Here is a 53,739-nt window from a genome sequence, read left to right on the forward strand (position 1 = left end):
GCCTCGTCATCGAGATCGACCTGAGTCACGGACATATCAGCCACCCCTCAACAGGAGTCCATGATGTACATAGCCACGATACATCACCAATATTCGCGGGCTGCAGATCATCGAACATGACACAGAGGGAGCCCGCCCGGCCGCGCACCGGCGACCACCAGCTCGGATGGGGATTGGTTAGGTGTTCGCCACACCACTTCGCCCCCACCCATTCGCCCCCACCCATTCGCCCCCACCCAACGGACTCTCTGAACCCGCCGGAGAGGCTGAGTGAACCGCCCCGGGTTCGGCGCTGTGCTCCCAGCCACGGATGTCCAACCCGTACCGGAGCCGGCTGGGGCCGTCGCTCTCTCGTACCCGGGTGTCCGAGGACGGCACCCACGCGGACGCGGAGCTGTGAATCCCGGTGGAGCGGGTCAGCGGCTGAGTGCCGGTAGCACGTCGGGGGTCGTTCTGCGGATCGGCACCGGGCTGGCGCGGTTACCGGGGGACGCGCGCTGAAGGCACCACACGGTACGTGATGCCTTCAGCGCGCCTACGACAGGCGCAAGGTGTGCCCGGCGTGGTCAGGCGTTGACGAGAAGCCTGCCGCCGAGGCCGCTGCACTGGTTCATGTTGCCCGTGGTGGCGCGGAACCCGGGCGGGATGGGCGAGGTGGGGCACACGTACAGGCCGGCGCGGGCGACCTTGTGGTACCAGGAGCCGATGCCGCCGCAGCCATACTTGTCCCAGGCGGTCACCACGTACCCGGGCACGATCGGCGAACCCGCGCAGGTCCACATGCCGTCCTCGGCGAGCTTGTGGCGCCAGGAGCCGATGCCACTGCAACCGTACTTGTCGTGGGCGCTGATGACGTACCCGGGCACGATCGGTGAGCCCGAGCAGGTCCAGATCCCGTCTTCGGCGAGCTTGTGGCGCCAGGAGCCGATGCCACTGCAACCGTACTTGTTGTGGGCGCTGATGACGTACCCGGGCACGATCGGTGAGCCCGAGCAGGTCCAGATCCCGTCGCGGGCGGGTTCCTGGTACCAGGAACCCCTGCCGTTGCAGCCGGTTTTGTTGAGCTGGGAGATGACGTACCCGGGGGGAACCGGGTCCCCGCCGCAGGACCACCCGCCTGCCGCGGCCTGCGGGGCAGCGGCTTCGGCGGCGCTTGCCGTGGTGACGGTCGTGCCGGTGAGTACGGCCGCGAGCATCGCGACCGTTCCGACCACCGCGGCGAATCTGGTCCGGAGGACCGCGGTCGCCGTACGCGTGCGCAGGCGTAACTGACTGTTCACTTCACACCCATTCTGGACAGGCTCGCGTGCCCGGCCGCGACGGCCGAGAGCACCTGGCGGTGGAACAGGTGGGACGTTACTGAACTCCGGTGACAAGCAGTGCTGTTGTGGGGAAATCTGCGACCACGGTTGTCTGAAACAGGTGCCAGTTCCGGCACCTACGGGGCCGGGCGGGCGGTCAGGTGCGGGAGACGTTGCGCTCTTGAAGTGCTCTCCCGGCTGAAGCCGGGAGATTCCTGCTTACCTTGCGGTAGCGGGCTTGACGCGCTTCGCGCGCCTGACGACTGCCCTCCCGGCAGCCGGGACGAGCGCGAGGCCCGTCCGGTACAGGTGCAAGACGTTCCGGGCTGCGTTGTGGTCGGCGTTGCCCGACCAGCCACAGTCCGGGTTCCTGCACACGAACACGGCCTGGGACTCCCTGCTGCCGGGCGTGGTGATGCCGCACGCCGAGCAGCGTCGGGAGGTGCCGGGGGCGGGGACCTTGTGCAGGGTGCCGCCGAGCCGGGCGGTCTTATACGTCAGCAGGGTGACCGTGCGGCCCCATGCCTCACCGCTGATGGAGCGGTTCAGCCCAGCCTTCTGGGCGACGTTCTTCCCCGGCTCCTCGATGGTTGACCTGGCGGACTTGACCATGTTCGTGATGGTGAGCGCTTCGACCACGATCGTGCCGTAGGTGCGGGCGATGGCGGTGGTCGTCTGGTGCTGCCAGTCCAGGGCCCGGCGCTTGGCTTTCGCGCGGAGCTCTGCGATCCGGTCGTAGGTGTGGTGCAGCCGGCGGCTGGTGCGTTCGCCGGGTTCACGGTGCCGCTTACGCTGCGCGGCGCGCTGCTCCAGGTGCAGGAGCCTGGCCTGCTCCTTCGCCGTGAGCCACTCGCCGTGCTCGAAGGTCTCGCCGTCGCGGAGGGCGATCGGGACGGTGACGCCCACGTCGATGCCGACGTCCGGCCCCGGGTGGGGTGCGGGCTGCGCCTCCAAGGTCTGGACGCGGAAGGCGATGTGCCGGCCGAGCGCGTCCCTGACCAGCCGCGCCCCGGTGATCCGGTTCTCCGCACCGGCACGTACTCCTGCTCCCTTACTCGCGCACTGAAGCGATCGTGTACCCATCGCGGCTCAACGCACCGGCGCGGCACGGCGTCTTGACGGCACCTGGCTTGCAGCGGTCGCTTCCGGTTGCTCCAACCGGAGGCCTCCACTCGCCGCAACCGGCGGCCTGGGCTGAGATGAAAGACGACACCGGCCTGGACGGTGAGCTGGTGGTGTGGGAGTCCGGCCGTCTCGCGTTCGAGCGGCTGCGGCAGCGCCTGGCCCGCCGCCGCGGCGGCGGCGCTCTGGCGGCCGCGGGTACCTGGCCCGCCCACCTGATCTTCCCTGTCAGGTGCAGCGTGTTGAACCCTGTGGGAATGACTGCCTGGCTCTGTTCAGGACCCTCGACAGCTGCTGGCGTGGTGCGGGGCAGCGCAGGGTTTTGACCCATTCGGTGATACCTGTCAGGTATGTCGGGCTGTCGCCGTGGGGCGCTGCGCTGGGGCGTCCCGCTAGAAGACCGGACCGGCGCAGAGCACGGTCGAAGCACCGAGTAGCGCCCACCCTGCATATCCCCGGAACACCACAGCACGCGCCGACACACGAGGGCACGGCGGCGTGCAAACCTACGGGCCGTGCGTCCGCAGCGTTGAAGCGGGCCAACTGCATCAGATGGCCTGCGCAACGGGGCCGGTCGTGCCCTTCTCAGCGGTGACGCGGGCGAGGCAACAACGCGAACGCGCTCTCCGCAATTGAGGTCAGGCGGGCGGGGCTGTGGCCGGACGCGCCTACGACATCGATCCCGCGGACGATGGTCAGCAGAAGGTACGCAAGGTCGTCGGGATCCGCGTCGGGGTCGAGGTCGCCGTTGCGCTGAGCCGCTCGCACACACTCGGCCACCGCCGTCGCGACCACGGAGAAGCAGTCGTTGGCCAGGCGTTCCACCTCGGAGTCGGAGGCGCCGATCTCCAGGGCCATCTTGGCGGCGAAGCAGGCCGCCGCCGCCCGGTCAGGGGCGGGGGGCATATCGGCGGCCAGTGGCACCCCCTCGACGGCGCGGAGCAAGAACCCGCGCAGTCGCTCCAGGGCACCCTCGTCCGGTCCGGCGAGCGCCTCCGGCACAAACTGCCCCAGCCGGACGGAGTACCCGGCCATCGCCTGCAGCAGCACGCCGTGCTTGCCGTCGAACGCGGCATACAGGCTGCCTCGACCCAGGCCGGTGGCGGCGCTTATGTCGTCGACGCTCGTGCCGCTGTAGCCCGTGGTGCGGAACTGCCGCTCGGCGGCATGGAGGACGTGGTCGCGGTCGAAGCTTCGTGGTCTCGCCATACCCAAAAGGTACGGCCGACCCGCCGTTCTTGACAACCCAGTACAGAACCGCCTAGGTTTCTGACTGTTCAGTACATAATCGTCCTGAGCTCACCGGACAGGCTTGGTCCGGGCTTGCAGGACCGGTGCGGACCGCGTCGGCCCCAGTGCGGGCGACGCCGCACAGTGCACGACAAAGTCATGCCCACAACCGAAGGAACCACCATGCAAACAGCTCACCCAGTGGCCCTCGTGACGGGCGCCTCCTCCGGGATCGGGCGGGCAGCGGCACTCGCCCTCGTGGGCGCCGGCTTCGCGGTGGTCGGCACGAGCCGCAACGCGGCGAACGCCGAGCCGCTTGCCGGGGTGACGTTCCTCGATCTCGACGTGGCCAGCGACGAGTCGGTCCACTCCCTGGTCGAGGAGGTGATCGAGCGGTTCGGCCGGATCGACATCCTGGTCAACAACGCAGGCGTGGGCGCGGTCGGCGCCGGTGAGGAGAGCTCGATCAACCAGACCAGGGAGGTCTTCGATGTCAACGTCTTCGGTCTGATCCGGATGGCAAACGCAGTGCTGCCCCACATGCGCGCCCAGGGCGGTGGCCGCGTGGTCAACGTCTCCTCGGTACTGGGCCTGATCCCAGCCCCCTTCATGGCCGTCTATGCCGCCACCAAGCATGCGGTCGAGGGCTACTCCGAGTCCGTCGATCACGAGCTTCGCGAGCACGGCGTCCGGATGCTGCTGGTCGAGCCGGCCTACACGAGCACGGGTTTCGAGGCGAGCAGCATGGCGCCCGACTCGCCCGTGCCGGGCTATGCCACGCAGCGGGAGGTCTCCCGGGACGTGCTGGCCACGGCCTGGCGCAATGCCGACTCCCCGGACGTTGTCGCGAAGGTGATCGTCGCGGCCGCCACCGATTCCAAGCCCAAGCTCCGGTACGCCGCCGGCTCGATGGCCGCACGTGTCAGCGTCCTGCGTCGGATCGTGCCCTCGCGCGCCTTCGACAGGCAAATCCGCAAGCTCAACCGACTGGCCGGCTGACCCTGCAGTACACCCGGCGCCTGCATCAAACCGGCCCCTACCTGGTCCACGCCGAGTCTCGATCGGGGCGTGGCGCTGCGGTCTTCTGCTGCTCGCCTCGGCGGGGACTTCGCCGACATCTGCGGGCCTGAAACCATCGAGCGGTTCGGGCTGCTTGCTGCCCGGCGGCATGCTCACCGAATAGGCGTCGTGGCGGTGAGTGATGTACGTGAACGCCGCCTTCGCCGCCCCTGCCCTGATCGGCGCATTGCTGCTGGCCGAGCCCGTGATCACCAGCAAGCCTAAACTCGACATTCCGGGCATCGCCGTGGTGGGCGAGGGCCGACCTGCCAATACTTGACAACTCAGTACAGAACCGCCTAGGTCTCTGACGATTCAGTACACAACCGTCCTGGGCTCATCGGACAGGCTGCGTGCACACCTGGCGCGATGGAGAGCGCCCCAAGTCTTTGAACTCCTCCGCGCCGCCCGGCGTTGCGACGCCTTCCAGGCCGGCCAGGCCCGGTCCGAATGCCGGTGCAGGGCACTTCCTGCATCTCGAACAGCCCAAGACGGTCGCCGACCACATCCTCGGCTTCCTGAACGGCTGCCCCTCCATCCACCCAGAACTCGAAGGGTTGACCGAACCATGACTGACAAGGGAAGGCAGGAGGCCATGGCTGTGGCGACTCCTGCGTACGCGAGCGACGCACTGGACGAGGGGACCGTCGACGTGGTGGTGATCGGCGGGGGTGCCGCGGGGCTGAACGGTGCGCTGATGCTCGCCCGCTCCCGCCGCTCGGTCGTCGTGATCGACAGCGGCTCCCCGCGCAACGCGCCCGCGGAGGCCATGCACGGCTTCATCGTCCTGGACGGCACCCCGCCGTTCGAGATCCTTCGACGGGGCCGGGAGCAGGTGCGCCAGTACGGCGGACGCGTCGTGTCCGGCGAGGTGGTCTCGGCCGAGTCCGCCGCCCCGTCGGCGGACGGGGACCTGCGGTTCACCGTCACCCTGGCCGACGGCCGCGGCATCACCGCTCGCCGCATCCTGGTGGCCACCGGACTCACGGATGTGCTGCCGGAGGTGCCCGGACTCGCCGAGCACTGGGGGCACAGTGTGGTGCACTGCCCGTACTGCCACGGCTGGGAGGTGCGTGATGAGCCCATCGGCATCCTCGCCACCGGACCGGTCTCCATCGGCCACGCGCTCTTGTTCCGTCAGCTGACCGAGGACCTGACCTACTTCACCCACGGCAACCTGGACGAGGACAGCCGAGCCCGCTTCGCCGCTCGCGGCATCCGCGTCATCGACACCCCGGTCGCCGAGGTCGTCAACGACGAGGACGGTGCCCTCGCCGGGGTGCGCCTGGCTGACGGCCAGGTCGTGGCCCGCCGCGTCCTCGCGGTCACCCCGCAGATGCAGACCCGCACCCAGGGCCTGGAAGGTCTGGGCCTGCCGGTGCAGGACCTGCCGACGGGCCGCGGTTTCGCCTCCGGCATGGCCGGTGCCACCGAGGTGCCGGGTGTGTGGGTGGCCGGCAACGCCACCGATCCGGTCGCCCAGGTCGGGGCCTCCGCGGCGGCCGGCGCACTGGCCGGTGACTACATCAACAGGATGCTGGCCACCGCGGACACCGACGCGGCCCTCCAGAGGATCACCGGGGGAAGCCCTAACGGGGCCACAGGGTGATCTCGAAGCCCCGAGATCTCAGCCCGCTCCCCTCACGAGCAAGCAAGTGATTCCGCTCGTCCGCCCCGCCCCTCTCAGGAGCTACTGATGCCCTTCCTTGCAAACACCCCCGTGGAGAAAATAGCCGGGCCGTACGCGCGGCGCTGGTTGGCGCTCCTCGTGCTGTGCCTGAGCCTGCTGATCACGGTGATGGCGAACACGTCGCTGATCGTCGCCGCCCCCGACATGACCACCGACCTGGGCCTGAGCAGCAGTGATCTGCAGTGGGTCGTCGACAGCTACACCGTTCCGTACGCGGCGCTGATGCTGGTGCTGGGCGCGATCGGCGACAAGTACAGCCGGCGCGGCGCGCTGGTCCTTGGTCTGCTGATCTTCGCCGGCGGTTCGGTGATGGGGAGCATGGTCGACGAGACCTCGCTGGTCATCGTGGCCCGCGCGATCATGGGTGTGGGTGCCGCGGTCGTGATGCCGGCCACGCTGTCCCTGGTGGTCGCGACCTTCCCCCGGAGCGAGCGGGCCAAGGCCATCACCGCCTGGGCCGCGACCTCCGGGGTGGCGGTAGCCGTCGGCCCGCTGGTCTCCGGCTGGCTGCTCGAGGACCACGCCTGGGGCTCGACCTTCCTGATCAACGTGCCGATCGCCGTCCTCGCCGTGTTCGGCGCGCTCGCCCTGGTACCGCCGTCCAAGGCGGAGGGCATGGGCCGGATCGACTACGTCGGTGGTCTGCTGTCGATCGTCACCGTCGGCTCCCTGATCTACGCCGCCATCGAAGGCCCGCACGCCGGCTGGGGCATCGGCCCCGTCACCGCCGCCGTGGTCGCCGGTGCCGGTCTGGTCGCCTTCGTCACCTGGGAGCTGCGGCACCCGCACCCGATGCTGGACGTCCGGAAGTTCGCGCTGCGGCCCTTCAGCGGCTCGATGCTCGCGGTGATGTTCTTCTTCTTCGGCATGTTCGCCGTGATCTACTACGCGACGCAGTTCCTGCAGTTCGTCCTCGGCTACGGCGCACTGGACACGGGTGTACGGCTGCTGCCGCTGGGCGGTGCGGTGTTCCTCGGGTCCGCGGTGACCGGGATGCTCGCCCCGAAGCTCGGGGTGAGGGTGATGGCCGTGACCGGCCTGGCCATCGGCACAGCGGGCATGCTCCTGCTCACCCAGATCGACAAGGGGTCGACGTACGGGGACTTCCTGGCGCCGCTGATGATGCTGGGCCTCGCGCTCGGACTGGCCATCTCCCCGGCGACCGACACGATCATGGGCTCCTTCCCCGAGTCCGAGCTGGGCGTCGGCGGCGGTGTCAACGACACCGCGCTCGAGCTGGGCGGAGCGCTGGGCATCGCGGTGCTGGGCTCGCTGCTGGGCACGGCCTACCGGGACGAGCTGACCGACCTAGTGGGCAACCGGCTCCCGACGGAGGCGATGGAGGTCGCCAAGGACTCGGTCGGTGGCGGCCTGGCCGTCGCGGAGCGAGTCGCACAGGACCCCTCCGCCGGGCCCCAGCAGGCCCAGGCCGCCTTGGACGCCGTCCACCAGGCCTTCGCCCACGGCGTCGCCCAGACCAGCCTCATAGGCGGGATCATCATGGCCGCCGGAACGCTGATCGTCCTTGCGGTCCTGCCGGGCCGGCGCGGGTTCGCGAGGAAGAGCGCCGAACCGGGGGCCGGGACGGCGGCGAGCGAGGCGGCGACTGTGCGGGAGCACACCGGGTCCACCCGCTAGAGCGTCGGCGGGGCGTCCACTGGATTGCCGGGCACCGCCTCCGCCTGATCGCCCGCCAGGCACGTCGGGCAGGGCCCGGCGGCGCGGGACGCGCAGGGCGCGGGCGTGGTCCAGCAGTCCACGGCCACGCGGATCCTCTGCCGGAACACCTCACCGCCCTTGGCCCCCGGGGCAGCCCCAGGGCTCTCCTCCGGAGCGGCCCGGAGGCCAAGGGCCGTGAGGTGACAGCGGCGGTCGCTGCAAACGCCGCCACAGCGCGGGACTGGCTCACCTGGACATCCGCCGGCCTGGAAGGCCTGTGCTTCAAGAGGCTGTCGGAGCCTTACCGCGCCGGGACCAGGGCGTGGAGCAAGTACGAAAACGCGATGAATTGCAGTTGATGCAACATCCTGCGGCTCGCCAGAACCGCCGTTTCCGCTGATCACTCCCCAACTCCCTTGCCATGTCGGCGTCGCAGTGGAGCCGCGACCAGGACGGTGGCGACAGACGCAACATTGATGCGTTTGACACAACAGCCGCCATGGTCGCTGAGGCACCCGGTTCGGCGCGTCTCCTCCTCGCTCCGAACGTCGTACACCTGGCCCCGGAGTCAACGGTGTTCACGGCGATGAAGGAGGGCTGGGGGCCGGCAACAACACGCCCGGTTCCTGAAGGCTTCGACGATCGAACCGCGGCTGCGTCTGATCAACCGGTTCGAGGTGTTCACGGGGTTGTACCCGTGGCAATGGAATCCAGCGGTTGGCGAAGCGTCCATCGCGCACCTGCGCAGCGGCGCCGAGGTCGACCGCAAGGTCCATCGCGACGGGATCGTCTGTCTGGCCGGCGGCCGCTACCAGGTCGGATTCGGCCTCGCTGGCCGCACGATCACCCTCCGTCTCGACGGACATCTCATGCACGCCATCGCCGACGACGCCCTGATGGGAACGTGGCCCTGCCCGGTCCCGGCCGACCGTTTGGGGCAGATTCACGGGGCGCGGACGGCGACGTCCCCACTGCCACCTCCACCACTGCCGGCCGGTGCCATCCGAGCCCAGCGCAAGGTGCATGCGAGCGGCCGCTTCATGATCAACGGCCAGTTCATCAAGCTCGGCCCGCGGCATGCCGGAAAGATCGTCACCGTCGTCATCGAGGACACCCACTACCGGATCCTGCACGGAGAGGACGAACTCGCTGTCAGGCCCCGCAAGAGCCGCGGGCCGATCACCAGGCTCTACGTCAAAGGCATGGGCACCCAGAAGGACCGTCAAGGATCTCCTGACGACAAACCGTCAAGGAAGTCCTGAGACCTCACACCGTCCCCCCTCGCCCACAGGGCTTCGGACCGCAGAACGTGCCGGGCAAGGACCCCACGCGGTGGGGCGGGTGGGACCATTCCACGACGCTCCCACGAAGGCTTCGCCAAAAACCCCAGGTCAAAGCCGTTCAGAGCTCATCTTCGACACGCGAGGACCCGCGTTCGCCACACCCCCGTGAGGCAAACACCACACGCAAAACACCTCCGAAACCACGTTTCCGCAGGTCAGAACGTTTCCGCAGGGTGGAACTGGTGGGGCGGGTGGGACTCAAACCCAAAAGGGAGACGCGTCTCACCTGCGACGATGCCAAAACAACGGACATAGCCTCCCGTTTCCATCCGGCTCCATCCTCCTCGATCCGGCTGGAACGGGGACCGTGCAGCGTTCACTGCACCAGTAAGTCCCTCTTCCCCTTCACTTCAAGCGACCACAGTCACCGAGGCGTAGGGCGGCGCCATATTCGAGAGGCAACGCGTCATCCCAGGCTGCGGCAATCTTCGTGAGCCCCCTCACACCCTTACCAACCCAAGGTGCGGCTACGTTCCGTAGCGGAATTGAAGGGGAACCTCGACAGCTGCATCGGTCGGCGGAACTACCCGAGCATGACCGTCGATCGTGCTGTGACACCGGAAAACTGCAAGATCCCTGACAGAGTCAAGCTGGAGGCGATGAGATGAGGCAGTGGTGGGGCCGGGCGGTCGAGACCGATCTACCAGGCGCTGGCGGTCGCACGGTACGAGACGAACGGCGGCTCCCCGGCGACGCTTCCGCGCTGAGGGGTGTGCTGCCGATCGGCGGCCCCGGTCAGCGCTTGCCGCCCCGGCCGGAACGGAAGGCTGAGGGATCGGTCGAGACGAGACGCTTGAGCAGGGCGGGAGTCCGCCCGCCCCGGTCCTCATGGTTCTCTACGGCGCGGAGCGCGGGCAGCAGGACGCCCGCTCCGGCGGACCGCAGCGGGTCCGGCGGTATCCAGCCGCCCGGGGTGCGGGCCAAGGCCGAGCGGCTCCAGTCGTCGGTAACGCCGAGGGCGAACGAGGCGAGGATTCGGGCCATCAGCCGCGAGGGCCCCACCCCGTCGCCGGAGTAGCCGGTCGCGTAGCAGGCGTTCGGGACGGAGCGAAGCCAGCCCGCGAAGGGCAGTGAGGTGACGGAGTACTCGACGGGGGCGGTCCACGACGAGGCCACGGGCGCGTCGGCGAGGGAGGGGAAGAGCCGAACGAGGTGGCGGCGCATCTCGGCCATCCGCAGGGGGCGGCCCCCACTGGGTACTCGGCGCGGAGCCACCGTAGGCCATCCCGGCACCGCCCTTGCCGAACAGCAGTCGGCCGTCCGGTGTCCTGCGGTAATAGTTCAGCCGCCGCCGGGCGTCGCAGACCGAGGTGCCGTCGTCCCATCCCAGGGCGTCCAGCTCGTCGGCGATCGGCGCGGTCAGCAGGGTGTCGCTGGCTAAGGTCACCATGGTGCGGCCCAGGTCTTCCAGGGAGGACGCCCAAGCGTTGATGGCCAGCACCACCTTGTCGGCGAGGACGCTCCCGTACGGGGTGACCGCCCGGGTCCGCGGGCCCGGGCGCAGGGCGAGCAAGGGGGTGCGCTCGTGGATGCGCACCCCGGCGTCCAGGGCGACCCGGCGCAGCCCGCGGGCGAGCTCGGCGGGCTGCAGTGTGGCGCAGCCCGGGTCGATCAATCCGCCGTAGTGGCTCTCGACGCCGACAGCTTCGCGTGCCTCGGTCACGGAGACCTGGTGCAGTGGCTCGACGCCGGCGCGGTGCAGGTCCTCCAGGGTCTGCCGCCAGGAGCCGCGCTGCGCCGGGGACGACGCCGCGAGCAGCCACGGTCCGCGCCGGTGCCCGATGTCGATGGCGTACTCGTCGGCGAAGTCGATGATCTCGTCGACCGCCCGGGCCGAGGCCTCCCCTATCCAGCGGGCCTCCTCCGGGCCGCTGAGGGCGACGAGGCTGCTGAACCGTGCCCACATCGGCATCAGGAAGCCGGCGTTGGCGCCGCTCGCGCCGCTGCCGCAAAGGTCCGCATCGATCAGCACCACGTCGGTACCGGGAGCCCTGCGAGCGATCTCCAGAGCCGTCCAGAGGCCGGTGAAACCGCCGCCCACGATGCAGACGTCGCAGCGCAGTTCATCCTCCAGCATCGGTGAACGGCCGTCATCCGGCTCGTGCGCCAGGGCGTCGTGCAACCATCCGGAGCGGTGGTGGGGAGCGGGGGCGTCGTGGTGCGGCCAGGTACGGGGCAGAACCAGATCGGTCACAGCGTCTCTCCGTCGGGCAGGGATACGGGTTACGGAATCGGGCGGGTGCGGTGCGATCAGCGCGGCTCCGGGTCCCACAGGTCCGGAGCGACGGGGACGCCTGCCCGCACGGCGGCGTTGAGCAGGTCGATCCTGGAGCCCACGCCGAACGTCCGGAACAGTTTGCGGAGGTGGTAGTTGACCGTGTGGGGGGACAGCTGGAGGCGTCCGGCCATCTCCTGGTTGGTCAGCCCCTCGGCCACCAGCCGCAGCAGCAGGCGCTGCCGCTCATCGAGCTCGGGGCCCGCCCATTCGTCGAGGGGCGGCGGGGGCGCCGTCGGCCCGCCCAGGGCGGCCCGCTCGCGGCGCAACGCGGTCCGCAGCACCTGGGGGACCGTTTCCGCAACCAGGCAGCGCACGAGCAGGCTGACGAAGGCGGGGGCACCGCCCTGGTCATGGAGCAGGCCGGTCGCGTACGCCTCCTCCAGTACCGGGATGAGGGCGGCGGTGGAGGTGCCCAGGAGTCGGGCCAGCGTCTTGGGGCCGCACCCGTCGTCCAGCACGGCCATCAGGCACAGCAACTGACGGCAGAGGCCGGAGGAAACGGCGAGGGTGTCCCGGACGTAGAAGCCGGCCTGTTCCGAAACGCGGGAGGTGACCAGTTCGGCCACCCCGGACACGGTCCGCACGCTGCCCTCCTCCTGCAGCCCGCGCACAAATTCGATCAGCAGTCCGGGGTGCCCGCCGACCTGTTCCAGCAGCCGCAGCAGCGGTCCGTCGAGCCGCGCGTCGAGGAGGTCGGACGCCAGCTCACGGGCGGCTCCCCGGGACAACGGGCCCAGCACCAGGCGCGTCGTGCAGAGGAAGGGCGACGCGTCGATGCCGTCGGCCCGGCGCGGAGGCGTGCCCGCCGGGGAGGCCGTCATCCACACCGTGTGGCTGGACGGGCGGGGGCCAGGGCCTTCTCGGCCCAGCCCGCTGCCGGGGCGGAAGGGTTCGTCGACAACGACGAGAGTGGGCACGGAGTCACCGGGCGTGGCTGCCGGAACCTCCCCGCGCAGCAGGCGGAATCCCCGCCTGCGCGCGGTCTCCGCCGCCTCCTGGAGCATCCTGGTCTTACCCATTCCCCGGGGGCCGACCACGTACATCAGGGCGTTGCCGCCTGTGCAGGCGCAGTCGAGCGCTTCGTACACACGACGGGTCTCGGATTCCCTTCCGCGCTGGGGCAGAGCGGGCAGAGTGCTGGACAGGGGGCTCTCTCCTCGTCGGGGCCGGGTGGTGCCGGCGCGGTCCGTGCGGTCGGGGTCGAAACCCCTCCGGGGCGGCGGTCAGCGGGCGTCGCCGTAGCGGCGCACTCCTACGGTGCGGAAGCGTTCGGCCACGTAGGCGCCGTCGCAGTAGACGGAGTTGCCGGAGGGGTTGAGGCCGGTGCCGTGCAGGTCGGAGTAGACGGCGGACTGAGTGAGGAACCAGTCGCCCATCAGATTCACCGAGAGCATCACCCCGGCGCGTTCGCACACCTCGGCGACCAAGGCCTCGACCTCGGGAGACGTGGTGTGGACACCGACGGTCAGCGCACCGGCCCGCCGGGTCACGGCGCCCAGCACCTCGGCCCCGTGCGCGGCCGAGTCCACGGCCACCACGAAGCCGACCGGCCCGAACCACTCCCGCCCGAACGTCTTGTGGCTCTCCTCCCGGGAGGCGTCCAGCGCGACCAGGACCGGGGTGCGCAGGGTCGCTTGCGGGTGGTCGGGGTGCGCCACGGTACGCGGCGCCAGAACCACCGGCCCGATGGCGCCGGAGGCCGCGTGCTCGACGTCCTCCAGGACGTCGGGCCCTACCAACGCACCGAGCACCGCGATCGCGGACGCGTCCTCAGTGAGCAGAGCGGTGACCGTGGCCGCGAGGTCCCGCACCACCTCGGCGTACGTCCGGTGGCCTTCGTCCGTCGCGATCCCGCCACGGGGTACGAGCAGGTTCTGCGGGCTGGTGCACAGCTGGCCGCTGTACAGGGCCAGCGAGAAGGCGAGGTTGTGCAGCATGCCGCGGTAGTCGGCGGTGGACTCGACGAGAAGGGAGTTGACCGCCGACTTGGCGGTGAAGACCCGGGCCTGCCGGGCGTTGGCCTCCAGCCACTCGCCGAATTCCGATGTCCCGGCGTAGTCGACGATGCGTACCTCGGGACGGAGCGCGAGGGTCGCGGCCAGCCGTTCGCCCGGACGTTCGGGGGCCAGCGCGACGAGATTCGGGTCGAAGCCGGACTCCCGCAGCACCTCGCGGGCGATGCGGACGGTCAGCGCGAGCGGGAGGACGGCCCCCGGGTGCGGCTTGACGAGCACGGCGTTGCCGGTGGCCAGCGAGGCGAAGAGGCCTGGGTAGCCGTTCCAGGTGGGAAAGACCCGGTTGGCGACCACCAGGCTCACCCCGCGCGGGACCACGGTGAAGGTCTTGGCCAGGGAGAACACCCGGCCGTCGGGCATGGGTTTGCTCCAGGTCACCTCGGTGGGCATCCGGGTCTGCTCGGACAGTGCGTAGGCGACCGCTTCCAGCCCCCGGTCCTGGGCGTGCACGGCTCCGGCGTGAAAGGCCATCAGGAAGTTGTGGCCGCTGGTGTGCACGGCCGCGCAGGCGAGTTCGAAGGAGCACGCATTGATCCGTCGGAGGATCTCGGCACATACCGCGGCGCGTCCCCACGGACCCGCTTCCCGCCATCCCGCCATCGCGGCCTCCATGGCCGGCAGCAGGACGTCGGGGTCGGCGTGCGCGTAGGTGATGCCCAGTCCGAATCCGTACGGGGAGGACTCGCCGCCGTCCTCGGGACCTGGCCCGACCGAACCGTCCCGGCCCGGCTGGTCCGAGGCGAACTCCTGGCCCAGTAACCGGTGGAAGGCCTCGTCGCCCGCCGTCCGGGCGAGCTCTCCGTAGGCGGCGGCCTCGTCCGGGTACGGGGACCAGTACTCCCTGGTGCGGATCGCCGTGACGGCACGTTCGAGTGAAGCTCGGTGACGCGTCAGCAGGTCCTGTGCCGCTTCGGCGGCTGCTCTTACGGACCGGGCGGTGGTCATGCGGTTGCCTCCAGGGGCCGGAACGGTCGGGACGTCGGTACGCCGGGCCGGCGGGACGCGGTGGTTCCGCCGGCCCGGCATCGGAGCGGTCAGTCGGTACGGGCCCGGAAGCGCCGGTCCAGCGCCCGGTCCGACAGCACCCGCTTGAGGACGTGGAAGGAACGGGCGTCCTTGCCCACCTGGTAGCGGGTTCGGGGTTGGGCGGCCGTCAGCGCCCGGTAGACCGTACGGGCGAAGTCCTCGGCGCTGGTGCCGGTCGCGGTCTGCTGCTCGTTCGCGTCGAGGAAGTGTCCGAACGCGGTGCGGTAGGGCTCGCTGACCGCCTGGGGCAGGTCGTCGAAGTCGCTCCGGGCGCCGGCCGTGAGCTTGGCCCAGATCGGCGTCATGATCGCCCCCGGCTGGACGACGCAGACGCCGACACCGGCCCCGCGCAGTTCCCGCCGCAGCACGTCCGACATCGCCTCCTTGGCGAACTGGGCCGCCGCGTAGGCCCCGAGGAAGGGCAGCGCGACGCTGCCCAGGCCGGAGGTCACGTTGACGATGCGGCCACCGGAGCGCCGCAGCTGCGGCAGGAATCCCTGGATGACGGCCAGTTGACCGATGACGTTGGTGTCGAGCTGCTGCCGCATCCGCTGCGGGGTGACGCACTCCAGCGGCGCGGACACCGCGATGCCAGCGTTGTTGACGAGGCCCCAGAGCCCGGATCCGCCGGTCTCCGCGGCGACCTCCTTGACGGCGGCGGCCACCGACTCCTCGTCGGTGACGTCGATGTGGACGGGCCGGATGCGCCCGGAGGGGGACAGGGCCGCCAGCTCTTCGCCGTCGCGCGTCCTGCGGACGCCGGCGAAGACCTGGAAGCCGACCCGGGCCAGCTGCAGTGCGCAGGTGTGGCCGAGGCCCGAGGAAGCGCCCGTCACCAGAACGTGCTTGTCCCCGGGCGGGAGGGACTTCGCCGATCGGTAGGTCATGGTCGCTCCTTCGGTTCGGGCCGGCCGGGCGTGACGGCGGGGTAGGTGAGGGCGCTCTCCAGGGTGCGGACCAGCCGTCGCTTCGGCAGGAACTTGAAGTAGGCGTCCCGGACCGGCCTGCGGACGGGGTTCTCGGACTGTTCGAAGGTGCTGATGGCGCGGGATGCGGCGACCAGGGCGCGGGTGCGCTCACGGCGGTCGTCCTCGTAGCGGCGCAGCGCCGCCGGCAGATCGGTGGCACCGGCCAGCCTGCGGCCGAGTACGACGGCGTCCTCGATGGCCATGCACGAGCCCTGGCCCAGGCTGGTGAGCATCGGGTGCGCGGCGTCGCCGAGGAGCGTGACGGGGCCCTCGCCCCAGCGCTCCAGGAAGACCCGGTCCCGGGAGGGCACGGCGAGGATGTCCTCCTCGGGGGTGACCCGGACGGCTTCCTGGACGACGTCGGCCCACCCCGCGTAGGCCCGCTGCACGTCGGCCTTGCAGCCCTTCCAGCCGTGGGACTCCTCGGTGGGCATGTTCTTGGTGCCCCACCAGTACAGGCGTCCGCCTCCCATGTCGACGAGGCCGAAACGGCTGCCGCTGCCCCAGTAGTGGGTGACGGACCCGGGTGCGAAGTGGGGGTGGGAGAAGGGGACGACGGCCAGCCAGCAGATGTATCCGCTGTCCATGGACTCCTCGATGCCGGTCAGCTGGCGGCGGACCACCGAGTTGAAGCCGTCGGCGCCGATGAGGACGTCCCCGCGCGCATCGGTGCCGTCCGCGAAGCGGACGCGTACGCCTCCGCCGGCCTCGCTCTCGTATCCGGTGGCCTGAGCACCGAGGGTGATCGGGATGCCCGACGCGGCGTCGAGCAGGGCCTGCTGGAGGTCGGAGCGGGTGATCAGCACACTGGGTACGCCCAGTCTGCCGATGATCTCCGGGAACGGGAACTCGCGGATGAGGCGGCCCCTGGCGGTGCGGACGTGGTACGACTCCAGCACGCTGCCGCGCTTGGCCAGGTCGATGCCGAGGCCGAGCGAGTCCAGGGCGGCGATGGCGTTGCTCATCACGGAGAGCCCTGATCCGGCGGCCCGCAGTTCGCCCGCGCGCTCGTGGACCTCGACGTCGAGGCCCGCCGCGCGCAGCGCGACGGCCGCGGTGAGCCCGCCGATCCCGGCGCCGATGACGAGGGCCTTGCGCCGCGGGCCCCCGCCGGATCCGCCCGATGTCCGATGGTCGGTTCGCAGTGTTGTCATCTCAGTGCCCGATCAGTTCGTCGACGGTCCTGACCATGTGGCCGATGTGCGGCTCCTCCATGATGGTCAGGTGGTCTACGGGGACGAGGACGACGTCGAGCTTGCCGCTCGTGCGCTCCCGCCACCCGTTGGACGGGTCCTTGTGCATGCTGTCGATCGCGGTGTGCATGGTGTCGAGGACCGCGGGCAGCGGCTCGGTGGCCCGGATGAGCACCATGTCCTGCTCGACCGGATCGGGGCGGTAGTCGAACGCCGCCCGCCAGTTCGCCTCGTACACCCGGAACAGCCTCCGCACGATCGTGCCGGTACTGCCGCCAGGGAGCACACCTTCGTCGATGGCGAGTTGAGCGATGAAGTCGAACTTCTCCTCCAGCGTGGTCAGTTCGACAGGGATCAGCTCCATGGGCGAGTCCCCGCCCCGCTGGAGCCACAGCAGCTCCCAGAAGAACCAGCCGAGCAGCGCGTCGTCGTCAGTGGTGAGCCGGCGGCCCGGGTTGAGCGCCGTCGTGTCCAGCAGGACCAGGCGCTGGAGCCGCTCCCCTGCCGCCCGCAGCTGGCGGGCGATCTCGAAGGCCACGAACCCGCCGAAGGACCAGCCGCCGATGGTGTAGGGGCCGGTGGACTGGACGCGCCGGATGGACTCGATGTAGCGGGCGGCGATCTCCTCGACCGTACGGAGCGGTTCGGTGCCGGCGTCGACACCGGCCGCCTGGAGCGCGTAGAACGGCTGGTCGTCCGGGAGATGGGCGGCGTACCGGAGATAGCAGAGCACGTTGCCGCCCATGGGGTGGACGAAGAACATCGGCCGCTTGGTGCCGTTCTCGCGAATCGGGACAAGCGGATCGAACACACCCTCGGCCCCGCCGGAGCGCAGCCTGGCGGCGAGGGACGCGACGGTCGGCGCGGCGACGAACTCCGACATGGGGACGTTGATGCCGTAGCGCTGCTCGATCACGACCACCAGCCGCATCGCGGTGAGCGAGGTGCCGCCCAGGTCGAAGAAGTTCTGGTGGACTCCGAGTTCGGACAGCTGGAGGTGGTCGCGGACGATGTCGGCGAGTGTGTGTTCGTAGGCGTCGCGCGGCGGTGTGACGTCGTGCGCCGTGCTCGCGGCGAGCGGAACCCGCCTCAGCGCCGCGTCGTCCCGCTTCCCGCTCGGGGTGAGGGGCAGGGCACCCACGACCTGGTAGTACGAGGGCACCATGTACTCGGGCAGCACCGTGCGCAGTTGCTTATCCAGCAGGTCCCGCCCGGCGTCGGAGAACCACCCGACCAGGAAGGCGGCCAGAAGCGACTCGTCGTCCCGGCGCCGGCGGGCGACGACGGCCGCTTCGGTCAGGCCCAAGTGGTCGCCGAGGAAGCCGGTGATCGCGAGCTCCACCTCCGAGGGCTCCACGCGGTAGCCGCGAATCTTGACCTGGGAGTCCGCCCGGCCCAGGCACACGATCTCACCCCCCGGGAGGGTGAAGCCGAGGTCACCGGTCCGGTAGAGCCGCTCGCCGGGAGCCCCGAAGGGGTGCGGCAGGAAGCGCTCCTCGGTCAGTTCGGGCAGTCCCACATAGCCGTCGGCCAGGCAGGATCCGGCGAGGTGGATCTCGCCCTTCACGCCGGCGGGCATCGGTCGCAGCCGGGCGTCCAGGACCAGGGCCCGGCTCCCGTCGATGGCGGTGCCGATGGGAGGCATCGCCGGGAAGGCGGCGGGATCACCCGTCATGGTGTGACTGGTGACGACGTGCGACTCGGTAGGCCCGTACTGGTTCTCCAGGATGATCCCGGGCACCTCGGCGCACAGCCGGCGGATCTCGTCGGTGACCCGCAGCTGCTCCCCGGAGGAGAGCAGCGCCTTGAGATGGTGTGGTACCAGGCTCAGTGCCTGGGAGGTCTCGGCGAGCTGCTGGAGCGCCACGTAGGGCAGGCACACCCGTTGGACGCGCTCCTCGTCGAGCAGCCGCAGCAGGGCCGGCATGTCGCGGCGCTGCTCCTCGGCCAGGACGACCAGGGTGCCGCCGCCGCAGAGCGTGGAGAAGATCTCCTGGAAGGAGACGTCGAAGCTCATCGGCGCGTACTGCGCGGTGACGCCTCCCACGACGCCGCTGGGGATGCTGTTCTGCCAGGCGATCAGGCGGCCGAGCGTCCGGTGGGACTGGACGACTCCCTTGGGCCGGCCCGTGGATCCGGAGGTGAAGAGGATGTACGCCGTGTCCTCCGGCGCGATCCGGCGCGGCTCCGCCGAGGCGTCGTCGCCTTCGTCGGGCCCGGCGGCGAGCAGTTCGGCGGCGGGGACCAGGGGCGAGACGCTCCCGAGGCCCTCCGGCTGCTCGGCGCCGGTGATGATCCGGAAGGGATGGGCCTGCGCCACCATGTCCAGGAGCCGCTCGACCGGATAGGCGAGGTCCAGCGGTACGGTCGCGGCGCCCGCCTTCATCACACCGAGGATCACGGTGACGGTCTCCGGTGAGCGGTTCATGGCGATGCCGATCCGGTCGCCGGGCCGGGCGCCGAGGGCGATCAGCCGGCGCGCCACCCGGTCGGAGACCTCGCCGAGTTCGGCGTAGGTGAGGCTCTCCCGGCCGTGGGCCACGGCCCTCGCGCCCGGGGTGCGCAGCGTCTGCTCCCGTACGGCGGCGACCACGTCCATGAACGGCTCGGCCGCGGTGCGTCCGGGTGCGGGAGCGGCGGCCGGCAGCTCCAGCAGTCCGGGATCGGCCGGTTCGTCGGGGTGGCGGACCAGGTGCGCCAGGACGGCGGTGAAGCCTTCGGCGTACAGGTCGGCCTGGGCCGGGGTGAAGGTGCGTCCGTGGCAGTCGATCCGGAGCTGGATCCGGCCGTCGACCGGGTCGGTCATGGCGTTGACCAGAAGCTGGAAGTTGGTCTCCTCCCAGGTCCGAAAGGAGTGCATGGCGACGCCGGGCAGCGCGAACACCTCGGTCAGCTGCCGGAAGTGGATGTAGTTGAAGGCCGTCTCCAGGACGGTGACGCCGAGGTCCTCCTGGACGGCGCTGAGCGGGTAGCGGCGGTGGGGGTAGGTGACCCGTTCCTGGCGGAGCGCCTCCTCGACCACGTCGGCCCAGGTGGGCTGGGCGGTGTCGACGCGGACCGGGAGGGTGTTGAGGAACAGGCCGGCGGTGCGCTCGGCATCCTCGTACTCGGGACGTCCGTGGGTGACCAGGCCGGTGGTGACGTCCTCGGTGCCGGAGTACAGGCGGAGCGCGAGGACGTGCGTCGCGAACAGTACGGACTTCATGGTCAGCTGGCGGCCGGCGGCGAAGGCGCGCGCGTCGGCGGTGAGTTCGTCCGGCAGGTCGACGACGCGGGTGATCAGGTCGTCCGGGCCGGGCGCCTCGTGCTGCCGGAAGGATTCCAGGCGGAGCAGTTCGGCGTCCTTGAGGTAGCCGGTCCAGAACTCCTTGCTCGGCCCTGACTCCAGCGCGTTGCGCTCGGCGAGCACGTGGTGGGCGGCCGAGGGCAGCTCCCGTACGGGGACGGCCGGGATGTCCAGGCCCAGGCTGTGGAGGTAGTCCTGGAGCAGCTCCCGCACCAGGTTGGCGACGCTGCCGCCGTCGAGGATCGCGTGGTGGAAGCTCAGCACCAGCTCCACGGTCTCCGGCCGCACGTGCACCCGGAAGTGGTAGAGGGGTGCCTGCTCCATGTCGTAGCGCCAGTAGCGGCGTTCGTCGACATGGGCGCCGATCTCCGCTTCCGCCTCCGCCTCGTCGTGGTCGCGGAGGTCGACGATGCGCAGACCGTGCGCAGCCGTGCGGTCCACGATCTGCAACGGTTCGGAGAAGCCTCCGAGGTCGAAGGCGGAGCGCAGGACGGGATGCCGGGCGACCAGGCGCGCGAACGCCTGCTCAAACCTTTCCGCATCCCATCCGAAGGTGAAGCTGTACCGGAAGACGTCGTGGTAGACGGCGGAGTCCTCCTGGGCCCGGCTGTGATAGATCAGGCCGAGCTGGAGGCGGGTGAGCGGATAGGCGTCCTCCCGGCCCGCCAGGCGGGCCCGGTCCACCCCGGAGACCAGCTCGAACGGCTCCAGCCGCCGGGACCCACCGGCCGCTCCGGTGGTGGCGCGTTCGGCCAGCGCCGCCACCGTGGGGTGGCTCACCACATCGTCGAGCGTGAAGTGAATGCCCTGCTTCTCGGCCAGCGCGCGCACCCGGAGCACGGTGATGGAGTCGCCGCCGAGCGCGAAGTAGTCCTCGTCGATACCGACGGCGTCCCGGCCGAGCACGTCGGCCCAGATCGCGGCGATCGTCTCCTCGACGGGATTGCGCGCGGTGGCCGGGGCGCTCTCGGGCGCGGTCACCGGTGCGGGCAGGGCGCGCCGGTCGGCCTTGCCGTTGGGTGTCAGCGGCACCCGGTCGATCCGTACGAAGTGGGCGGGCACCATGAAGGCGGGCAGGACGGCACGGAGTTCGGCGTCCAGCCGTCGTACGTCCAGCTCCGCGTCGGAGACGTAGTAGGCGACGAGGTAGGTACCGCGCGCGGTGGAGTGGTGGTCCACGACCAGGGCGGTGCGCACCCCGGCCACCTGGGCGAGCTGGTTCTGCACCTCGCCCAGCTCCACCCGGTTGCCGCGGATCTTCACTTGCCCGTCGATCCGGCCGAGGTACTCCACGGTGCCGTCCGCCAGCCACCGGGCCAGGTCGCCGGTGCGATAGACGCGGCCTCCGGGTGCGAACGGGTCGTCGGTGAACTTCTCCGCGGTCAGCTCGGGGCGGTCCAGATAGCCTCGGGCCACCTGGACACCGCCGATGCAGAGTTCGCCGGGTACGCCGCCGGGCTGGAGGTTTCCGTGCGCGTCCAGCACGTACAGCTGGGTGTTGTCGACGGGGCGGCCGATGGGCACCCGGGTCACGGAGGCCTCGGGGCCGGCGGGGCAGTCGTGGAAGGACACGTCGACGGTGGCCTCGGTCGGCCCGTACAGGTTCACCAGCAGCGGCGGCCGCCCCGCCCCGTCGAAGACTCGGTTGAACTGCTCGACGAGTGCGGCGGGCAGTGCCTCTCCGCTGCAGAAGACCCGGCGCAGCGAAGCCGCTTCCTGGCGCAGGTCGGGGCGGACCTCCAGCAGGTCCAGGAACGGCCCGAGCATGGAGGGAACGAAGTGCGCGGTGGTGACCCTGTGCCGGGCCAGGGCGTCGAGGATGGTGCGCGGGTCCTTCTGGCCCTCCGGCGGCAGCAGCGACAGGCTCGCGCCCTCGACGGCCCACCAGAACAGCTCCCACACCGAGACGTCGAACGAGATGGGCGTCTTCTGCAGCAGTACGTCGTCGTCGCCGATCGGGTAGCGGTTCTGCATCCAGGCCAGCCGGTTGACGACCGAGTGGTGCTCGACCATGACGCCCTTGGGCCTGCCGGTGGAGCCCGAGGTGTAGATGACGTAGGCGAGGCCGCGCGCGTCCGTGACGGGTTCCGGCGGCGTGCCCGGGCCGTCGGCCAGTTCGCCGGCGCCGATCACCACGACGCCGTCCTCGGCCGGCGGAGGCGGCGAGCCCGCGTCCACGAGCACCGCGCGAGCGCCGCTGTCGCGGAGCAGCAGGGCGATGCGCTCGGCGGGGTAGCCGGGGTCCACCGGCACGTAGGCGCCGCCTGCCTTGAGCACTCCCAGCAGGACGGCCAGCAGCTGAGGGCTGCGCTCCATCATCACGGCGACCCGGTCCTCGGCGCCGATGCCCCGGGCCCGCAGTCCGTGCGCCACCCGGTTCGCGAGGGTGTCCAGCGCACGGTAGGTGAGGGGTGCGGAGCCGTCCGAGGGCCGGACGGCGATCCGGTCGGGTGTCCGTGCGGCCTGCTCGGCAATCAGGTCGTGCAGCGTGCGGTCCCGGGCGTGGGCGACGACGGGGCCGCGGCTCTGCTCCAGGAGCCTGCGCCGCTCGTCCTCGGTCGTCAGCGGCAGCTCTTCCGCCGGGCGCTCCGGTTCGGCGACGCCGCTCTCCAGCAGGGTGAGCAGATGCCCGGCGACGGCGTCGAGCGGGAAGTCGTCATCGAAGACGTCGGGGGCGCCGTCGAGGTCGATGTGCAGGTCCCCGTCGTCACCGGAGACGTTGACCATGACGGACAGCGCGTCCTGGACGTGCACCGGGGCGAGTACGGCAGCGTGGACCCGGCCGTCCGGGCGCGGGTGGCGCATGTAGGAGAGCGTGACGTCGAAGAGCTTGCGGGAACCGTCCCCGTCGGCCGGGAGATCGCGCAGTACGTCGCCGAGGGCGAGCCGCTCGTGGCCGCGTACGGCGTCGGCACCGGCCCGGACGCGTCGCGCGAGATGGTGCAGGGTGGCGCCGGGGCGCGGGGCGACCCGTACCGGCAGGCTGTTCGCGCGCTGTCCGACGGCGGTGAGCTCGGCGTCGGTGGCCCGGTTGCGGAAGGGGATGCCTAGGACGACCTCCTCGGTGCGGTGGATCCGCGCCAGATACGTGCCGAGGGCCGCGGAGAGGAAGGCGAAGGGGGAGCTGCCCTGCCGGCGGATGCGGGTGGCCAGCTCGGCGTCCAGGGTGAAGGAGTGGCGGACCCGGGGCCGTTCGGCGTCGGCCGGCCGCAGAGGGTTCCGCGTGAACAGAGCGGGGGCGACGCCCTCCAGTGCGGTGCGGTGGAAGGAACGGTCGCGTTCGTAGGCGGTGGACCTGCGGTAGGCGACGTCCGCCTCGGCGAGGCGGCGGAAGGACGGCGGTCGCGGTGCGCCGCCGGTGGAAGCGCCGGGGTCGTTCCCGGCGGCCTGGACGCGGTCGTACTCCGCCCACATCTGGAGGCTGACCTGGTTGAGCGCCCAGGCGTCGGCTATGAGGTGATGGGCCTTGAGATGCAGCCGCGCGGGTCCGTGACCGGTCGTTAATATCGCGACCGCGAACATCCGTGAGCGACGCAGGACGAACGGCCGGGCCAGCGAGCGGGCCTGCCAGGCGGCGCGTGCCGCGGCCGGGTCGCTCGCGCCGGAGAAGTCGACGACCGCCACCGGGGCCGCGCCGTCCTCCTCCTCGTCGTCGGTGCCGTCGTGGAACCACTGGACGGGTATGCCGTCCTGTTCGTCGAAGCGCAGGGAGAAGGCGTCGTTGCGTGTGAGGACCCGCTCCAGGCACCCTCTCAGGATTTCGGTGTCCACCTCGGTACCGATCTCCTCCTCGAATACGACGTTGAACTGTGGGTCCGGATATCCGATGGAATCGGACACCCAGATGTCCCGTTGGAATGAAGTAAGCGCAAAGCCATGATCAGGGGTCACCGCTACACCTTCCACAGGAATTCCGGCCGACTCATTTCGGCCGCCATCGAAGCCCGGAACCGTCCGCGCTCCATCGAGCACCCTACTGACCGATCTGGTTAACATGACTACCCGTTCGAGCAGTTTGTTGAAAACGTCACACAGTTTTCATCGAGAGGCAGCAAGATGTACGGGAGACCACTTATGATCTCGGCATGGACATTGACGCAGGCTTGATACTCGACCCATTGAAAGTCGGTGAAGGACCAGGTCTTCTCCTTGCACACGGTGCGGGGAGTGACATTCAGGACAGTTATGGGCCGGTGATCGAGCGGCTCTCCGCAGTCACGACCGTGGTCGGCCCCGATTTCCCCGGGTCCGGAAACTGCCCCTTACCGCAAGGCCCGCTCACACTGGACGGCACAGCGGATTATCTTGTGGCAAGCGCCGTGCACGCAGGCATCGAATCCTTCGCCATATCCGGATTCTCCATGGGGACGGCCGTGGCCGTCCGAGCAGCCACCCGTCATCGCGAACGGGTGACCGGACTCATCCTGTCATCGGGTTTCGCCTATCCGAATTCCCGGCTGCGCCTCGTCATCGACACCTGGCGTGCGCTCGCCCGTGACACCGGAAATCCCAGGACCCTCGCGTCCTATCTCTCTCTCGTCGTCGGCGGCCCGCGGTGGCTCGACGGACGCACCCCGGAGGAAGTCGAGGAGCAGCTGGCCCTGTTCTCCGCAGGAATGCCGGCCGGAGCCGACGCGCAGCTGGCGATGTTCGACCACATCGATGTGCGGGAAGATCTCCGCTCGATCAGCGCTCCCACCCTCGTGATCTCCCCCCTGGCCGACCTGATCACCACTCCTCTTCACTCACGCGAACTCGCCGACGGCATCCCGCACGCCGAGCTGGTCACGCTGGACTGCGGCCACGCCATCGCCGCGGAACGCCCGGAGGCGTGGGCCGACGCGATGACCACGTTCCTCGCCACCCTGCCGCGCACCGGGGAGCCGGCCAGCCGGCCGTAACCCGGACCGGACAGCCGCGCCACATCACCGGGCCGGACCTGTCCGCGCCCGCGCCGGTGCCCGGGGGACGCTCCCCCGGGCACCGTTCGCGTGACAGAGGTACGGTGACTGCCCGTACGCCCGGGCGGTCAGGCTCCGACGGCCGGCGTGGGAGACCGGCCGACCGTCGTGGTCACCAGCGCGCCCACCGCGAGCGCTCCACCCACCCACATCACCGCCGTGATGCCGATGCCGTCCGCCGCGAGCCCGCCAATCAGCGCGCCCAGCGCGATGGCTCCGTTGAACACCCCGACGAACAGCGAGGATGCCGCCTCGCGGGCGTTCGGCGAGGCGAGCAGGATCCAGGTCTGCGTACTGACCGAGACACCTCCGTAGCTCAGGCCCCAGACCACCATCAGCACGGCGGCGAGAGCCACCGACCCGCCCAGCAACGGCAGCGCGATCACGGTGGCCGCCATCACCGCGCTGATCACCAGCAACGTTTTGCGCGGCGAGCGAGCCGCCCCGGCCCCGGCCAGAAAGTTCCCGGCCACACCGGCGACCCCGTACACCAGGAGCAGCGTGCCGATCATTCCCGCGCCGACGCCGGAGACGTCCTCCAGCACCGGCCTGATGTAGGTGTACGCGGCGAAGTGGCCGGTCACCACGAAGCCGACGACGATGAGGCCCGTACGCACCTGGGCATTGCCGAACAGTCCCATCACACCGCCGAGCGGAATCGCGCGCTCCGCGGGCAGCCGGGGCAGCAGGACCGCCGCCGCCACCAGGACCACCAGTCCGAGCCCGGCGGCCGCGAGGAACGCGGACCGCCAGCCGGCCGCCGCTCCCAGGTACGTGCCGGCCGGAACGCCCAGTACGGACGCCACAGCGATGCCGCTGAAGACCAGCGAGGTGGCGGGGCCGACCGATTTCGCCGGCACCAGCCGCACGGCGAGGCCGGCCGCGATGGCCCAGACGCCGCCCATGCCGATGCCGACCAGGACGCGGGCCACGACCATGATCCCGAAGTTCGGAGCCCAGGCCGCGCCCAGGTTGCCGATCACCAGCACGGCAACCAGCGCACAGAGCGCCATCCGGCGGTCGGTCCTGCCAAGCATCGAGACGAGCACCGGGGACGAGACCGCCGCGACCAGGCCGGTGATCGTCAGCGTGAGGCCCGCCACCCCTTCGGAGACCCTCAGCGACTCACCCATCGGGGTCAGCAGCCCGACGGGCAGCATTTCGGACGTGACCACCGTGAACGTGCCCAGCGCCAGGGCCACCACGCCCAGCCAGCCACTGAGCGGCGACCTCTGTCGGGCGGGTGGTGTGCCTGTGGATTCCTCAACCTGCGTCATGCGTCCAGCCAACAGACCGCGCGGTGAGGGAACAACGGCCAACCTCTCATCCTTCTATGAGTGGAGCTCATCGATGGACCGGCCGTCCGCGCCACCGGTGCCGCGATAAGGGAGAAACCGCTGTGAGCAGTCTGGACGCCCGCGAGTTGGAGGCCTTTCTCGCGCTGGCCGACGAACTTCACTTCGGACGGGCGGGAGAACGCCTGTACGTCTCGCAGAGCCGGATCAGCCAGCTGCTGCGGTCCCTGGAGAGCAAGATCGGTGCCCGGCTCGTCGAGCGCACCAGCCGCCGCGTCCGGCTCACGCCGCTCGGCGAGCAGTTCCTGGCGGGGCTGCGCCCGGCCTTCGACTCCATCGTGAAGACGATCGACGAGGCCCGGGACGTGGCGCGCGGGGTCGGCGGGCTGCTCCGCATCGGCTTCCAGGGCACGGCCAACGACCAGGTGATGAACGCCATCGCACTCTTCCAGAGCCGGTATCCGGAGTGTGCCACGGAGATCGTGGAGATCCCGTTCTCCGATCCCTTCGGCCCGGTGCACCGGCGGGAGGTCGACACGGCGGTGGTGCTGATGCCGGTCCAGGAGAGCGAGTTGGTGCTGGGCCAGGTCTTCTCCAAGCAGCCGCAGTCCCTGGCCGTGTCCACCCGGCACCCCTTCGCGAAGCGCGACGCCCTCGGCGCCGAGGACCTTGCAGCCTGTTCGCTCATCGGCGTCCACGGCGCGGCCCCGGAGTACTGGCGCCGCGCCCAGGCCCCGGCCGTCACTCCCGGGGGCCGCCCCATCCCCACCGGCCCCTCGGTAGGCACCCTCCAGGAGGGCCTGGCGCTGGTACAGGCGGACCGAGGCGCGATGCTGCTGTGTCACCCCACCGCCGACTACTACGGCCGCCGCGCGGTCACCTTCGTTCCCCTCACCGGCCTCCAGGACTCCTTTCTCGCCCTCGTGTGGCACCGCAACTACGAGACCGCCCGCACCCGCGCCTTCTCCCAGGCCCTCGCGGCCGTCGCCGACGCCGCCGAGTGAGCGGCCCGGCGGGGACCCGGCACACGGTCGCCCGGTGCGGAATCCGGATGGCCGTACCCGACGAACCCACAGACGCGTAGCCAACTTCTGTCCGCCCAGGGGGCGTTCAGGCATGTTGCGGCGGCAGGCCGAACGCACTCCGCGTTCCCGGCATCGACAGGCCGGGCAACACGGTGGACGTCCACACGCCGCAGCATCGATGATCTAGCTTGACTCTGTCGGGGATCTTGGAGGTTCCCGGTGCGACAGCACGATCGACGGGCATGCGCGCGTGGTTCCTCCGATCGATGCGGCTGTCGAGCGACGGTGTGCTGAACCGAGCGATCTGGTGCACGGAGAGACGCTACACCTGATCGAAAACGGCGGCCCTGAGATCACGACCCACGGCCAGGACGGTCCGCGCACCAAAGTGGAGGGCGCCCAACGCACACAGAACTTGGACCAGCATGACGGCCAGCATCTGTCCGCCGAGCCGGATGATCACCTCCGTATCGCCCCGTACCACGCCTGTGTCAATGACTACGGCATTGAGCGCAGGGAACCATAGCAGGGCGACATTCTGAGCGAGGGACTGCTGCACGGATGGGTGACACCTGACCTGGCTTGCTGAGAGGCGGCCTGGAAGGATGTCGCAGTGCCCAAGCCGTGTCCCAAGGAGTTTCGCGACGACGTCGTGCGGATCGCGCGTGATCGCGAGCCCGGCGTCACGCTGGAACAGATCGCCGCCGACTTCGGCGTCCACCCGATCATGTTGTCGAAGTGGCTGCGCCGAGCCGACACCGACGAGGGCGCCAGGCCCGCAACGGCGTCGGGTGAGTCCGTCGAGCTGCGCCAGGCCCGCAAGCGCATCCGGCTCCTGGAGCAGGAGAACGAGGTGCTGCGCAGGGCCGCGGCGTATCTGTCGCAGGCGAACCTGCCGTCAAAATGATGTACCCGCTCGTCCGCGAGCTGGCCGCCGCCGCTGCCCCTCACCGGGTGCCGGTCGCGGTGACGTGCCGGGTACTCAATCTGGCCCGCCGGCCCTACTACCGATGGCTGGTCTCGCCGGTCACCGACACCGAACTCGCCGAGGCATACCGGGCGAACGCCCTGTTCGAAGGACCAGGTCATCATCCACGGCGCATTGAGGGACATCGAGGTTGAGGTCGTCCGCCGCAACCCTGACGACCGGGACAAAGGGTTCGTCCCGCAGCCGAAAAGGTGGGTAGTCGAACAGGTCAACGGCACGCTGATGTTGCACCGGCGCCTGGCCCGCGAATACGACCACCGCCCCGACACCTCCGCCTCACGCGTCTACTGGGCGTCGATTGCGAACATGACCCGCCGCCTCACCACGCCGAGTCCGTCCTGGCGCGACACCATCGAGCTGGCCGCGTGAACATCACCGAGCTCCTGGCGGGCCTCCAGGCCGAGCACGACCAGACCGCGGACCGTGCCGGTGAACTCCGTGGACAGATCGAGCAGTTGACCGCCGCCTCGGCCGAGACCGAAGCGCGACTCGCGGACCTTGCCACCACGCGGAAGGTCATCACCGAACTCGCACCGGCCCAAGAGGACTCCGAACCGGCAGGGTCGACCACCGCCTACCAGGCCATCGTGAACGCCTTCATTCAGCACCCCAGCCAGGCATTCAGAGCCCGTGAGCTGCACGAACTCCTCGGCATGCCAACCGACGAGGCGACCGTCAACATCACCCGGAGCCGCCTCGGACGTCTTGTCCGCCAAGGGTTCCTCATCCAACCTGGGCGAGGAAGCTACCAGAAACGGACTTAACGTCCACTCAGTCGGATACGCGGTCACCAAGCCTGTCCGCCACACGATCCGAGCCATACCCGACCGTCTCTGGCATCCCGCCCTGGACCAGGACGGCTCGCTCCGTGCCAACGCCGAGGCCGCCGAACTGACCGGCATGGCCGAGCTGACCTGCTATCCGGCCGGCACACGCATCATCGTGCGCCGCGAGCGGCCGCACCCCGGCGCCCAGCAGTCCCTGTTCGATCAGGACGAGGGCCTGCGCCACCAGGTGTTCCTCGCCGACACCCCGTACTCCGGAGGCGGCTCCGCCCAGTTCCTGGAGACCCGCCACCGCGGACACGCCACCGTCGAAGACCACATCCGGTGCGGCAAGACCACCGGATTCGGCCGCTTCCCCTCCCGCCACTTCACCATCAACGCGGCCTGGCTCGAACTCAGCCTCGCGACGATCGACCTGCCGGCCTGGATGCTGTTGGACGGGGAACTGGCGGCTGCCATGAGCCGGAGAAACTCCGCTACCGGATCCTGCACGTCGCCGCCCGCCTCACCCACGGCGGCCGACGCCTCCGCTTGCGGATATCGGCGACCTGGCCCTGGAGACACGAATCGGCCACGGCCTTCCACCGCCTCGCCGCACTATCCCGACCCGCCGGCTGACCAACACCCGCTGACCGCCCACGACCCGAAAGACCCGGAGAACCCGACCACCGCGCCGGGACTCCGCCGTGCACAAGCACCGAAATCGCGTCGACCACCCAACAGCTGCTGATCAGCGACGCCGCCTCAGCTCAACCGAAACGGCGAGGTTGACGGGCTCGGTGCTCGCGTTCCGGGCCGGTCGGCACGCGCCATCGCGACCGCCTGGTCAGCGCGCACGGCGCGCGCGACGCACGACGCGGGGCTTGGAGTAGGCCGAGGGCGCAGGGGGCGGTGCCAGGAGCTGTTGTCCCAACTCTCCAGCGCCTCAGCAGCCGCGTACGCCGACCGCCTGCCCCCTTGAGTACCTCCACCCGGAAAACCAGGCGTCCCGACACGTCTGCGACAGAACCGACGAAAATGCTCGCGGACCCAACGTCGGCGCGCGCCGACGTTGGGTCCGCGAGCCGAACCGCCTTGTCATGGTTCCGGTCCGGGCCCGGGATCACCGGGGTGTGGCCAGTGTCAGGAGATGGAGAAGACCGATGCCCACTTCTGGCTGGCCGAGGTGGCGGATGCGGTGTTGGCGGTGACGGCCTGGCCCGCGGTGGCGGTGCCGGCCAGGACGTAGCCGGTGGCGGGGTTGGTCAGGGTGTAGGTGCCGACCGCGTTCTGTGTCACCTGCCAGCGCTGGTTGGCGGCACCGAGGCTGACTGCCTGCAGGGAGATCTGGCCGCCGGCGGTGGCCGGTGCGGTCAGGTAGAGCGGGATGGGGCAGCTGTCGTAGACCCGGACGGTGCCGTCGCCGTTGGCGGTGAACTTCCAGCGCTGGGAAGCCCGGGTGGTGTCCAGGGTGGCGAACTGGGCCACCGCGGAGATGGCAACGCTGCAGCCCGTTCCTCGCTGGAGGGCGACGCCACCGCCGTTGCTGAGCGCGTGGTAGGCGTTGTCGCCGACGATGGTGGGGCCGTAGTTGATGGCGTGCGTGTCCAGGGCGGTCAGCGCGGCGCCGGTGGTGGACAGGGGCGGGACGGCCGTCGGGCGGACGTTCTTGAACCAGTCGGCGAAGGTGGAGGGTGTGTTCGCGGCCAGGGTGGTGATGCTGCGGTTCCAGCTGCCGTCCACCTGGTTCCACAGGTGGAGCAGCGAGGCGGCCACGTTGCCCTGTACATGGTCGCCGGTCTGCCAGCCCGCGGAGTGGGTGAACGAGGTGGAGTCGCCGTTCGGGAACACGTAGCGGTTGTCGCCCAGGAGGTAGGCGGCCACCGCGTCGCCGAAGCCCTCGGTCCAGGCGCAGGTGGCGGACGACACCAACTCTATGTAGTGCGGGTTGCAGTTGGTGATGATGGGCCACGTGCTGTTGTAGAGCCGGTGCTGGAAGAAGTGGCCCGCCTCGTGCAGCACGGTGTGCTCGGAGTCCGGGTCGCCCTCGGCCAGGTAGACGTTGTTCGCCAGGTCGTAGTAGGGGCCGCTGTTGGACCCGGTCTGCCAGCGCAGCGTCAGCGTGGTGCAGGTAGCGGCGTTCGTCTCGGCGGTCGTCCAGCACGGTGTGGTCGAGTTGGCGCGTTGCGACCAGAGCAGGTTGACGGTGTCGAAGGCGTGCCAGGCCCGGTCCGAAACGGTCGGATTGACGGCACCGAGAGCGACGTTCGCCGATACGTTCGACAGTGTCGGAGTGTCGAAAGTGTAGACCGTTCCGCTGGAGTTGGCGACCCGCCACACCTGGTTGCTGCGGGTGGCGAAACGCACGAACAGGTGGTCCATCGCCGTGGTGCTGATCGGGGTGTAGCAGAGGTTGAACGAGCCGTCGGCCGCACCGGTCAGCTGCGTGCCGGTGTTCAGCTTGTGGTCGGTCTCGGTCGCCAGCTCCCGGCCCCAGAGCTCGACCGACGCGTTACGGGCGCCCCGGGTCAGAGTCGGCTTCGAGGGGCCCGCCTCGGCGGACTGGTAGTCGAACTGCAGGGCGCCGCTCACGCAGATCGGCTGCGCGGCGGACGCGGTACCTGCCGACAGCGGCACGAGGGCACCGGCGGCGAGCAACGCCGGCACCAGCAGGCGCAGCAGGGCTGTGGGTCTGCCTAACATGGACGTCCTTCCAAAGGAGCGCCCAGGCCCGCCGACAGCAGACCTGGCGCGTGGGAAGACCGGGTGGAACCCGGCCCGTGAGACGCCGCCAGGTACGGGCGGTCTGAACCGAAGCCCATCGTCGGTTCCATGCCACGCCGCCGCCAGGGCGCACAGAAGCACAGCCAGCAGTCGTAAGGCTCATGTGAATACCCAGCGGGGGTTTTACGTCCACACTTGGCTGTCGTTTCGACCGCTCTGCGCCCCTCAGCCGCCGCACCACCTTCCTCCGGTCCTACCGCTGAGCTGCGAATGTCAGGCGGCGCATGGGAGGCGAAGTCGGCGTTGCGAGACGGCTGTTGGGTGCACGGAAGCTCGCGCGCCCCCCGCGTCGGCGGCGAACCGGTCCGCGCCGGGCGGGGATCGGTCAGCCAGCACTGGTTCAGCACGCCCCATGCCTCGTCGTGGTGGTTCGCGGACACGAGAGATGACAGATCGCCAGTTCTGGACCCCTCAGCGGTCACAGGACGGCCGTTGCCTGAGTTTGTGGCCCCGGCCGGCGCTGGTGGGGGCCGGCCGGGACCGTTGAGGTCAGGGGCAGGTGACCAGGATGATCGAGATGGCTGTGCAGGTCGCGGTCGCGCTGTCGTTGGCCGGGTTCGGGTCGGTGGGTGCGGATGCGGTCCGTACTCCGGTGACCGAAACGTGCCCCAGGGTCAGCAGGTGCAGGGGGATGCGGAACGTCTTGTTGACGCTGGTTCCGTCGGGGATGGCGCCGTAGGCGCAGGTGACGGTGTTGCCGGCGGTGGTGCAGCCGGTGGACAGGTTCGTCGGGGTGGTGCCGGTGGGGAGAGTCGCGGTCAGAGTGGCCGTGGCCACGGCGCTGGGACCGGTGTTGTGCGCGGTGAGGGTGTAGGTCAGGTACGGCACCAGGATGCCCAGGTGCGGCTGCGCGGTCAGGCTGACGTCGATGTCCGCGGGCGGGGTGAGGTAGGTGTACTGGTCGGCGGCGCTGGTGGGGCTGGTGCCCGAGTCGGTGGTGACCTGCACGTCGACCGTTCCTGCCGCTCCAGCCGGGGCGGTGGCGGTGCAGGTGGTCGCGGTGCAGGACACGGCGGTCGCGGGGTTGCCCGGGCCGAAGGTGACCGCGGTGGCAGCGGTCAGGTTCGTGCCGGTGACCGTGACCACGGTGCCGCCGGAGGTGGTCCCGGAGGTGGGGCTGATCGCGGTGACGACCGGGGCGGGCAGCGGGACCTGGCCGGTCGCGACGTGCCCGGGGAGTCTGCCGACGGTGATGGTGGCGGTGACGGTGTTCGTGGCCGTGTCGATCACCGAGGTGGTGTTGCTGCCGTAGTTGGCGACGTAGAGGTGGGCGCCGTCGGCGGTGATCGCGTTCCCGAACGGGGCGGTGCCGACGGTGACGGTGCTGGTGACGGTATTGGTGGCCGTGTCGACCACCGCCACCGTGCCCGAGGACTGTTGGGCGACGTACAGGTCGGTGCCGTCCGGGCTGACCACCGGCGCGGAGGCCGAGGAGATGCCGCTGATGGTGGCGGTCACCGTGTTCGTCGCCGTGCTGACCACAAAAACGCTGCTCGAGGACGCACTGGCGATGTAGGCACGGGCGCCGTCGGGCGAGACCGCGACCCTGTTGGGTGCGATGCCCGTCGTGATGCTGGCGGTGACCGTGTTGGTGGCGGTGGAGATCACCGAGGTTCTTCCGCCGGTCGAGTTCTCCGTGACATACAGCTGACTGCCGTCAGGGGTGACCGCGATGGCGAGGGGCGCCACGCCCACCGCGACGGTGGCGGTGACCGTGTCGGTGGCCGTGTCGATCACCGAGACCGAATTCCCGCCGCCGTTGGTCACATAGACCTGTGCGCCGTCCGGGGAGACCGCGATGCCATAGGGGAACGAGCCCACCGCGATGGTCGCGGTCACCGCCCTGGTCGCCGTGTCGATGACCGAGACCGAGTTTCCGCCGCTGTTGGCGACGTAGACACGGGTGCCGTCGGGCGAGAACACCAGGCCTTGGAGGCTGGAGCCGACCGGGATGGTGGCAGTCACCGTCCCGGACGCGTCGTCGATGACCGACACCGTGCCGGCATTCGTGTTGGACACGTAGGCGGTGGCCGTGCCCGTCGGGGCGGCCTGCGCCGGCGCCGCGGCGGTGGCCGTGCCGGTCGGCGCCGCCTGCGCCAAGTCGTCCAGGCCCACCAGCCCGGTCAGCGCCAGCGTCCCGCCGACGACCAGCGCCGTGAGGCGGCTGCCCCATCGGGACCGGGGCCGACAAGGCCGTGCAGGTGCAGAGATCAAGGCTCTTCCCCCTTCGGGTCCGCACCCTGGCGGCGGGAACCGGAGGACCCCGTGAACCGGCAGAGACGCGGTCGTGCAGGCGCGCCCGCACCAGCGGCACATCGCCACCGGCCGAGCCCGTCCCTGGCGCACCACCGCGGCAAGGTCCGGGCCGCGACAGCCAACGACCCGCACACGCCAGATGATCAGTACATGGCGAAGTCAGATAGATCATCCCATCGGCACAGCCGCACCGGAGGGGAAGCAATAGGCCTGTCCGAATCCGATCGGAACCTGGCCACGCTCAGGTGATCGGACTTCAGCTGGGACAAGCGGTTCACACCCATTCCGTGCTGGAGAGGCTGCACCGGGCCCTTCAGCGCCGGGACTTGTTCGCCTAGTTTCTCGTGATTCCGTCAGCGTTACTTGATCTTGTGTGGCGGGGGTCTCTTGGCGTGGAGCTCTCCCTGGAACAGGCCGCCGGGTTGCGGGAGTTGGCGAACAGTCGGGACGTACCCGCCGACATAGCGACGCGGGGCCGGATCGTGCTGTGGTCGAGCGAAGGCCGTCGACGCAAGGACATCGCCGCGCTGCTCGGCGTATCGCTGCCGACAGTGGACCGCTGGAAGCGGCGTTATGCCGAAGCCGGACTGGCCGGGCTGGAAGGCGACCGGCCCGGCGGAGCCCGGGAACAGGTGCCGGCACGGGTACGGGCCCGCGTGATCGCGCTGACCCGCATGACGCCGCCGGATGGCACGGGGCTTTCGCACTGGTCCACACGCGAGTTGGCGAAATATCTGAAGCGGACCGAGGGCATCTCCGTGTCCTGGCACTACATCGCGCGAATCTGGCGCGAGGAGCATCCCAAGCCGCACCGGAACGGAACCTTCAAGATCTCGAAGGACCCCGCGTTCGCGGAGAGGGTCGCCGACGTGATCGGGCTCTACCTTGCCCCACCTGGTGGCGCGGTGGTCCTCTCGATCGACGAGAAGACGCAGGTCCAGGCGCTGGACCGGACCCAGCCGGTGCTGCCGGTCGCCTTCGCGGCGAGCGAGAAGCGCACCGCCGACTACGTCCGGCACGGCACCACGAACCTGTTCGCCGCCCTGAACGTGACCACCGGCGAAGTGATCGGCGAGTGCCAGCCGACCCGGAACGGCAAGGACTTCCTGGCCTTCTTGAAGAAGGCCGTCAGACCGCACGCCCAGAAGGACATCCATGTCGTCCTGGACAACCTCTCGACGCACACCACCCCGGAGGTCAAGGAGTGGCCGGCCAAGAACTCGCACGTCCACTTTCATTTCACTCCCATCGGGTCCTCGTGGCTGAACCAGATCGAGATCTGGTTCGGAATCCTGACCCGGCAGTCCATCCGCCGCGGCACCTTCTCCAGCGTCAACGTCCTGATCAACCAGATCCGCGACTACATCAACTCCCGGAACGAAAACGCGAAACCGTTCACCTGGACCGCGACCGCCGGCGAGGTCCTCGCGAAGGTCGGACTCGTCGCAACCAACGTGAAGAAACTCGTCAATAACGACTCGAACTGACATGAGCAGGATCACGAGACACTAGTCCAGGACCTCCGGGAACTGCAGACTGCCCCGGTGCGAGGTCTCGACGATCACAACCAGCCACTGCGCGTTGCCGAATCGGGCGAGTGCGACAGCTCGATGACGTCGCCGACAGGAATGCACCCGGATCGCGTGGATAGCGCCGCGCGGACACGGATACGGTCACCGGGGAGGAGAACGAGCAAAGCCAGAGCCGAAGGCAGGGCGCGGCGATAATGAGATGGCCTGGTCAGGTTCTCGATTTCGAGAACGTCGGCTTCCGCGGAGACGAGGAGCTCCACGACGCGCAGCAGTTCGTCGCCCTCGTTCTCGGCCAACCTGCCGGTATAAACCATGGATTCGGATTCCGTGACGATCGCCATGGCATTTCCGGCGAGTACCTCCTCGCAGGACGATGCGTCCTCCGGGTCGAAACCCAGGAGACCACCACTGAGGTGATCGCAGGCGGCCCATCCCTCCTCCGCGCCGCCGTCGCTGCCGCGCAGGGAGTAGTACAGCTCTTCTGCGAAGTACCCGTCATGCCTGCGGTGGTAAAGCAGGACGAATCCGAGATCGCGCTCTGTCCAGACATCCGCGACGGTCGGTTCTGCGGTGCGGTAAGTGCCCGCGGTTGCCACCGGCGGGCCAGCTCCGAGGGCTTCCAAGGCGATCTCGGACAAGGGACGCCTCATGTATCCGCCTTCCATCAGTGAACCCGGCCGGTCACTTGGCCATACAGTTATCGGTCATGCTGGCGACGAATCCTCTCCAGCCGAAGACCACGACTGTTCCACCGGTCCATATGCGAGTCCCTGGCTTCACCTGGATGTTGTAGTGGACCGCCCACTGGAGCTTCAACGGCGTGTACCAGCTCTTCTTGCTCTGGAGCTTGACCATCTTGCCGCTTCGTCCCGGCTTGACACCCCAGGTCTCGGCCTGGGTGGCGTTCCTCGAAAGATAGCGGTTGGCGAAGCCGGTCACCTGGACGTTGATGTGGTAGCCCATGTAGCGGTAGCCGTTCTTCGCGACACCGCCTCCTCGCCGGCTCGTGACGATCCTCATGCCATAACCGTTCCTGATACGACGTGTGCCGCACTTCGGGAACATGCCGTCGGTGTCGGTGGCGTTGCATGGATCGGCGTTTGAGTGGTCGTAGGCGTGGCCGAACCACCGTGGACAGGGTCAGCTTGCATGAATCTGCCGCGAGCCGGGTCGTACAACCGGACGCCCATGAGCGCGAGGCCGGTCGGTGTCTCGGCGGAACGCTGCTGCGAGCCCAGCCAGCCGTACCGCGCGGCCGACTGCGGGTGTGTCCAGTAAACGGCTGACCCACTACAGAAACTGGATCAGCCGTTTACTGGACACACCCCCCTCCGTAACGAGCGCCCGTAGAGTGGGCCGGCCGTGAGCCGCTCTTGGACCAATAGTCGGTTCCGAGGGTCATCTTCGAAGCTCCCCGGTGACAGAGCGGGCTCTGTGTTGAGAGGCCGTCGCTGTTCATGGTGGCGACGTGCGAGGACGGATTCCCGGTGCCGGACTCACTGGGTGCGGAGCAGGGGAATTGGAACTGTCAGACGGCTGGCCGGGGTGCCAGGAACGCGAGCGCCCGCGGGACGAATCCGTCGTGGTGCTGGAAGATCCCGCCGTGTCCGGCGTCGGGGTAGAGAGGCTCGAGTTCGCCCTGGGGGAGCCGTGCAGCCAGGTCGACCGAGTTGACGCTCGGGACCATTCGGTCGCTCTCGCCGTTGGTCACCAGGACCGGTTGGTGGATGCGCGACAGGTCGGCCGGTGTCTGGAGGCCCCAGCGGTGGATGGCCTTCAGCTGGGCGCGGAATGATGAGAGCGAAATGGCCCTGTCGCGGTCGTCCGTGCGCTCTTTCAGCCGGTCCAGGAAGGCGTGGGCTGCCTGGCGGCCGCCCGCGGTGTCGGTGAAGAAGAGGTACTGCTTCGGGTCCTTGCGGGTCAGGACCGCCTTGATGGTGTCCTTGATGGTGAGGCGGGTGACCTTGTCAATGCCGGGTCCGCCGGCGGGGCCGGTGCCCGCGAGGATGAGTTTGCGTACGAGGTCGGGTTCTTCTGCCGCGATGACCTGGGCGATGAAGCCGCCCATGGACAGGCCGAGCAGGTCGACCTGGTCGAACCCGAGGGCCCGGATGAACAGCACGGTGTCGCGGGCCATCGCCTCGATCGTGTCGGGTGTGGAGCCGCCGGACGCGCCGACGCCGCGGTTGTCGAAGGTGATCACGCGCCGCCGGGCGGCCAATCCGTCGACGACGCGGGGGTCCCAGTTGTCGAGGACCGCGGACAGGTGGTTGAGCAGGATCAGTGGTACGCCTTCGTCCGGGCCGAGTTGCCGGTAGGCGAAGGTCACGCCGCGCACGGACACGGAGCGGTTCGGCGCGTTCTTGTACGAGAACGGGGTGGGTGTGGGGGAGCTGAACGATGCGCTCATGGCCGGGTCCTGGTGTGTGGTGGGGGACGAGGTCTGGGGGGCTTCTCGTTGTGACGGGCTGCCTCGGCGTCCGGCTGGGCTGTGCACGCGCTCACCTCATGGAGACGACGACTTTCCCAGCCTTCGCGCGCCCCTTCTCGACGTATTCCATGGCCTGGAGGGTTTCGTCGAACGAGAAGACTCGGTCGACGACGGGGCGGATCTTCCCAGCGTCGATGAGGGGGGTGAGTTCGAGCAGTTGGTCGCCGCTGGCCTTCATGAACAGGAACGTGTACGTCACGCCATGGCGCTTGGCGTTGCGACGGGTCTTGAAGCTCAGTGCGGTCATGGCCAGGCGGAGGATCGGGTTCGCGCCGAGCTCGCGGGCGAAGGCCGGGTCGGGTGGGCCCGCGACGCTGATGGCCATGCCGCCTGGCTTGAGTACGCGCAGGGATTTGGCGAGGTTCTCGCCTCCGAGGCTGTCGAGGACGACGTCGTAGTCGTGAAGGACCTCTGCGAAGTCCTGGGTTCGGTAGTCGACTACGACGTCGGCGCCGAGTTCCTTGGCCAGGTCGACCTTGGCGGTGCTCACGGTGGTGGCCACGTGCGCGCCCAGCGCCTTGGCCAGCTGGACAGCGATGGAGCCGAGTCCGCCCGCGCCCGCGTGGATGAGGACCTTCCGGCCCGGCCGCACACGTGCCCGCTCGACCAGCGCCTGCCATGCGGTCAGGGCGACCAGGGGGAGGGAGGCGGCCTCGGTCATCGTGAGGGCGGCCGGTTTGGGGGCCAGGTCGTCCTGGTGAACAGCGATGAGTTCGGCGAAGGTGCCGATGCGGTCCTTGTCGGGCCGGGCGTAGACCTCGTCGCCCACCACGAACCGGGTGACGGACGGGCCGGTCCGGACGACCGTGCCGGCGAGGTCGTTGCCCAGAACGAGCGGGAGACGGTAGGGCAGGAACGCCTTGAAGTCCCCGTTGCGGATCCTGAGGTCCAGCGGGTTGACGCCGGCCGCGTGGATCTTGACCAGGACGTCGTCGGCACCTACCTGGGGGGCGGGCGTCTCGGCGGCGCGCATCCCGGCTTGACCGCCGTACTTCTCGACCATGAAGGCCCTCATCGTCGTCTCCGTTCCGTTTCCCGTCCGTGAGAGGGCGGGGTCTCCGCTCGCGCCGGGCTTCTCCCGTACGAGAAAGTCTGTGTTGTTTCCTCGCCGCGGCGCGGGCGCACTGCGTCCGCGCCGCGTTCACCCATCAGGCGACCGGCACCATCGGGGCGGTGACGCGGTCGGCGGCGCCTCCCTGGAGGCGGTCCAGGTTGGCAGTGATCCCCTCGTGGGGCATACCGAGCGGCACTGCGCTGACCTCGGTCAGGCGGGTGTACTGCGCGTCGGTCAGCTGGACGTCGAGGGCGCCGAGGTAACTGTCGAGCTGGGAGAGATTGCGCGGGCCGATGATCGGCACGAGCGTGGCCACGGACCGGTCGGCGCGCTCGCGCACCCAGGCCACCGCCACCTGGGCGGGCGTCACGCCGGTCTCTTCGGCGATGGCCAGGACGGTGTCGACGACGGCGGTCTTCTGGCCGGTGCTCTCGGTGTGGATGACCGCGCCCAGGTCGCTCAGGCGTCCCTTGGCGGAACTGCGGTACTTGCCGGTGAGCAGTCCGCCGCCGAGCGGGGACCACAGGGCGGCGCCGAGTCCGAGGCTCTCGGCCATGGGCAGGAGTTCGCGGTCTGCGGAGCGTTCGACGAGGCTGTACTCGTGCTGGATGCCCACGATCGGGGCCTGGTTCCTCAGGTCCGCGAGGGTTACCGCGCGCGAGACGCGCCAGGCGGGGAAATTGGACAGCGCGGCGTGGTGGATCTTGCCGGCGCTCACCAGATCGTCGAGTCCGCGCAGAAGTTCCTCCATCGGAGTGAGCTCGTCCGGGAAGTGCACCCACAACAGGTCGATGTAGTCGGTGCCCAGGCGCTTCAGACTGGCCTCCACCGAGGCGACCATGTTCTTGCGGCTGTTGCCCGTCCTGGAGATGTCCGGCTGCGGGGCGGCACCGAGGGCGAACTTCGTTGCCAGAACGAAGTGGTCACGGTCGGCGGAGATCAGCTTTCCGGTCAGCTCCTCCGACTCGCCGAACTGGTAGCCGTCCGCGCTGTCGAGGAAGGTGCCGCCGGCCTCGGCGAACCGGTCGAAGATCCGGCGCGCCTCGTCCGGCTCGGCGCCCGCGCCCCAGCCTGTACCGAAGTTCGCGGTGCCGAGCGCGTACTCGGAGACGCGCAGTCCGGTCCGGTGTCCGAAAGTCGTGTGACGCATAAGACGTCCTTTAACGGATAGGGCGTGGAGGTGGTCGCGTCAGCCTGCGTTCGGCTGGGGTGCCGCGGACAGGCTCTGCTTGACGTACCGGCTGGCCTCGTCCGCGAGGATCTCGGGCAGGCCCGCCTCGATGCCGTCCAGAGCCTGGGCCGCGACGTCGGCGGCGGCGACCTTCTGGTCGGCGGGCACGCCGGCGGCCATGTCGGTGTCCATGTAGCCGACGTGCAGCGCCGAGACGGTGATCCCGCGCGGTGCCAGCTCCTCACGGGTGGCGTCGCTCAGTGCCCAGGCGGCGGCCTTGGACGCGGCGTAGGAGCCGAGGCCGGCCGGGTGGAACCAGGACAGGGCGGACAGGACGTTGAGCACGGCGCCGCCTCCGTTGCCCTCGATGACGGGGGCGAAGGCGCGGGTCGCGGCGAGCGGGCCGAAGAAGTTGGTCTCCATCTCCCGGCGCACCTCAGCCACGTCGCCTCCGATCAGCGTCGCGCCGGTGGAGATGCCCGCGTTGTTGACCAGCAGTGTCACATCGGAAGCGATACGGGCGGCCTCGCGTATCGACGCCTCGTCCGTGACGTCCAGCCGCAGCGGGACGACGCCCGGCACGTCGACCGTCTCAGGGCGTCGGGCCGCGCCGTACACCTTCGCCCCACGCTCGACGAGCTGAGCTGCCAAGTGCCGTCCGAAGCCCCGGTTGGCGCCGGTGACGACCGCGACCGCGTTGTTGAGTTCCACGTCTGCTCCTGATCGTGACGGGCGGCGTCGGCCATCCGCACCGAATTAGATTACGTATTCAATCTAAACACGGGGCTAAGATAGATGCCAGTCGACATCCAATCGGGAGGTGGTCATGGGCCGCGTATCGCAGGCACAGGCAGAGGAGAACCGCAGGCGGGTGGTGGACACCGCATCCCGGCTGTTCCGGGAGCAAGGCACACAGGTCAGTGTCGCCGACCTGATGAAGGCGGCCGGCCTGACCCACGGCGCCTTCTACAAGCAGTTCGCCTCCAAGGAGGCGCTCGTCGACGAGGCCACCGCCCACGCCTTCGCCGAGCTCACCCAACGCCACACCACCGGGCTCGAGCAGCACGACGGGCAGCGCGAAGCCGCCCAGCAGTCGCTGATCGACACCTACCTCTCCGTCGGGCATCGCGACGACCCGGCGGACGGCTGCCCTGTCGCAGCCCTCGCCACCGACATCGCGCGCGAAGGCGGAGGGCGCGAGGCCCGCCGCGTCTACACCGAAGGGGTGGCCGACTTCGCCGATTTCCTCGCCACCGACGACCAGGACGGCATCGTCCGCCTCTGCACCCTGTTCGGCGCACTGGTCCTGTCGCGGGCCACCAACGGCTCACCGCTCGCCGAGGAGATCCTCGCCGCCGCGCACGCAGCCTTGACGGAAGCAGGCTGAACAAGGGCACGGTGCGGGTGCACGCCGACCGCACTCGTGAGCGACGAGGCATCCGCGGTCAGACGAAGGCGGCGGAAGACGGCCGCCGACGTCTGGCATATCGGCTCCACCGCGTGCCGGGCATCGGCCGGTTCCCGGCCGCATGCCCGCGAGGTGGGGGTTGCGCAATCGTCGTCAGTGTTTCAGCAGGACTGCGATCTACTCCCGGACGTCGCGCACGATCTCGTCGACGCTCGCGGCGATGTTCACGCCTGCCGCCATCGCCAGGAGCATCACGACCGACACGACGCGCGCCGCCGCACGGTCAGTGAACTCGTCACCGTCACCGTGACCGGGCAAGTTGGCTACCTGAGTTGATCGAGCGTGGTTCGAACTCGGTGGAGGTTCAGGCGCGTACGTCTCGTTGCTGCACTTCCTTCAGGACCGCGCCCACCGTGGCGAAGTCGTTGTCCACGTGAAGCACCGTGTGACCGTGATGGACCGCCGTCGCACACACCAGGAGGTCGACGGCTCCGGCGGCACGGAGCTGCCCCCGCTGGGTGAGCTTGTACTGCGCGGTGTCGACCCAGCGCCACGCACTCTTGGGAACCGGTGTGAGATGGCAGAAGTCATCCAGCTCCTCGGCCAACTCGTCCCGATGAGCCGGGCTTGTGGCCGAGTAGAGGAACTCCGCCCTCGCGGGCTCGCAGATATGGAACACACCGGCAGCGATGTGCCCCTCCCAGGGACGCAGCGCCCCCGGCGTACGGAAGAGGTGCCAGAGGGCGGACGTGTCGAGGAGGTATGTGATCACTCGAAGGCGGCCCGCCGGGCCTGCTTGGCCGCTGCACGCGCCGCAGCCGCAGCCTCGAACTCGCCCCGCTCACCCCTCGCGGCCAGCTTCTCGGCAGCCTCCAGCCGCTTGACGCGCGCCACATAGTCCCTCAGGGCCCCGTTCACCGTCTCCTTCTTCGTCGAGACACCCATGAGCCGCATCGCCTCAGCCAGCGCCTCATCATCGAGATCGACCTGGGTCACAGACATATCAGCCACCCCTCACCCTGAGTCCATTATGTACATAACCACGATACATCACCAACATTCACGGACGGCAAATCATCCAGCACGAGACAGGGAGGACCCGACCCGGCCGCGAGGCCGGCGGCCACGAGCCGCCTACCGAGTGGATGATGTCGATGCGGTGAAGACAGGCCGCCGCCTCAGCAACCGTGGGAGCCATCACAACGCACCCCACCGAAGACTCGAACAAAACCCCAGTTCACAGGCCTCTTGACCCTCACAGGGGACACAAAACGCCACACGTTCGCCACACCGATTCGGGACACCCAATCCCACGAAAACCACGTTTCCGCAGATCAGAACGTTTCCGCAGGGTAAAACTGGTGGGGCGGGTGGGACTCGAACCCAAATGGGTGACGCGTTTCACCTGCGGAAACGCGACAGAGGCGGACATTGACATCCTGCTGCGTCCCGCTCCGTCCTCCTCGATCCCCGGCGACCACGGTGCCGTGCGGTACGTACCGCACGGCTACGGGGCACTCCCCATACCCGTAGTGGGAGACGATCCGCCCCGGCGCATCCGCGGCAAGGCAGCCAACCGCGCGGCTCACCCGTAGTGCATGCCGCCGACTCCGTTACCGCCTCCCCCTTGCCCGTCGAAGTCACACTCCGTATCGACCGGACACCCGGAGCCGCAGGCGTGTCGGTTCTGGCTTCCTGGCGACGCTAGTAGCAGAGGGACTCAATGAGCGTTTTCAGATTGGCCACTGATGGGGTGATGGTGGCGAGAGCCCAACGCACGAGGCTGCGTGATGCACAACGGCCAAGTTGCCTCGAGTGCGGCCGATTCCGACTGGGTACACTGCGGTGCTCTGACCCGAACCCCAGCCCGCCCCGTTACCGAGGTACCGGACGGCGATGCGCCCCGTTCGTTGCCCGGATCACGGGAAACCGGTCGGACCAGGTGATCTGCCAGACTCCGTCCCCGTAGTCCTTCGTTCCCGGTCTGCCGGTCCGCACTGGACCGCGCGGTCGGAGCCTGGTTACACGATCGAGGTCTCCTACCAGGGCACCGCTGTTCAAGACCCTGTGCGAATACGATCCCGAGTGCGTACTCCTGGACGGCTCCCCTCAGCGAGTGCGACCGCTTGGGCGACGGATGCACCGACTACTCGCACAAGCACCGACGCCACGGCGTGAACGTGCAGGTCGTTGCCGATCCCGAAGGTCGGCTGCCGTGGATCTCGCCGGCCCTGCGGGGCCGCGCACATGACCTGACCAGACTCCGTACCCACCGCATCATCCGGATCTGCGAACGCCAGAGCGTCCCGATCGTGGCCGACAAGCCTACGTAGGCGCAGGTTCCTGGGTCATCACCGCGATCCGGGCCCGCCCAGCGGCAAACTGTCACCGCCCGAGCGGACGCTGAACCGCGCACTCGCCCACGCCCACGCTCCCGTCGAACGGGGCGCCGCCCGCCTGAATCCTGGGAGATCTTCCGCAGGAGTCGCTGCAGCCCGAACCGCGACGGTCCGTGTTTCGCTGGCGGTGCCGGCACCCGCTCAGGGCATCATCTCCAGCAGGCCGGCATCGAAGCCGATACGCGGTCGGTAGCCGAGGTCGGTGCGGGCGGCGCTGATGTCGTAGGCGCGGTCGCGGCCCATGTTGGCGATCAGCCAGTTGGTGAGCGAGGGCGCGGTGCGTCGGCGGAGCAGGCGGGCGCCGCCGTCCACGAGGGCTGCCACCGGCGCGGCGATCGCCAGCGGGACGCTGCGGCTGTCGGCGACGTCGGCGCCCTGGGTGGCCATGAGGGCGGTGAAGAAGTCGCGGATCGTCATGGGGGTGCCGTCGGTGACGTAGTAGGGCGTGCCGTGGCGGCCGCGGGTGAGGGCCAGCACGGCGGCATCGGCGAGGTTGTCGACATGCACGAAGTCCATGGTGTGGCGGCCCTGGTCGATCCACATCCAACCTCCCTTGCGAGCGGACTCGACCGCGTCGGCCATGGTGGTCATGCCAGGGCCCCAGATGAACGGCGGTCGCAGGATCACCAGGGTCGTGGCGGGCGACGCGGCATCGCGCAAGGCGTTCTCGGTGGCCAGTTTGACCCGGCCATAGGCGAGGGCGGAGGTGCCGTTGTCGGTGTTCTCGTCGACCACGGTGGCGCGTTGGGTGCCGATCGACACGCCGGCGGCGCTGATGAGCACGAACCGGGACACTCCCGCCGCGGCCGCGGCCGCGTGCAGGGCGACGGTCGGGTCGTGGTTGTCCGCACGGAAGCCGGCATCGTCGCCCCAGAACTCCATCCGTGCTGCGGCGTGCACGACAGCGTCGATGTCGCGCAGGTGATCGAGCCAGGCCGGGGTGACCGCCGGGCCACCCCGGCCGGCCAGCTCGGCCAGGTCGCCGCGCACCGGCTGCGCCCCGGCCTCGGTCACCCTGCGCACACTCGCGGTGGAACGGGCCAGGGCAATGACGCTGTGGCCCTCGGCAAGCAGCCGGCTGATCAGGTGCTGACCGAGAAATCCACTCCCACCGGTGAGGAAGACACGCATGAAGGACTCTCCTTGTCGTCAAAGGCAATGTGCCGGTGTGTCGGTGTGCATGCGTCCGGTGCGAGAGCACCGGCGAGTCATCCCAGCGGGATGTCCAGCGTCTTGTGGGCGGCGACCGGGTTGGAGTACTCGGTGAGGCGCCGCACCTGGCCGCCGGCACACTCGAACTTGAACACGTACACGTTCTTGTAGGAGGTGCCCGAGTCGGCGAGCACGGCGTCACCGACGGCCTCGACGAACACCACGTCGCCGTCCGCACCGGCGGTGACGCGCCGGTCGGACAGGGCACGGCGGCTGACCTGCCGCAGAAGGCCGGCGAAGAACCCCAGTACCTCGTCCTTGCCGGTGAGGACGACGGCGGGCTCGACGCCGCCGTCGAAGGACATCGCCAGGACGTGCACGACATCGGCGGCGAGGACGTCTGCCATTCTCGCCATGTCGCCGGCCTCGAACGCCTCGCAGTAGGTGTCGGTGGCCGCGAGTGAGCGGGCGCGGATCTCTTCAGGGGACATGTGTGCTTTCTCCTCAGCCCAGGAGCTCGGACAGGGCGGCGGACGCGTCGAGACTGCCGCGCGCGGCGCGGTCCGGGACCGCCTTCTCGATCCGAGCGAGGTCGTCCTCGGTGAGCCGGATCTCGCTCGCGGGCAGCGCCTCGGCCAGCCGGTCGCGGGTACGGGCGCCCACCAACGGCACGATGTCGTCGCCCTGGGCGGCCACCCAGGCGATGGCCAACTGGGCGACGGAGCACTCCTTCGCCTCGGCGACCTGGCGCAGGGCCTCCACAAGGGCGAGGTTGTGCTCCAGGTTCCCGTCGGCGAACCGCGGGTCGAAGGCGCGCCAGTCTCCGGGGCCGATGGAGGTGCCGACGGTCCAGCGCCCGGAGAGCAGGCCCCGGCCGAGCACACCGTGCGCGGTCATGCCGATGCCGAGTTCACGCAGCGTGGGCAGGACCTCGGCTTCCACTGTCCGCGTCAGCAGCGAGTACTCGACCTGCAGGTCGCTGATCGGATGCACGGCGTGAGCGCGCCGCACGGTGTCGGCGTCGACCTCCGAGAGCCCGATGTGGCGCACGTACCCGGCGTCGACCATCTCCTTGATCGCCCCCACCGTCTCCTCGGTGGGCACCGCCGGGTCCAGCCGCGCCAGGCGGTACACGTCGACATGGTCCGTGCCCAGGCGGGTCAGGGAGTGGGCGAGGAAGTTCCTCATCCCCTCGGGGCGGCCGTCGATACCGGTATACGCGCCTCCGGGGGCGGTGAGCATGCCGAACTTCACGCTCAGCCGATAGCTGCCGCGCTCCCTGCCCCGCAGTGCCTCGGCCACCAGCAGCTCGTTGTGACCGGAGGCGTAGAAGTCAGCCATGTCGATCAGGGTGAGGCCGGCCTCCAGCGCGGCGTGCACGGTGGCGATGCTTTCGGCGCGGTCGGCAGGGCCATAGGCGCCGGACATACCCATCGCGCCGAGACCCAGCGCGGAAACGGTCAGGCCGGTGGTGCCCAGGGTGCGTGTCTGCATCGTGTTCTCCTTCTCGTCGGGCCTGACGGAGTTCGCTCGTCGACCTGCCGCCGACTCTGCTTCGGTTCCGGGCCGGGTGGAAGAGGAGCATGTGTCATCGGAGTGCCACTCCCTGGTTGAGGCGTCGCCCGAGTGTGACGATGGGCTCATGGAGCGCGATCAACTGGCGGACTTCCTGCGTCGTCGCCGCGAGGCGATCCACCCGGGCGAGGTGGGCCTGCCCAAGGGACCTCGCCGCCGTAGCAGCGGCCTGCGCCGCGAAGAGGTGGCGATGTTCGCCGGTATGTCGGTGGACTACGTGGCACGCCTGGAGCAGGGCCGCAGCAGTCAGCCTTCGTCGCAGCTGCTCGGGGCGCTGGCCCGCGCGCTGCGGCTGTCCGACGACGAACGCGAACACTTGTTCTATCTTGCGGGTCATCAGCCACCTCCTGCCGACGGTCCCGCTCAGCCTGCCCGGACCGGCCTCGTGCGCATGATGGAGCTGCTCACCGGCACTTCGGCAGTGGTCCTGTCCGACCTGGGGGAGGTTCTCGCCCAGAACCCGGCGTCCCTGTTGCTGATGGGTGACCAGACCGCGTTCACCGGCGACCGGCGCTATCTCGTGTACCGCTGGTTCACCGATCCCGCTGCCCGCGCTTCGCACCCGCCCGGCGAGCACGAGCGCCACGCCCGCGAACTCGTGGCCGACCTGCGCGCGGCCGTAGGCCGTCACTCCGGCGATCCCGCCGTCGCCGGGTTCGTCACGCGGCTGCGGGCGGCGAACAGCGACTTCCGCCGGATGTGGGCCGAGCACGAAGTAGCTGTCAAACGAACGGATCGCAAGATTCTGATTCATCCGCGCGTGGGTCACCTGCTCATGGACGTCGAGACGCTCGTCGGAGTCGACCACCGGCAGCGGCTGATGGTGCTCACCCCCGCCGACAACGAGACCCGCGAACGGCTGGAGCTTCTGCGGGTGCTCGGCCTCCAGGAGTTCACCCAGACGCGCGAAACCCCCGACCGTCGACTCCACCAGGAGCCCTGACCGACGGGGTAGCAGCCGGCACCGGGACGGCCTGCCGGCAGGGTCCCCGCTCATGGACGTGCGTACGGGGAACGAGGTGATCGCCATCCGTGCGGGGCGAGTGACGCTGTCGGACCGGCGCGCACGCGGCGCAGTTGGGAGGTCGGGCTCGCGCCCTACCGGCTCGCGGCATTCCCCGTCAACCAGGCGTTGTACACCCAGGTCACAAGTGAGCGGTCAAGGCCCGTCCATGGGGAACGGCTGCCGTGTCGAGTGGGACGCGTCCGCCGACGGGTACCGGCTGCCGAGCGAGGCCGAGTAGGAGCACGCCTGCCGGGCCGGCGCGGCAGGACCGCGCTGCGGGGAGCTCGACGCGATCGTCTGGTACCGCGGTAACTCGCACGAACGCGTCCACGCCGTGGGCCGGTGAGGTCGTAGTTGAGACGCCGAAATCAGTAAACGCATCTTCTGCTCAACAACCAGTCACTGCCTGCCCAGAGTGCACTCCACCCACTCGGTCACCACCCCTCTCCCTTGCCGATGTCAGTCACACTCCGTGTCAAGCAGGCGCCTGTAGGCCGTGCGTCGGAAGCGCGTCCTGAACCGTCGTTGATCTCGGCGGGGTCGCTGGGAAGCGACTTTCCTCGCGTCTGGCACGCCGGCAGCCGCAGCAACACCAGCATCGGCCGCCTCGGGGGCATGATGGCCTACGAAGCCAGTTTCCCGGAGAATGCCCGCGGCCTGGCCCTCGGCGGCTGCGAGATCGCCTACCGCAACAGCTACCCGCTGCCCGGCGTCGCCTCCGATGCCTTCGACATCCAGAACCGGGCCCGCGCCCTCGACAACCTCATGGAACGCGTCGACTTCTTCGGTGGCCACGCCACCGTCACCGACCACACCGGGCGCACCGTCGGCCGCCTCGACCACGGCGGCGTCGCCTCGTTCGTCACCGCCACCATCGACCTGCCTGCCTGCCCTGCGTCGACGACGCACCACCGCCGCGTGGACGAACCGGCCCGGCCGCCCAGCGCCTCACAACGACATTTCCGCCAGCCGGGATGGTGAGCCAGGTCGGTGTTGAGGGACACGCCGGCGAGGCCGTTCACGGGACATACGCCGGGGTCAGGAAGGCGGCGGCCACGGACGAAGAAGCGTCGGAATTCTCAGCTGTCGGGGAGGTGAACCTCCGTCAGCTCTTCGGAGACATGCCAGATGCGCTGAGCCTCCTCGGTGCTGCGGAGGCGGGAGTAGAGCTTCTGCTCTCCGGGAGGGCCGCCCATGTGCCCGAGCCCGCGCGGCCCGTAGAGCCCGCCACGCTCGGCGTCGGGGGAGGTGGCGGCGTAGAGGGCGGGAAGCTGCGCGGTGCGGACTGTCCCGACGAGGATGCTGCGGGCAGACAGAACCCGGATCAGGCGCACGCCCATCGTGTCCTTGGCGCGTCCGACCTCGGGGCGGGCGGCGAGCAGGTTCGTCGGAGCGACCCCGGGATGAGAGAGGTTGCTCGTGATGCCCCAGCCATGGGCCTGACTCCGCCGGTCGAGTTCGAGGCCGAAGAGCCCGAACGCGATCTTCGACTGGCTGTAGGCTTTCATGCCGTCATAGGAGCGTTCCCAGTTCAGGTCGTCCCAGTTGATGGCGCCCTGATTCGCCGCGACGCTGATTTGCGAGGTCACGCGTGCGTGGCCGGCGCGTAGCAACGGCAGCAGATGGGCCACCAGGGCGAAATGGCCGAGGTGGTTGGTGCCGAACTGAAGCTCGAACCCCTCGGCGGTCGTCTGCCGTTCGGGCGGAGTCATGACGCCGGCATTGTTGATGAGGATGTGGATCGGCCGGCCCTCCTCTTGCAGCGTCTTGCCGAGGGCCGAGACGGAGGCGAGCGAGGAAAGGTCGATCTCGCGCAGCGACACGTTCGCGTGGGGGACCGTCTGGCGGATCGTGGCCAGCGCGGCCTCGCCCTTGCGGGGGTTGCGAACGGGCAGGAGCACCTCTGCCCCGGCCTCGGCAAGCCTCGTGGCGAGGCCGAGCCCGATACCGTCGCTTGCTCCGGTGACGACGGCGCGCCTGCCGGACAGGTCGGACACGGTGATGCCGGTGGGTTTGCGTGGCATGTGCACACTCCTGGGTCGCGTCGTTGGCTCCACCGTCACGGAAGACGGCGGAGTTGTTCACGGCTGCTCGATCCCATGATCAGGAAGTCCAGGCTCCGGCACGATTCACCGCGGTGCATATGTGAGCCTGGCCGGCCGCTACTGGACTGCCCCGCCGACGGCGACGCCCGGCCACCCCGCGCGCCGAGTTCGTCACCACGGCGACCTTCCAGGTGAGACCGTCCACGCCCTCGTTTCTTTCTCGAGCAGCTACGTCACTGAGCTTCGGACGGGCACCGTAGCGGCGGCAACTCGTGAAGGGGGAACTGACAATCCGTGGATGTCGGGAGGGGCGCGCGGTAGAAATGAGCATCGGAGGGGCACGCACGGTGACGGAGACGGAGACGCGCATGGTGATCGATCGGACCGGACTGGCACAGTTCCTCCGGCGCCGCCGGGAGTCGCTGCAGCCCGAAGACGTCGGCCTTCCGCGTGGACGACGCCGCAGGACGAGCGGGCTGCGGCGGGAAGAAGTGGCCGCGCTGTGCCATATGTCGACCGACTACTACGCGCGGCTCGAGCGGGAGCGCGGACCCCAGCCGTCCGAGCAGATGATCGCCTCCATCGCCCAAGGACTCCATCTCTCCCTCGATGAGCGCGACCACCTGTTCCGGCTCGCCGGACAGACCCCGCCCCCGCGGGGAGCGGACAATGCGCACATCGGTCCTGGCCTGCTGCGCATCCTCGACCGGCTGCACGACACGCCCGCGGAGATCGTCACCGAGCTCGGCGAGACGCTGCGGCAGACCCCCCTGGGAATCGCGCTCACCGGCGACATGACCGTCTACAGCGGCCCGGCACGCAGCCTCGGCTACCGATGGTTCACCGACCCCGCCACGCGACAGCTCTACGCCCCCGACGACCATCCGTTCCTCACCCGTATGTTCGCCTCGGGCCTGCGCGGGGTGGCCACGCTGCGGGGTCCTGGTTCGCGCGCGGCCCACTACGCCGACCTGCTGCTCGCTCAAAGCGAAGAGTTCCGTCAGGTGTGGAACGACCACGAGGTCGGCATCCGGCCCAAAGAGGTGAAACATTTCACCCACCCCGAGCTCGGCCCATTGGAACTGACCTGTCAGACGTTGCTCGACCCGAACCAGTCGCATCTCCTGCTCGTCTACACCGCCGTTCCCGGCAGTGAGAGCTACGAAAGGCTGCAGTTGCTGTCTGTCATAGGACCGCAGGCATTGCCCTGAGGGGTTCCGCCTCCCCAGGGCAACACCGTCCGCCGGGCCCACCAGCACGCCGCCGGAGCGGTGGAAAGAGGACCGCCAGAAGGAACGGCCCGGCGGTGTCTTCGTCGAGCCGCCCGGCCACGGCCTTGGACGGCCCGCAGCGGACTGGACTGACCAGCAAGATCCACCTTGCGGTCTCGAAAGCCCTTATCCGTCGTAATCACGGCCAGGCAGCGGCGCGCCGCTTCCAACAGCCTGCTGGGCTACTCCGGTTTAGGGGTGTGCCGTGGGCTGTCCGGCGTTACTGGTGATACTCGGCTGCCGAGGTTCCGAGGACGTTCAGAAGGGCCAGTGCTTCGGCGCTCGGGGAACCTTGCGGAGCACTGTAGAGCACGAGGTGTTGGTCGCGTTCGGTGAGTGCGAGTGAGTCGCAGTCGACGGTTATCTCTCCGACGGCCGGGTGGCGGAGGGTCTTCGTGAGCATCGGCGCGGCCTGGACGTCGTGCCGCCCCCAGAGCCGGGCGAAGTGGGCACTGGAGTCGTGGAGTTCGTCGACGAGGCCGGTCACCGCAGGATCCGCCGGGTAGCGGGCGTGGGTGGCGCGGAGCCCCAGGACCGCTTGGTGGCGGAACTCGGCGGCGTCGGAGATCCCGTACAGCGGCGCATCGGCGCGCTCCGATGCGAGGAATGCCCGGCGCGCGAGGTTGCGGTCCTTGGGGTCGAGCGCGGCGAAGTCCTCCATGAGGGCGGCTGCGAGGTCGTTCCAGGCGAGCACCTCGAACGCTGCGGACATGACGAAGCCGGCTGTCTGTGGCAGCCGCTCGAGCAGGGCGAGGATGCTCGGGCGGACGTCGCGCCGGTGCAGTCCTGTGCGGTTCGGCGCGGTGCCTGCCAGGACGTGGAGGTGACCAGATTCGATGTCAGTGAGCAGCAGTGCGCCTGCGATCCCGGCGAGGACCCCTCCTGAGGGCTTTGAGGCCGCTCTGCCCTGTTCCAGGCGGATGTAGTACTCCGTGGAGATGTGTGCGAGGACCGCTACCTCCTCGCGCCGAAGGCCTGGTGTCCGCCGTCGCGGACCTGAGGGGAGACCGACGTCCTGGGGCCGCAGCCGTTCGCGACGGCTGCGGAGAAACGTGCCCAGCTCCTGCTTGTCCATACGCCGAGTCTGCACGCTTCGCGGAGCGGGATCCTGGTACGGCTTGTGCCTGGATCGGGTCCCGAGACCGGCAAACACTGCTGCCATGACCACCAACACAGACATCGCCCCCATCGGCCTGCTGAACGGCAAGGTCGTGTTCATCACCGGCGCCAGCCGCGGTATCGGCGCTGCCGCGGCCCGGCTCTTTGCGCGGGAAGGCGCAAAGGTCGTGCTGGCCGCCCGCAGCACAGACGCCCTCGGCCGGATCGTCACCGAGATCCGCGCCGCCGGCGGCGTCGCCGACGCGGTCACCCTGGATCTCGCCGACGGTGTGAGCATCCGCGCGGCTGTCGACCGCGTCGAGGAGCTGAGCGGACGGCTCGATGGTGCCTTCAACAACGGCGCGGTCCCCCAGCAGCAGTTCGGCCCCGTCGACACGACCGCCGAAGAAGACATCGACGAGCAGTTCGCCGTGAACTTCCGCTCGCACTGGACCGCCATGAACGCCGAGGCCGCACTCATGCGCCGCACCGGCGGCGGGGCCATCGTCAACACCTCCAGCATCGGCAGCCGCCGCGCCAACCCCGTTCTGCCCGCCTACGGGGCCATGAAGCGCGCGCTCAACAGCCTCACCGAGACTGCCGCGGTCAACTGGGCCCCCGCCAACATCAGGGTGAACGGCATCACCCCGGGCGGCACCTCCACCGAAATGATCGACACCTGGGAGGCCGCCACGCCCGGCATTGTCGAGCAGATGACCGCAACGATTCCGCTGGGCCGGATGGCCGAGCCCCAGGAGATCGCCGAGGCAGCCGCCTGGCTGCTCAGCGACCGCGCCTCGTATGTGACCGGAGCGATCCTGCCGGTGGACGGCGGCGCCGGCGCCTGATCGAGGCAGCCGAGGACGTAGGTCTCATCTCCGAAGTCAGCAACGATCCTCAACTTGCTGCCGAGTGGCACAGGGACGTCCTGTCACCGTCTTCCGAATCTCGAGGGAACCTCATCCCCAGTGCGGCGTCCATCGGTCACCTGCTGGACCTGAACCGCCTGCGCGGTCCTCCCGATCGGGCCGCGCAGGACATCCACTCCTCAGTCACGCGGCAGTGAGGGGCCCCGAAGTTTCCGGACAGGCACCCAATAGGGTTGTCCTGAACAAGGAAACGAGGAAGAAGTGGCGCCACCCAGTAAGTACTCGCCGGAGTTCCGCGAGGAAGCCGTCCAGATCGCGTTGAGGTCAACTAAGACGATCTCCGAAGTCGCCCGGGAGCTTGAGCTGAACTCGGAGACGCTACGCGGCTGGGTAAAGAAGTACCAGAAGCAGCAGGAACCGGCCCC

The 53,739-nt window shown here is 69.4% G+C and carries 43 protein-coding genes and 6 pseudogenes (1 of these 49 cut by a window edge); 21 read left to right on the forward strand and 28 right to left on the reverse strand.

Annotated elements, in window-relative coordinates; translation table 11 throughout:
- The 4 genes and pseudogenes from ACIQ1J_RS03415 to ACIQ1J_RS03430 form a co-directional block, all read right to left on the reverse strand.
- A protein-coding gene (locus ACIQ1J_RS03415) for a type II toxin-antitoxin system VapB family antitoxin (protein WP_403553696.1) crosses the window boundary here: on the reverse strand, positions 1-35 show its 5' portion. It extends 199 nt beyond the left edge of the window; only the first 35 of its 234 coding nucleotides appear in the window; it begins with the start codon at positions 33-35; the stop codon falls past the left edge of the window.
- 531 nt (positions 36-566) lie between these two features.
- On the reverse strand, positions 567-1,214 hold the full coding sequence (locus tag ACIQ1J_RS03420; RefSeq protein ID WP_403553698.1) for a hypothetical protein: 648 nt from the start codon (positions 1,212-1,214) through the stop codon (positions 567-569).
- Between the two features lie 306 nt (positions 1,215-1,520).
- Positions 1,521-2,345: pseudogene (locus tag ACIQ1J_RS03425) on the reverse strand (RNA-guided endonuclease InsQ/TnpB family protein); the annotation flags it as partial.
- A gap of 663 nt (positions 2,346-3,008) precedes the next feature.
- Complete coding sequence (locus tag ACIQ1J_RS03430) at positions 3,009-3,632, reverse strand: TetR/AcrR family transcriptional regulator (RefSeq protein WP_403553700.1); 624 nt, start codon at positions 3,630-3,632, stop codon at positions 3,009-3,011.
- 204 nt (positions 3,633-3,836) lie between these two features.
- Between ACIQ1J_RS03430 and ACIQ1J_RS03435 the strand changes: the two genes are divergently transcribed.
- From ACIQ1J_RS03435 to ACIQ1J_RS03455, 5 genes are all read left to right on the forward strand, one after another.
- Positions 3,837-4,652 (forward strand): oxidoreductase, encoded by an 816-nt coding sequence (locus tag ACIQ1J_RS03435; RefSeq protein WP_403553821.1) that lies wholly within the window; start codon positions 3,837-3,839, stop codon positions 4,650-4,652.
- Positions 4,653-4,860: 208 nt separating this feature from the next.
- Complete coding sequence (locus tag ACIQ1J_RS03440; RefSeq protein WP_403553702.1) at positions 4,861-4,992, forward strand: hypothetical protein; 132 nt, start codon at positions 4,861-4,863, stop codon at positions 4,990-4,992.
- A gap of 315 nt (positions 4,993-5,307) precedes the next feature.
- A complete protein-coding gene (locus ACIQ1J_RS03445; RefSeq protein WP_403553823.1) occupies positions 5,308-6,321 on the forward strand; it encodes an NAD(P)/FAD-dependent oxidoreductase in 1,014 nt (337 codons plus the stop codon).
- An 87-nt stretch (positions 6,322-6,408) separates the two neighbouring features.
- Positions 6,409-8,040: an MFS transporter gene (locus tag ACIQ1J_RS03450; RefSeq protein WP_403553704.1), complete on the forward strand. Its 1,632-nt coding sequence runs from the start codon at positions 6,409-6,411 to the stop codon at positions 8,038-8,040.
- A 710-nt stretch (positions 8,041-8,750) separates the two neighbouring features.
- Complete coding sequence (locus ACIQ1J_RS03455) at positions 8,751-9,323, forward strand: hypothetical protein (protein ID WP_403553706.1); 573 nt, start codon at positions 8,751-8,753, stop codon at positions 9,321-9,323.
- Between the two features lie 816 nt (positions 9,324-10,139).
- On the opposite strand, the pseudogene ACIQ1J_RS03460 reads toward ACIQ1J_RS03455, so the two are convergent.
- The 6 genes and pseudogenes from ACIQ1J_RS03460 to ACIQ1J_RS03485 all read right to left on the reverse strand — a co-directional run bounded on the left by ACIQ1J_RS03460 (position 10,140) and on the right by ACIQ1J_RS03485 (position 24,076).
- Positions 10,140-11,481, reverse strand: a pseudogene (locus ACIQ1J_RS03460) (NAD(P)/FAD-dependent oxidoreductase).
- Between the two features lie 173 nt (positions 11,482-11,654).
- A complete protein-coding gene (locus tag ACIQ1J_RS03465) occupies positions 11,655-12,827 on the reverse strand; it encodes a LuxR C-terminal-related transcriptional regulator (RefSeq protein WP_403553825.1) in 1,173 nt (390 codons plus the stop codon).
- A gap of 78 nt (positions 12,828-12,905) precedes the next feature.
- Complete coding sequence (gene paaN / locus ACIQ1J_RS03470) at positions 12,906-14,642, reverse strand: phenylacetic acid degradation protein PaaN (protein WP_403553708.1); 1,737 nt, start codon at positions 14,640-14,642, stop codon at positions 12,906-12,908.
- A gap of 89 nt (positions 14,643-14,731) precedes the next feature.
- Entirely contained in the window at positions 14,732-15,610 is an 879-nt protein-coding gene (locus ACIQ1J_RS03475; RefSeq protein ID WP_403553710.1) for an SDR family oxidoreductase, read from the reverse strand.
- Positions 15,607-16,845 carry an FAD-dependent monooxygenase gene (locus ACIQ1J_RS03480; protein ID WP_403553712.1) on the reverse strand — a complete coding sequence of 413 codons (1,239 nt, stop codon included), beginning with the start codon at positions 16,843-16,845 and terminating at the stop codon, positions 15,607-15,609. The genes ACIQ1J_RS03475 and ACIQ1J_RS03480 overlap by 4 nt, the downstream gene beginning before the upstream one ends.
- 1 nt (position 16,846) lies before the next feature.
- Complete coding sequence (locus ACIQ1J_RS03485; RefSeq protein WP_403553714.1) at positions 16,847-24,076, reverse strand: amino acid adenylation domain-containing protein; 7,230 nt, start codon at positions 24,074-24,076, stop codon at positions 16,847-16,849.
- Between the two features lie 179 nt (positions 24,077-24,255).
- Between ACIQ1J_RS03485 and ACIQ1J_RS03490 the strand changes: the two genes are divergently transcribed.
- Complete coding sequence (locus ACIQ1J_RS03490; protein WP_403553716.1) at positions 24,256-25,071, forward strand: alpha/beta fold hydrolase; 816 nt, start codon at positions 24,256-24,258, stop codon at positions 25,069-25,071.
- A gap of 128 nt (positions 25,072-25,199) precedes the next feature.
- Here ACIQ1J_RS03490 and ACIQ1J_RS03495 read toward each other — a convergent pair whose 3' ends face one another.
- A complete protein-coding gene (locus ACIQ1J_RS03495) occupies positions 25,200-26,408 on the reverse strand; it encodes an MFS transporter (protein WP_403553718.1) in 1,209 nt (402 codons plus the stop codon).
- 122 nt (positions 26,409-26,530) lie between these two features.
- Here ACIQ1J_RS03495 and ACIQ1J_RS03500 point away from each other — a divergent pair, with 122 nt between their 5' ends.
- Positions 26,531-27,430 carry a LysR family transcriptional regulator gene (locus ACIQ1J_RS03500; protein WP_403553720.1) on the forward strand — a complete coding sequence of 300 codons (900 nt, stop codon included), beginning with the start codon at positions 26,531-26,533 and terminating at the stop codon, positions 27,428-27,430.
- 343 nt (positions 27,431-27,773) lie between these two features.
- On the opposite strand, the gene ACIQ1J_RS03505 is transcribed toward ACIQ1J_RS03500, so the two are convergent.
- Positions 27,774-28,010, reverse strand: a complete 237-nt coding sequence (locus ACIQ1J_RS03505) for a hypothetical protein (protein WP_403553722.1) — start codon at positions 28,008-28,010, stop codon at positions 27,774-27,776.
- 54 nt (positions 28,011-28,064) lie between these two features.
- Between ACIQ1J_RS03505 and ACIQ1J_RS03510 the strand changes: the two genes are divergently transcribed.
- The 5 genes and pseudogenes from ACIQ1J_RS03510 to ACIQ1J_RS03530 form a co-directional block, all read left to right on the forward strand.
- Positions 28,065-28,358 (forward strand): transposase, encoded by a 294-nt coding sequence (locus tag ACIQ1J_RS03510; protein WP_403553724.1) that lies wholly within the window; start codon positions 28,065-28,067, stop codon positions 28,356-28,358.
- Entirely contained in the window at positions 28,355-28,573 is a 219-nt protein-coding gene (locus ACIQ1J_RS03515; RefSeq protein ID WP_403553726.1) for a hypothetical protein, read from the forward strand. Before ACIQ1J_RS03510 ends, ACIQ1J_RS03515 begins: the two co-directional genes overlap by 4 nt.
- Positions 28,527-28,808, forward strand: a pseudogene (locus ACIQ1J_RS03520) (IS5/IS1182 family transposase); the annotation flags it as partial. The gene ACIQ1J_RS03515 and the pseudogene ACIQ1J_RS03520, both read left to right, overlap by 47 nt.
- Positions 28,805-29,203, forward strand: a complete 399-nt coding sequence (locus tag ACIQ1J_RS03525) for a hypothetical protein (protein ID WP_403553728.1) — start codon at positions 28,805-28,807, stop codon at positions 29,201-29,203. The pseudogene ACIQ1J_RS03520 and the gene ACIQ1J_RS03525, both read left to right, overlap by 4 nt.
- A 7-nt stretch (positions 29,204-29,210) precedes the next feature.
- Positions 29,211-29,842: pseudogene (locus ACIQ1J_RS03530) on the forward strand (transposase); the annotation flags it as partial.
- 504 nt (positions 29,843-30,346) lie between these two features.
- Here the strand turns inward: ACIQ1J_RS03530 and ACIQ1J_RS03535 are convergent.
- Both ACIQ1J_RS03535 and ACIQ1J_RS03540 read right to left on the reverse strand, forming a co-directional pair.
- Positions 30,347-31,906, reverse strand: a complete 1,560-nt coding sequence (locus tag ACIQ1J_RS03535) for an RICIN domain-containing protein (protein WP_403553730.1) — start codon at positions 31,904-31,906, stop codon at positions 30,347-30,349.
- 570 nt (positions 31,907-32,476) lie between these two features.
- Positions 32,477-34,201, reverse strand: a complete 1,725-nt coding sequence (locus ACIQ1J_RS03540) for an IPT/TIG domain-containing protein (RefSeq protein ID WP_403553732.1) — start codon at positions 34,199-34,201, stop codon at positions 32,477-32,479.
- A 434-nt stretch (positions 34,202-34,635) separates the two neighbouring features.
- Between ACIQ1J_RS03540 and ACIQ1J_RS03545 the strand changes: the two genes are divergently transcribed.
- A complete protein-coding gene (locus ACIQ1J_RS03545) occupies positions 34,636-35,730 on the forward strand; it encodes an IS630 family transposase (RefSeq protein ID WP_403553734.1) in 1,095 nt (364 codons plus the stop codon).
- Positions 35,731-35,804: 74 nt separating this feature from the next.
- Here ACIQ1J_RS03545 and ACIQ1J_RS03550 read toward each other — a convergent pair whose 3' ends face one another.
- The 6 genes from ACIQ1J_RS03550 to ACIQ1J_RS03575 all read right to left on the reverse strand — a co-directional run bounded on the left by ACIQ1J_RS03550 (position 35,805) and on the right by ACIQ1J_RS03575 (position 41,202).
- Complete coding sequence (locus ACIQ1J_RS03550) at positions 35,805-36,413, reverse strand: hypothetical protein (RefSeq protein WP_403553736.1); 609 nt, start codon at positions 36,411-36,413, stop codon at positions 35,805-35,807.
- A gap of 43 nt (positions 36,414-36,456) precedes the next feature.
- Positions 36,457-36,795, reverse strand: a complete 339-nt coding sequence (locus ACIQ1J_RS03555) for a hypothetical protein (protein WP_403553738.1) — start codon at positions 36,793-36,795, stop codon at positions 36,457-36,459.
- Positions 36,796-37,303: 508 nt separating this feature from the next.
- Positions 37,304-38,185, reverse strand: coding sequence for an alpha/beta fold hydrolase (locus ACIQ1J_RS03560; RefSeq protein ID WP_403553740.1), 882 nt, complete (start codon positions 38,183-38,185; stop codon positions 37,304-37,306).
- 91 nt (positions 38,186-38,276) lie between these two features.
- On the reverse strand, positions 38,277-39,281 hold the full coding sequence (locus ACIQ1J_RS03565; RefSeq protein WP_403553742.1) for an NADP-dependent oxidoreductase: 1,005 nt from the start codon (positions 39,279-39,281) through the stop codon (positions 38,277-38,279).
- A gap of 133 nt (positions 39,282-39,414) precedes the next feature.
- Positions 39,415-40,470, reverse strand: a complete 1,056-nt coding sequence (locus ACIQ1J_RS03570; RefSeq protein WP_403553744.1) for an aldo/keto reductase — start codon at positions 40,468-40,470, stop codon at positions 39,415-39,417.
- Between the two features lie 39 nt (positions 40,471-40,509).
- A complete protein-coding gene (locus ACIQ1J_RS03575; protein ID WP_403553746.1) occupies positions 40,510-41,202 on the reverse strand; it encodes an SDR family oxidoreductase in 693 nt (230 codons plus the stop codon).
- A gap of 115 nt (positions 41,203-41,317) precedes the next feature.
- Between ACIQ1J_RS03575 and ACIQ1J_RS03580 the strand changes: the two genes are divergently transcribed.
- A complete protein-coding gene (locus tag ACIQ1J_RS03580) occupies positions 41,318-41,878 on the forward strand; it encodes a TetR/AcrR family transcriptional regulator (RefSeq protein WP_403553748.1) in 561 nt (186 codons plus the stop codon).
- 198 nt (positions 41,879-42,076) lie between these two features.
- On the opposite strand, the gene ACIQ1J_RS03585 is transcribed toward ACIQ1J_RS03580, so the two are convergent.
- Genes ACIQ1J_RS03585 through ACIQ1J_RS03595 form a run of 3 tightly spaced genes read right to left on the reverse strand, consistent with a single transcriptional unit; the run spans position 42,077 to position 42,901 of the window.
- Positions 42,077-42,217 carry a hypothetical protein gene (locus ACIQ1J_RS03585; RefSeq protein ID WP_403553750.1) on the reverse strand — a complete coding sequence of 47 codons (141 nt, stop codon included), beginning with the start codon at positions 42,215-42,217 and terminating at the stop codon, positions 42,077-42,079.
- A gap of 46 nt (positions 42,218-42,263) precedes the next feature.
- On the reverse strand, positions 42,264-42,671 hold the full coding sequence (locus ACIQ1J_RS03590) for a PIN domain nuclease (RefSeq protein ID WP_403553751.1): 408 nt from the start codon (positions 42,669-42,671) through the stop codon (positions 42,264-42,266).
- The gene (locus tag ACIQ1J_RS03595) at positions 42,668-42,901 is read right to left on the reverse strand and encodes a type II toxin-antitoxin system VapB family antitoxin (RefSeq protein WP_403553753.1); all 234 of its coding nucleotides are present in this window, start codon (positions 42,899-42,901) and stop codon (positions 42,668-42,670) included. Before ACIQ1J_RS03595 ends, ACIQ1J_RS03590 begins: the two co-directional genes overlap by 4 nt.
- Positions 42,902-43,943: 1,042 nt before the next feature.
- Here ACIQ1J_RS03595 and ACIQ1J_RS03600 point away from each other — a divergent pair.
- Positions 43,944-44,403 (forward strand): annotated as a pseudogene (locus tag ACIQ1J_RS03600) (transposase family protein); the annotation flags it as partial.
- Positions 44,404-44,439: 36 nt separating this feature from the next.
- Here ACIQ1J_RS03600 and ACIQ1J_RS03605 read toward each other — a convergent pair.
- The 3 genes from ACIQ1J_RS03605 to ACIQ1J_RS03615 all read right to left on the reverse strand — a co-directional run bounded on the left by ACIQ1J_RS03605 (position 44,440) and on the right by ACIQ1J_RS03615 (position 46,944).
- A complete protein-coding gene (locus tag ACIQ1J_RS03605) occupies positions 44,440-45,429 on the reverse strand; it encodes an NAD-dependent epimerase/dehydratase family protein (protein WP_403553754.1) in 990 nt (329 codons plus the stop codon).
- Between the two features lie 77 nt (positions 45,430-45,506).
- Positions 45,507-45,941 (reverse strand): nuclear transport factor 2 family protein, encoded by a 435-nt coding sequence (locus ACIQ1J_RS03610; RefSeq protein WP_403553755.1) that lies wholly within the window; start codon positions 45,939-45,941, stop codon positions 45,507-45,509.
- 13 nt (positions 45,942-45,954) lie between these two features.
- Positions 45,955-46,944, reverse strand: coding sequence for an aldo/keto reductase (locus ACIQ1J_RS03615; protein WP_403553756.1), 990 nt, complete (start codon positions 46,942-46,944; stop codon positions 45,955-45,957).
- A 148-nt stretch (positions 46,945-47,092) separates the two neighbouring features.
- Between ACIQ1J_RS03615 and ACIQ1J_RS03620 the strand changes: the two genes are divergently transcribed.
- From ACIQ1J_RS03620 to ACIQ1J_RS03630, 3 genes and pseudogenes are all read left to right on the forward strand, one after another.
- The gene (locus ACIQ1J_RS03620) at positions 47,093-47,968 is read left to right on the forward strand and encodes a helix-turn-helix transcriptional regulator (protein ID WP_403553827.1); all 876 of its coding nucleotides are present in this window, start codon (positions 47,093-47,095) and stop codon (positions 47,966-47,968) included.
- Positions 47,969-48,020: 52 nt separating this feature from the next.
- Positions 48,021-48,371: pseudogene (locus tag ACIQ1J_RS03625) on the forward strand (formylglycine-generating enzyme family protein); the annotation flags it as partial.
- 116 nt (positions 48,372-48,487) lie between these two features.
- The gene (locus tag ACIQ1J_RS03630) at positions 48,488-49,012 is read left to right on the forward strand and encodes a nitrilase-related carbon-nitrogen hydrolase (RefSeq protein WP_403553758.1); all 525 of its coding nucleotides are present in this window, start codon (positions 48,488-48,490) and stop codon (positions 49,010-49,012) included.
- Between the two features lie 98 nt (positions 49,013-49,110).
- Here the strand turns inward: ACIQ1J_RS03630 and ACIQ1J_RS03635 are convergent, their stop codons facing one another.
- Positions 49,111-50,055 carry an SDR family oxidoreductase gene (locus ACIQ1J_RS03635; RefSeq protein ID WP_403553760.1) on the reverse strand — a complete coding sequence of 315 codons (945 nt, stop codon included), beginning with the start codon at positions 50,053-50,055 and terminating at the stop codon, positions 49,111-49,113.
- A gap of 389 nt (positions 50,056-50,444) precedes the next feature.
- Between ACIQ1J_RS03635 and ACIQ1J_RS03640 the strand changes: the two genes are divergently transcribed.
- A complete protein-coding gene (locus tag ACIQ1J_RS03640) occupies positions 50,445-51,287 on the forward strand; it encodes a helix-turn-helix transcriptional regulator (RefSeq protein WP_403553762.1) in 843 nt (280 codons plus the stop codon).
- Between the two features lie 280 nt (positions 51,288-51,567).
- Here ACIQ1J_RS03640 and ACIQ1J_RS03645 read toward each other — a convergent pair whose 3' ends face one another.
- A complete protein-coding gene (locus ACIQ1J_RS03645) occupies positions 51,568-52,422 on the reverse strand; it encodes a helix-turn-helix domain-containing protein (RefSeq protein ID WP_403553764.1) in 855 nt (284 codons plus the stop codon).
- Positions 52,423-52,507: 85 nt separating this feature from the next.
- Between ACIQ1J_RS03645 and ACIQ1J_RS03650 the strand changes: the two genes are divergently transcribed.
- Entirely contained in the window at positions 52,508-53,293 is a 786-nt protein-coding gene (locus ACIQ1J_RS03650) for an SDR family NAD(P)-dependent oxidoreductase (RefSeq protein WP_403553766.1), read from the forward strand.
- 282 nt (positions 53,294-53,575) lie between these two features.
- Positions 53,576-53,739, forward strand: a 164-nt coding sequence (locus tag ACIQ1J_RS03655) for a transposase (RefSeq protein WP_403553829.1), incomplete at its 3' end; no start/stop codon positions are given.

The organism is Streptomyces sp. NPDC097107 (assembly GCF_044762405.1).
Lineage (GTDB): Bacteria > Actinomycetota > Actinomycetes > Streptomycetales > Streptomycetaceae > Streptomyces > Streptomyces thinghirensis.

Excerpts from the sequence above, each read along its gene's own strand:
- ACIQ1J_RS03430 (WP_403553700.1), bottom strand. The coding sequence starts at position 3,632 with ATGGCGAGACCACGAAGCTTCGACCGCGACCACGTCCTCCATGCCGCC.
- ACIQ1J_RS03435 (WP_403553821.1), top strand. The coding sequence starts at position 3,837 with ATGCAAACAGCTCACCCAGTGGCCCTCGTGACGGGCGCCTCCTCCGGG.
- ACIQ1J_RS03445 (WP_403553823.1), top strand. The coding sequence starts at position 5,308 with ATGGCTGTGGCGACTCCTGCGTACGCGAGCGACGCACTGGACGAGGGG.
- ACIQ1J_RS03450 (WP_403553704.1), top strand. The coding sequence starts at position 6,409 with ATGCCCTTCCTTGCAAACACCCCCGTGGAGAAAATAGCCGGGCCGTAC.
- paaN (WP_403553708.1), bottom strand. The coding sequence starts at position 14,642 with ATGACCACCGCCCGGTCCGTAAGAGCAGCCGCCGAAGCGGCACAGGAC.
- ACIQ1J_RS03475 (WP_403553710.1), bottom strand. The coding sequence starts at position 15,610 with ATGACCTACCGATCGGCGAAGTCCCTCCCGCCCGGGGACAAGCACGTT.
- ACIQ1J_RS03480 (WP_403553712.1), bottom strand. The coding sequence starts at position 16,845 with ATGACAACACTGCGAACCGACCATCGGACATCGGGCGGATCCGGCGGG.
- ACIQ1J_RS03490 (WP_403553716.1), top strand. The coding sequence starts at position 24,256 with ATGGACATTGACGCAGGCTTGATACTCGACCCATTGAAAGTCGGTGAA.
- ACIQ1J_RS03495 (WP_403553718.1), bottom strand. The coding sequence starts at position 26,408 with ATGACGCAGGTTGAGGAATCCACAGGCACACCACCCGCCCGACAGAGG.
- ACIQ1J_RS03515 (WP_403553726.1), top strand. The coding sequence starts at position 28,355 with ATGATGTACCCGCTCGTCCGCGAGCTGGCCGCCGCCGCTGCCCCTCAC.
- ACIQ1J_RS03535 (WP_403553730.1), bottom strand. The coding sequence starts at position 31,906 with ATGTTAGGCAGACCCACAGCCCTGCTGCGCCTGCTGGTGCCGGCGTTG.
- ACIQ1J_RS03555 (WP_403553738.1), bottom strand. The coding sequence starts at position 36,795 with ATGAGGATCGTCACGAGCCGGCGAGGAGGCGGTGTCGCGAAGAACGGC.
- ACIQ1J_RS03560 (WP_403553740.1), bottom strand. The coding sequence starts at position 38,185 with ATGAGCGCATCGTTCAGCTCCCCCACACCCACCCCGTTCTCGTACAAG.
- ACIQ1J_RS03565 (WP_403553742.1), bottom strand. The coding sequence starts at position 39,281 with ATGAGGGCCTTCATGGTCGAGAAGTACGGCGGTCAAGCCGGGATGCGC.
- ACIQ1J_RS03570 (WP_403553744.1), bottom strand. The coding sequence starts at position 40,470 with ATGCGTCACACGACTTTCGGACACCGGACCGGACTGCGCGTCTCCGAG.
- ACIQ1J_RS03580 (WP_403553748.1), top strand. The coding sequence starts at position 41,318 with ATGGGCCGCGTATCGCAGGCACAGGCAGAGGAGAACCGCAGGCGGGTG.
- ACIQ1J_RS03595 (WP_403553753.1), bottom strand. The coding sequence starts at position 42,901 with ATGTCTGTGACCCAGGTCGATCTCGATGATGAGGCGCTGGCTGAGGCG.
- ACIQ1J_RS03605 (WP_403553754.1), bottom strand. The coding sequence starts at position 45,429 with ATGCGTGTCTTCCTCACCGGTGGGAGTGGATTTCTCGGTCAGCACCTG.
- ACIQ1J_RS03610 (WP_403553755.1), bottom strand. The coding sequence starts at position 45,941 with ATGTCCCCTGAAGAGATCCGCGCCCGCTCACTCGCGGCCACCGACACC.
- ACIQ1J_RS03615 (WP_403553756.1), bottom strand. The coding sequence starts at position 46,944 with ATGCAGACACGCACCCTGGGCACCACCGGCCTGACCGTTTCCGCGCTG.
- ACIQ1J_RS03620 (WP_403553827.1), top strand. The coding sequence starts at position 47,093 with ATGGAGCGCGATCAACTGGCGGACTTCCTGCGTCGTCGCCGCGAGGCG.
- ACIQ1J_RS03630 (WP_403553758.1), top strand. The coding sequence starts at position 48,488 with ATGTCAGTCACACTCCGTGTCAAGCAGGCGCCTGTAGGCCGTGCGTCG.
- ACIQ1J_RS03635 (WP_403553760.1), bottom strand. The coding sequence starts at position 50,055 with ATGCCACGCAAACCCACCGGCATCACCGTGTCCGACCTGTCCGGCAGG.
- ACIQ1J_RS03640 (WP_403553762.1), top strand. The coding sequence starts at position 50,445 with ATGGTGATCGATCGGACCGGACTGGCACAGTTCCTCCGGCGCCGCCGG.
- ACIQ1J_RS03645 (WP_403553764.1), bottom strand. The coding sequence starts at position 52,422 with ATGGACAAGCAGGAGCTGGGCACGTTTCTCCGCAGCCGTCGCGAACGG.
- ACIQ1J_RS03650 (WP_403553766.1), top strand. The coding sequence starts at position 52,508 with ATGACCACCAACACAGACATCGCCCCCATCGGCCTGCTGAACGGCAAG.